The organism is Shewanella sp. CG12_big_fil_rev_8_21_14_0_65_47_15, assembly GCF_002783505.1.
Classification (GTDB): domain Bacteria; phylum Pseudomonadota; class Gammaproteobacteria; order Enterobacterales; family Shewanellaceae; genus Shewanella.
In genome coordinates this window covers 57,672-109,825 of the sequence record NZ_PFGL01000022.1, presented here as the reverse complement: position 1 = coordinate 109,825, position 52,154 = coordinate 57,672, and the positions used below count along the sequence as shown (strand labels likewise).

Here is a 52,154-nt window from a genome sequence, read left to right as displayed (position 1 = left end):
ACCTGATCCCATCCCGAACTCAGAAGTGAAACGCAATCGCGCCGATGGTAGTGTGGGGTCTCCCCATGTGAGAGTAGGTCATCGCCAAGCATCCAAATAAACACAAAAGCCCTAGCCTAAACCGCTAGGGCTTTTGTGTTTATACGCTTCGCGAAAACCTACCTCGATGTCGACCCGCCGCTAAGCGGACTCCCCGGCTACGAAGACAAGCTTCTTCGCGTTCAATCATGGCTAAATACTGCGTATTTATAGCGCCATGAATTCACCCCCATGTGAGAGTAGGTCATCGCCAAGCGCCTAATTATCTCATTGAGATGTAACGAAGCCAGCTGAATAAGCTGGCTTTTTTGCGTTTGCTATTTGTCACATTCAGCCTCGTTTGCACTCAATTCGTGTGTTCCCTCCTCTTTTTCTCTCCATCACACCTTCTTGCACTTTCCACCATATTAATAATAAGTACTGATAGGCGGTTATTTATACACTTGTCTTGTCAATGCTTCGATTTCGCTACAGCGATCTGAGTTTCAATCTGCATTCGCTTAATAAATGCTCTTTCTCAGCAGGTTCCATCTTTTTTTGCCATTTTTAGCTGTTTAATAGGGTTGATTTGGAGGTGTTTATTGTTAAGTAAATACTTAAATTCCAAGGGTGATTGAAATTGAGTTTTTTGCCCCAAGATAGTCTTAAGTGCTGCAGTTTTGTAGCGTCCATCAATGAGGTCTATGCCATGCTTTATGATTTAACGGTTGTACAATTTAGCAAGATGCTGAAAAATTTAAGCGTTATTCTTGAAAAAGGCGAATGCTTCGCAAACCTTAAGAAAGTCGATATGGCGGTGCTATTAAACTCACGCCTAGCGCCGGATCAATTTAACCTGATTCGCCAAGTTCAAATTGCCTGCGATACTGCCAAAATTGGCGTGGCACGTTTGACCGATAACTTAGATACAGTGCCAAAGCACGATGATAGCGAAACGACCTTAGTTGAGTTGCAAGCACGTATTAGCTCTGTATTAGATTATTTAGCGACGTTCAAAGCGGATGATTTTGCTAATGCGGCCACGATCCATGTCTCACAACCGCGTTGGGAAGGAAAATATCTTACGGGTTATGAGTTTGCAATTGAGCATGCAATTCCGAACCTTTATTTCCATGTAACAACAGCCTACGCGATTTTGCGCCACAACGGTGTTGAAATTGGTAAGAAAGATTACCTCGGCGCTATGCCATATAAGTCGTAAATCTAGGCTAGATGTAGTACTGTTGCGCAGCCTAATTGTTGCGCAACAGCGCTTTGCGGCTCAAGCTTACCAACCTTTCTGCATTACCACCTGTTCTTTCTCTACCTATGTTATGCCGCTTTGTCGCTGGAAAATTTAGGGCTCGTTAGGGTTCTGTTACGCCGATGAAGTCAATCAATACTCAGTTTTTCATTTCGACCCTACGTCTCGATCCTTGTCACCAGTTAGCATGTGATTTAATTTTGTTGGCTTAGGTGAATGATATGGACGGTAAGTTTATGAGTCGCCAAATTATCTATTACTCAAATAGTGAATGGCAAATTGACTCATTAAAGATGACCTGTTTGTCTTGAGCAGGGAGTTACTGGAAGAGCCTATTTAAGGTTCTCATTAAAGGAGTTAGCTATGTCTATCGAATCTCAAGCCGTCGAGAGTCCAACGGATGCAACGACAACTGATTTACCGATGAAGAGCAAGAAAGCCAAAAAAGCCGCCATTACTAGCGGTTTGCGTCTCAAAGACAAGTTGACCCAAGACACTCGCCGCCGAATTGAAATTCTGCACGAGCAACGCCAACTATCCAATCGTTTCGGCGTGGATATTGAAATTGACTAATACCATTGGTTTACCGCGAGTTTATATTGATATACATATTGGTAAGCAAAGGGCTTAATGACGTGAAAAATGGGGCCTGTACACCAGTCTAAATGATATGGCTGCGGGCTGAGTATACCGCTTAACTTGGGAACGGCAGAAATACGCTGGCTTCGAGTCCCCCTTGTTGCGCGTGGCTAAAGCTAAGTTCGCCCTGATAACTGTCGACGATATCTTTGCAGATAGATAATCCTAAGCCATGGCCTTGGATGCTTTCATCTAGCCGAATGCCACGCTCGATGATAACGGAAAGTGCGGCATCGGAGACGCCTTCACCATCATCGCTGACCAAGATCCCATAACCTGCGGTGGGAGCCGTTTGATGCACTATACGGATCTCAATGTTCTGGCGCCCATGTTTGCAGGCGTTATCCAGCAAGTTGCCTAAGAGTTCGAGTAAGTCATCCCGATCAAACGGCATCACTAAGCCGCTCGCGTAATGGCTATGAATAATGCGGTCTGGGTAGATGCGCTGCATCACTTGGATCAGCGGCGCGAGATCGTCATCGAGCACGGTATAGCGCCCCGGAGTAGACAGGCCGACTATCTTAGTGCGCTTAAGCTCTCTCTCAATGATGTGGTGCAGGTTTGCGAGCACCTTGCTGCCCTCACTCCGCTGTTCAGGCGGTAGGCTTTCTAGGTAGGACTGCAGCCCTTGTAGCGGACGTTTCATTTCGTGGGCTAAGTTACCCAGGGCATTGCGGGAGCGTTGTACTCTTTGGCCCAATTGATTGACTAAACGATCTATCTCTTCAATCAGCGGGATGATTTCGCTCGGCATTTGGTCTGGACTGATTTCTTGCCCTTGGGTGCGCATCTGCCGGATGGCTTCGGGCATCTGCTCTAAGGGTGTAAAGCCGCGTTTAAGTAATTGATACTGTGCCAGTAATAGGATGACAATCGTGAGTAATACGGCCGCGCTGGCAAAGGCTAAAAAGTGTATTTGGGTTTGTTCTAGCTCGCTAATGTCTTCTGTCACCCACAGGGTCACTAACTGATCTTCTTTGATAACGGCCTGACTGAACATCAGCCAATGTTCTTTGCCGACAAACTCAGTGGCTTGATGTTGCTCACCCGCGGTCAGTTTTGGCATGTTCACGTTATGGTCGAATAGGGAGCGTGAACGCAGGGTTTGCTCGCCGATTTGAATCGCAAAATAATGCCCAGAATTAACCCTGTGATACACATTGGGCAAGCGGTCGGAGGTGAGCACCCATGTGCCATCGGGATTGTGATTCAGAGCGGAGATCAGGCTGTCGGCATCGTGTTGTAGACGCGAGGCAACAAAGTCTTGGGTTAATATTTGGATACCTTGGTACAGAAAATACAGTAGCAGCACCATGGCAAAGGTGAGTGTGATCAGCAGATTGCGCGTCAGATAACCCTTGAGTGAATACACGCCTGTTACTCCTTGAGTCGATAACCTTGGCCGCGGCGGGTTTCGATATAATCCTTACCTAAGCGTTGGCGCAGGCGGTTGACGTACACTTCGATGACATTGCTGTCTTTGATTTGATCTTCTTCATAAATGCGTTCACTGAGCTCTGACTTAGAGACGATTTTGCTGGGGTTGACCATTAAGTAATGCAGCAGACGATATTCAATCTTAGTCAGCTCTATCACTTCACCGTCGACATTGGTGACGGCTTGTTTGTCGACATCGAGGGAAACGCCCGCATGTTGTAGCACATTGTCGGCGCGGCCAAAGTGGCGGCGGATCAACACTTCGAGCCTTGCGAGTAGTTCTTCAATGTGAAAAGGCTTGCCGAGGTAATCATCCGCACCCGCCTTGAGGCCATCGACCCGTTCGTGCCACGCATCACGGGCGGTGAGAATAAGCACTGGCATGGCTAAGCCTTTTTGTCGCCATTGGCCGAGGACTTGTAAACCGGGTTTGCCGGGCAAGCCGAGATCGAGTATCACGGCTTCGAAGTTTTCTTCTTCGCCTAAAAAGGCGCCGTCGATACCGTTATCGGCGTGCTCGACTGTATAACCCGCCTTGTTGAGGGCGGGAATCAGGCGCGCGACCAGATCGATATCATCTTCAATCAATAGCAAACGCATCAGTCGACCTTTTCCTTTAGCCACTCGCCAGTTTTGGCGTCAATCTTGATTTCATACACTATGCCATCCTCGCGGAGGATTTCGAGCTCGTAGATGATACGACCATGTTTCTGCTCGACTTCTAAGTCCAGCAGCCGCCCCTGCAGGCGTGATTCGTAGCGTTGCATTATGGTGTCGAAGGGCAAAACCTTGCCCTCCTTAACCCACTCGACCACCTTGCTGGAAAGATCATCGTCGTGGGCATCAGTGCTTGGGCTGCTAATCATCCCAACGGCCAAAGCCAGGAATATTAACGGTATCTTCATCGAATATGCCCTTCTCTGCGAGGTTGTGACAATGGCTGCATTGACTGAATGAGCCGACTTTGGGGTTATCTTGCACCATACGTCTTGGGATCTCATCGTGTTTGCGAATAAAAAATGCCTGTTCTGTGATCTTTTGCGGCCCCATTCCCGCGAGCAGCGGCGTGCTGTTTTTCATCACCTTACCATTTTGCGCTGCATGTTGAACCAGATATTCCTCAAGTCTAGCAGTGACTTGAGGATCTACGCTGGCGTTGTCACCAAAGTGGTTCTCAAGATTTGCCGTAATGGCGCGCCACTTGTCGGCGGGGAGTAAATTGGCTGGATAAGCCATGTGGCAGCTACCACATTCTGCCGTGTATTCCGCATTCTGTGGAACGGCGCGGCTGAGTTCGCGGCCATCGTCGGCATAGCCTGTGCCGGTTAAGGTTAGGCTGACACCGATAACGCCAATGGCTAATGCCGCAGCTGTGAGTGATGAACCGAGGATCCAGCTAATGGGGTGAGCTTGTTGAGTCATGACATTTTCCTTTGGTACCGTTACCTTTAATTGAAGGCAGTGAATTTAACTGGTCGAAAAATTGCGTTATTGCTGGCTTAACCAGAGTAAGGCATCACCCTTTTCCTGCGGTGTGCAGTCGCGTTTAAAGGTCCAGTTACAGTTACGGGTGAACCATTTCTCGATTTTGGTTGAGTCGGTTAACCGATCAACGGTAATCGACGGCGCCATAGGGTCAATGGGTTTACGGGTATTTTGGTGCATCCCCATATTGGTGACTTTGGCGGTATGGCAACTGGCGCAGCTGCGGCCGTCCATGTCCTGTAGCCAAAGCTTTTGTCCTGCGGCCGCGGTAAAGGGTCCTGCGCCTTGGGCTTGATAGCGTTGCAGTTGCATGCCGATGCGCTCGGCGCTGAGTGGCAGGCTTTGCACTTTACTGTTGGCGGCGCTAACGCTGAGGCTAGTCAGCAACAAGGCGGAAATCGCCACGCTAGCAAGGCGTCTTTTATTGCTGTGTTGAGCGAATCTGTTCATAGGGCATTCCTTTTGGGCTGGATGTCTTGTGGCTAAGCAAAATGGCTAACCCATTAATCTTCTTGCTTCACTGGGCGCTGTTTCTTGCCCGTGACCATGGCTCTGACTAAGTTCTCTTTGTGCAACAGGCTGCTGACGATGACGCCGCCGACATGAATGACCACAAGGAACAGGGTGAAGTTGGCAAAGAACTCATGGACTTCTTTTATGGCGCCTTCGGGCCAAGTGGCGAAAAAGCTCGTGGCTAATGGGCCGTGTCCGTCGGTGGCGTACAGTGCCATGCCCGAGAATCCCGTGATGGCTATGCTGGCAATTAAGGCCACTATCATCATTGCCCCCGCGGGGTTATGGCCTATGTAGTCTTTGGCTTTGCCCGTGACGAGTCCTTTGAGGTACACCAGCACTTCTTTAGGGCGAGTGATAAAGTTGCTAAAGCGCGCATTGTGGGTACCTATCACGCCCCAGAGCAGGCGAAACACCAGTAAAATTAAGATGCTATAACCTGCGTAACTGTGGATGGTCATCCATTCGTCTTCGCCTTCAGTGAGGTAGGCTAGGGTAAAAAAGCCGACGAGTGACCAATGGAATATGCGGATCAACAGGTCCCAGACTTTGATGGTTTGCAGTGTGTTTGATGACATGATGTGACGCTCCTAAGTGGGTTTAGGTATAGGCTACTTAACCCAAACTTAAACCTCGCTTAAATTTTGAGGCGCGAACATTCAGTGAGTTGGTGGGGGTGAGTGGCGCGCTTGCTCTGGCGGCGAGCCTTAAATGTCACAACGACAGCTCACTTGTTAACCTCATGGTATTGCGGTAGATTCTGCCTCCTCAATCGAGTGAAGGGATTCATTTATCTATGTCTACCGCCGTTATTCGCGTTTTATTCAGCCGTTATCCGAGTCGTAAATCCTTTTGTATTTATGCCGTTTTACTCTTTTTGACTGAAGTCTTAATCGCTTTATATGCGCCTGCGGGTTTTATTCGTGGTTTTGTGGGCGATGTATTGGTGGTGGTCTTACTGTTTTGCATGGCGCGCGTCGTTGTACCCCCTGTATTCAATCCGGTAGCCAATAGTAAAGACGAGGGCATTAAGCGCTTATTTCAAACTCCTTGGCTGGCGCTTGCGGTATTGCTGTTTGCCTTTGCCATCGAGTTTGGCCAGTATTGGGGCTTAGTCGACAAGTTAGGCTTGGGTGGAAATCGCTTGGCGCGGATAGTGATAGGTAGCCATTTCGACCCACTCGATCTCGTGGCTTATTTTGTCGGTTACTTGATCTTAGTGGGCTGTTATTGGAAAAGCCGCCAGTCCTAGTATTTGAATCCGCAAGAGCCGCGTGACGTGTGTTTTCGCGGATAGGCGAGATAGGTAGTCGAAATAGATAGGCGAGATAAGTGGGGTTAGGGATGCAGCCGATAGCGGGGTTTTCACTGCTAACAGCACGTACTGATGGACTTGAGCCTAATCCACTGAAAATGCCTTTGTATTTCAATGGCCAACATACTCATACCTTGATTGCTGGTCGAGTGATTGAAGGTCAATACCGCTGCGTTTTACCCAATAAAACCTCGGGGTATTTGGTCATCACTTCTTTCGATTGTCCCTTCGAAGAATCGACCGAGTTTAGTCTGCTTGATGAAGGGTTTAAGCTCATTGCGACTACCTCTTTGGCGCAAATGTATGATTCATTCCTACTGCACTCACACTGGCCCATAGCGGATAACCGCGTGCGGCTGCACTATTACGGTCAGTTTGTGCTGGATTTAGTCATTACCGCGGGCAGCTCTTGGTTAACAACTCGGCCGAAACTTAAGCTGATTGAAGTTGTTGATCCCCAAAGTGATCCGCAAACGGCCGCCGCTATGGCCGAATTGGATCAGCGTTTAGCAGCCATCGACAAATCCCTTTAATGTGGGATTAAAAACGGCGTCATCGGCTGATTTAACCATGCCATAAAGACTTGCAGGCGTTTAGATAAATGCCGCCTGTGTGGGTAGAGCAAGCTTACAGGCATTGGCGGCGCAGGGTAATTTGGCAGGATCTCGACCAACTCGCCAGTGTGTAAATACTTAGCCACCCCTATGCTGGGCACTTGAATTATCCCCAGCCCCGCCAAGCAGGCTGAGCTATAGGCATCGGCATTATTTACCGTAATCAGTTTAGGCAGTTGGATTGTAAGGCTCGCTTGATGAGTGTGGGGATCTTGATATTCAAAGCCTGAGTCAGTGCCACCTAATTGGCTTACGTAGTGGACGAGTTTGTGGTTGTGTTGGGTCAAATCTTCAAGGCTTTCGGGTTTACCGTATTTGGTAATATAAGCTGGGCTGGCACAGTTCAGCATCTTAAAATGCCCCAGCTTTTTCGCTATCAATCCTTCTTGCTGCACACTGCCGACGCGGATTACACAGTCGAACCCTTCGGCGATAACATCCACCTTGCGATCTGTGCTGCTCAGTTCAAGCTCGATGTGCGGGTATTGCTCAATAAATTCAGCCAGTTTTGGGAGTACTAAGTTACGGGCAATGCCCGTCGACATATCGACTCTGAGCCGTCCCGAAACTTGCTCGGCTTGCAGTTGGAACAGGCTTTCTAATTCTTGAAATTCCGCCAGTAAACTTTTACAGCGCTCATAACAACTCTGGCCATCTTGGGTTAAGCGTACCGTCCGCGTGGTGCGTTGCAACAAGCGCGCACCCAGAAAGGTTTCGAACTGCGCCACCACATTCGACACATGGGTTTTCGATAGACCTAAGCTGACGCTTGCTTGGGTAAAGCTTTGTAATTCAGCGACCCGCATAAAAATTTGCATGGCTTGCAGTCGATCTTGCACGACGATTGTCCTTTATTGGCTAACAGTCTTAGCATTTATAGTGTGTTTATCTCGTTAATTGCAAGTAATAAGCTGTGTGCAGTTAATTAGGCCTTAAGGCTTAGGTTTCACTTCCAGCGACGATTATAAGGACTGACCATGAACACGACTCCAATTGCACTTATCACTGGCGCTAGCCGCGGTTTAGGTAAAAACACTGCCCTGACATTAGCGGCGCAGGGGATAGATATTATCCTGACCTATCAAACGAATGCTGCAGCGGCCGCTGAAGTGGTTGCCGAGATTGAATGGTTGGGGCGCAAAGCGGTAGCACTGCCGCTGGATGTGAGCGATAGCGGCTCATTTGCCGAGTTTGCCACCCAAGTTAGCGCAGCATTAGCCCAGACTTGGCAGCGGGAGTCGTTTAACTATCTGATTAACAATGCAGGTATCGGGATTCATGTGCCTATGGCGGAAACCAGTGTCGAACAGTTCGATACCTTGATGAATATCCACGTTAAGGGGCCGTTCTTTTTGACCCAAACCTTATTGCCGCAGCTGATGGATGGGGGAAGTATTATCAATATTTCCACCGGCTTGACGCGCTTTGCGATTCCCGGATTTGGCGCCTATGCCACTATGAAGGGCGCGGTTGAAACTATGACTCAGTATTGGGCGAAGGAGTTAGGTCCACGGGGTATTCGGGCCAATGTGCTTGCCCCTGGCGCCATTGAAACAGATTTTGGCGGCGGTGCAGTACGGGATAATGAACAGATGAATCAGTTTTTAGCGCAGCAAACTGCGTTAGGGCGTGTGGGCTTACCTGACGATATCGGCGGCGCGATTAGTGCCTTGTTATCGCCTGCGGCCGCTTGGATTAATGCCCAGCGTATCGAAGCCTCAGGTGGTATGTTTCTGTAAGTATTTTTTGTGTAAGCATTTGATTTATTAATGTGTGAGGCAGAAACAAAGAAAGGGCGGATCGCCCTTTCTTGTCTATCACTGCTGCGCTGCAATGATGGTTATTACACCATCGTTATCACATTTAGCTGAATTGCTAACAATGACATATTTAGCAGATTCGAGACGTCCTGTATAGAAAGCCTCTTCGATATAGCCCTGCACAAAGCTCCTTAGAAGAAACCTAAAGGATTCACATCGTAACTTACCAAGAGATTCTTAGTATTTTGATAATGGTTGAGCATCATCTTATGGGTTTCGCGGCCGATGCCGGATTTTTTGTATCCACCAAAGGCGGCATGGGCAGGATAGGCGTGGTAACAGTTAATCCACACGCGGCCCGCTTGAATGCCACGTCCCATGCGTTGAGCCGTGTTCATATCCCGCGTCCACACGCCAGCGCCTAAGCCGTACTCAGTATCGTTGGCGATCGCTAAGGCTTCGGCTTCATCTTTAAAGGTGGTGACCGAAATGACAGGGCCGAAGATCTCCTCTTGGAAGACACGCATCTTATTGTGGCCTTTCATAATTGTCGGGCTGATGTAATAACCTTCGCTTTGGCCACCATCGAGTTGGCAAAGCGTGCCACCCAGTAGCACCTGCGCGCCCTCAGCCTTACCTATGGCTAAGTAACTTAAGATTTTATCGAACTGTTCTTTGGAGGCTTGAGCGCCCACTTGAGTGTCGGTATCTAATGGATCGCCTTGCTTAATAGTTTGTGCGCGGGCGAGCACTTTTTCGATAAAGCGATCGAAAATCGACTCTTGGACTAACACCCGTGATGGGCAAGTACAGACTTCGCCTTGGTTAAAGAAGGCCAGCAACATACCCTCGACGGCCTTGTTTAAATACTCGTCCTCATGGTCCATCACATCGGCAAAAAACACGTTAGGCGACTTACCGCCAAGCTCAACGGTTGATGGAATTAAGGATTCGGCGGCGCATTTTAAAATGTGATAACCAATTTCAGTGGAGCCCGTAAACGCAAGTTTAGCGATGCGTTTGCTGGTGGCCAGTGCTTGTCCTGCCTCGGCGCCAAAGCCGTTGACTACGTTAAGAATGCCCGCGGGTAATAGGTCTTCAATCAGCTCGAGTAATACCAGAATCGATACCGGCGTTTGCTCCGCAGGTTTGAGTACTACACAGTTTCCCGCCGCCAGCGCAGGAGCGATTTTCCATGCGGCCATCAAGAGCGGGAAGTTCCAAGGGATGATTTGCCCGACCACGCCCAGCGGCTCTGGGAAGTGATAGCTGACTGTGTTGCCATCGATATCGGCGGCGCTGCCTTCCTGTGCGCGGATACAACCGGCAAAGTAGCGGAAGTGATCGACGAATAAGGGTAAGTCGGCGTTTAAGGTTTCACGCACCGCTTTACCGTTTTCCCAGGTTTCGGCGACGGCTAAATATTCGAGATTTTGCTCGACCCGATCGGCAATGCGCAGTAACAGATTTGAGCGTTCGGTGACTGAGGTTTTACCCCAAGCTTCTTTAGCTGCGTGGGCTGCATCTAACGCTAATTCAATATCTTGGGCATCGGATCGCGGGATTTGACAAAAGTTTTGGCCATTTACGGGTGAGAGATTGTCGAAGTATTTACCATTGACCGGGGCGACCCATTTACCACCGATAAAGTTGGCATATTTTTCTTTGAAGTTAACGATTGCGCCTGCGGTTCCGGGTTGAGCATAAATCATAGAATCATTCCTTCTTGTTGATTAGCTTAGTGTTCTCTAACGTAACACTTGAGACTTGCATACCTAAGGTGCATCGCAAGGAGAGTGCCAAACTGGCAAGAGTTGTACACTTGTTGCGCTAACAGTATGATGAAAAGCTCATTTTGCAGATTTGAAACAGTATGGGCACTCAGGGAAAGAAGTGTGTCCTGTGGTCACTTTGTCATCGAACGGCACACTGCAACTGTGCCGAAACGGAACACAGCTCGGGGGAGCACGGCTATGACAGTTAAACCGCATTTACCATCGACACAGGCGTGGTTGGCCGATTCGTGGCAGCGCAGCATTGGCGCTGGCTTGTCAGAGTTTCAGTTACCCCAAGAGCTTAGGCTCGATGCTAGCGAACTAAAGCAGAAACATGAGCAATATCAAATGCTCATCGCATTAGTGCAATCCCATGCCTTGCCCTTGTTCAATCAGTTGATGGCGCATTCTAATAGCCGACTCCTGCTCTCCGATGCCGAGGGTTATGTGCTTAGGCACTGGGGCGTGAGCCGTTACTCTACAAAATTGGCGGACGTGGCTCTGGACATTGGGGTGAATTGGCTTGAGCAGCATAAAGGCACCAATGCGATAGGGACGGCACTCACCGCCAAACAAGCGGTATCTGTGGTGGGTGAGCAGCATTTTATTCGCCAGAATCGTTTTATGAGTTGCACCGCCTGCCCGATATTTTCTCCCCAAGGTGAGATGCTCGGGGTGATAGATATCACCAGTGAGCAGCAAAGGCACACCCAGCAGACGCTGATGTTAGTGTCGAGTTTGGCGCAGCAGGTCGAGACCGCGCTTTTGTGTCATCTGCCCGATAGCCATTATCGAATCGATTTAGCGGCGCAGCCAAATTTACTGAATTCGGGTTGGCAGGGCATAGTGATTGCCGACAGCGATGGTCGCATTGTGGGTTGTAATCCCATGGCGAAACAATTGCTTAACCATGCTAAGGTCGGCGATGCCATCGAGCAGTACTTAGGCGATAATTGGAGCCGTGCGGGTGGCTTTAATCAGCATTTAGACTTGCATCTACAGACTCAGCCCTTAAACATTCCCAGCGCTAAGAGTCGGGTGGCGATGAGCAATAAATCGCTTAATCAACTGGGCGTGCGGTTTCGCGATCCTCAACTTGAGCGCGCATGGCAACATGCCAATAGGGTGATCACCAAGCAAATTCCGCTGTTAGTGCTCGGTGAAACCGGCGTCGGTAAAGAGCAGTTTGTTAAAAAACTCCACGCCCAGAGCGCGCGTCGCAGCGAGCCCTTAGTGGCGGTGAACTGCGCGGCCTTACCTGCCGAGTTAGTCGAATCTGAACTCTTTGGTTATCAGGCGGGCGCTTTTACTGGGGCGAACCGCACTGGATTTATCGGCAAAATTCGCCAAGCCCACGGCGGTTTTTTGTTTTTAGATGAGATCGGTGAAATGCCGCTGGCGGCCCAGAGTCGTTTACTCAGGGTATTGCAGGAGCGCGAAGTGGTGCCCGTTGGCAGTAATCAAAGTTTTAAAGTCGATATTCAAATCATTGCCGCGACCCATATGGATTTAGAGCAACAAGTGGCGCAGGGGCTGTTTCGGCAGGATTTATTCTATCGATTAAATGGTCTGCAAGTACGTTTACCTGCGCTGCGTGAGCGGCAGGATATCGAGCGCATTATCCATAAATTGCATCGTAAACATCGCATTGCGCCGCAGGCGATCTGCCCTGAGCTGTTAGGGCAAATGATGCAACACGACTGGCCGGGCAATTTGCGTGAGCTGGATAATCTTATGCAAGTGGCTTGCTTGATGGCTGAAGGGGATGACACTTTAACTTGGCAGCATTTACCCGATTATCTGGCACAAAAATTAGCGTGCGCTCCGTTAACAGTGGATCCGTTAGATGCACAGCTGTTAAACACACAGCTGTTAAATGAAGAGCAGCCATTAGGTGAAGAGGTTAAAACCGGTCAAAACTCTGCATCACATCCGCTGGCTGGCAAAGTTGTGAGTGGCAAAGTTACGAGTGGCAAAGTTACGAGTGGCAAAGTTACAAGTGGCAAAGTTACAAGTGGCAACACTGCGACGCTGCCAACTGCCACTGCGGTGCAATCGGATTCTCTCCACGAGGCGATTTATAGCAATGTGCTGCAGGTATACCAAGCCTGTGATGGTAATGTGAGCCAATGCGCCAAGCGTTTGGGGATCAGCCGTAATGCCTTGTATCGTAAGCTGAAACAGTTTGGTATTAAGGGATGATAGTAGAACGATGGCAAATGTCGATAAGCCCTTCCACATTTAGCTAAAGGGCTTAACAACAGGGGTTATTTGGGTAAACTCATATATACCCTAAGGCCATGGGGAACGCGGTTCTCGGCTTTAATCTTACCTTTGTGGGCGCTAATCGCCGCCTCGGTGATTGCCAGTCCGAGTCCCCAGCCGCCGCTTTCTCTTTGCCGTGCCGAGTCGGGGCGGTAGAAAGGTTTAAAGATGGCATCGAGTTCGGCGGCATCTATGCCCGGACCATCGTCCGTTATCGTGATTTGTACTTGCTCAGCCGTTTCGCTTGCGTGCAGGTGAATGTCGCTTGCGGCGTAGCGAATTGCATTACGCAGCAGATTTTCAATCGCGCGGGAAAGTGATTTAGGAAATTGGGCAAATTCAATCGCTTCGTCGATCTCTATGGTGATTTTTTTACCCTGTTGAGCGGCTTCAAATTCTGCATCATCCAATACTTGGCTTAAGGATTCGGCTAGGCCTAACTTGACTTTAGTTTCGTTAGTATTGAGTTTAACCCGCGATAACTCGAGTAATTCGGCGATCAGTTTCTCTAACTGTTCGGCCTCGTAGGCGATGCGGTCTGTCTCTGTGGTTTGCTGCCCTTTTTTACGGGCTAGGGCTAAGGATAGCTGCAACCGGGTCAAGGGAGTGCGTAGCTCATGGGAAATATCGCCCATCAATCTCTGTTGGTTGTTCACCATGGCTTCAATGGAGTCCGCCATGCTATTAAAGGCGCTGGCAAGCTGGCCAATTTCATCATTACGCTGGGTTGTCGCCCTATCGACGCGGTTGCTTAGATCACCCTCGGCGAGGGCATTGGCACTCTTTTTAAGTGAATTTAATGCCTTGCCTAGATGCCATGCGAGCAGGCCACAGAGTAATCCCGAGAGTACAATCGCTAGACTTAGGGTTAACAGCTTGTTTTCAATGAAGAAGAAAAACCAGGGGCGCGGATGGATATCCGGTAGGCGGCCATAGATAAAATAGGTTTCACCTCCGAGGGTGAATTGATGGGGGCCGAAAACCAATTCATCTTTAAATTGATGGCTAATAGGTTGTTTTTCTTCATCGGCCATCAACATAAAGCTGCGAACACCACGGCTGACCCTATTGGTGTTGAGCACTTGTCCTTGGTTGTTCACTAAATACAGCCGTAATGGTTTACCCTCCATATCCCTATGCCTTTCCCAGCGGCGCAGAAAATCTGATTTAAGCAGAGTCGGATTTTCTTGGATGCGTAATGCGACCGTGGCGAGCATTTTTTCAAGGTGCGGTGGAATGGGGGCCCTATCGTGATTTTGTTGTAGCAAGGGCAATAGGCCAACCAAGGCAATGATCAGCGAGCTGCAGAGCCAAAATCCGAGCAATAGTTTGATAAATAAGCGATTAGGCACAGTCGACTCCGCCGTTAGGGTAACCAAATATAGCCTTTGCCACGGATAGTTTTCACCCTCGGCCTACCATCGCTACGCTCGGGGAGTTTTTTCCGTAAATTGGATAGATGCATATCTAAACTGCGATCGAAGGGCATGAGTTTTTTACCGAGCACAATTTCGTTTAATTCTTCCTTATTCATCAACTCGCCAGCGTGCAGCGCTAGGGTATGCAGCAGGGTAAATTCTGTGCCAGTGAGTATGATCAACTGCTCGTTACAGTAAGCCTCTTGACGGGAAGGATCCAAACGTAAATCGCCAAATTCCTGTGCCGGAGTCGCATGAATTTCTTGGGCCGTTAAATGGGCGCGGCGAATAATGGCACGAATACGGGCGATCAGTTCTCTGTCGTTAAAGGGTTTAGGCAGGTAGTCGTCGGCACCGATTTCAAGGCCAACCACGCGGTCGATTTCATCACCGCGGGCGGTCAGCATTAACACTGGGGTTTGCTTATGTTGACGCAGGGCGCGTAGCACTTCGAAGCCGTTCAACTTAGGTAACATCACATCGAGTAGGATCAAATCGTAATCCGTCGCCAAGGCCAACTCCAGACCCTGTTTACCATCGTAGGCCAGCGTTAACTTGAACCCTTCTAGTTCGAGTAATTGCCCGAGGAGTTCCGATAGACCCAGATCGTCATCGATTAATAATATCCGACTCATACTGTTCCTTAATCTCTGTAATATGGCCTTTTGCGCCCGATTATCTCAGGTGCTTTAGTGCTTTGGCAGAGTATACCCGTTTTGATGTCAATTGCTGTGTAGCAATGTAAGCCAAAGTAAAGAATAGGGATCTGCTACACCTAAGCTACCTCAAGATACGAGTTTCAGAGCGCCTAGGGTGTTTCAATTCAAGGTGCATCAATGACTGAATGTCGGCCACCTTTTGAATTGATACAACTTTACAGTGATTTACTCAGGCAACGCCCTCACTTACATATAGCCCTTTAGACTGTAAGGGTCGAAAGTGATTTGGCTTTTAAAAGGGTCGTCACTGTGTCTTATCTTCACAACATAAAGTTGAACTATTGAGGTTAACATGATGAAAACATTATCTCCTTTAAAAGCGGGCCTATTTGCCTTATTAGCAAGCTCAGCCGTATTCGCGACAACGGTCAATGCCGAACCGATTCAAGGCTGTGACCATTCAATGGGTGAGTTCCATAGAAATGGAGATCGAATGGCCCATGATGGTATGCACAGAATGTTTGAAGGGCTCGATTTAACCGATGCACAGAAGGCCGACATTAAACAATTGTTTGCCGAGCAGCGTGCCACTCGTAGTGAAGATCGACCAACGAAAGAGCAGCGTTTGGCCCATCGTGCGGAGATGCAAGCCTTAATTACCTCCGCTACCTTCGATGAAACGCAGGCTAAGGCAATGCTCAGTGCACAGCAAGAGAAGCGTCAAGAGCATGCCATTGAGCGTATGAAGGTGCAGAACCAAATTTACAATCTGCTGACGCCGGAGCAGCAGGCTAAATTTAAAGCGCGATTTGAAGCACAAGTCGTTAAAGAACCTCGCAGTTAAGCGACTTAGCTGATATACAATAGAGTCATAGCTTCCCGATATAGACCCCCAATGACTCAAACTTCCCAATACGATTTTTGGGTCAAACTGGCTAGCCGCGCTTCTGTGGCTACCGCTTTGACCCTTATTACTATCAAGCTATTGGCTTGGTTATACTCAGGTTCTGCCAGTATGTTGGCGTCTCTGACGGATTCCTTTGCCGACGCACTCGCTTCTATTATCAATTTTGTTGCCATTCGCTACGCGATAGTGCCCGCCGATCACGACCATAGATATGGCCACGGAAAAGCAGAACCCTTAGCATCCCTCGCCCAGTCCGCCTTTATTATGGGCTCCGCTTTTTTGCTGCTGTTTTATGGCGGAGAACGCCTTATTACTCCTGCGCCTGTGGAGCATGCCACCCTAGGCGTTGGGGTTTCTGTGGTTGCTATAGTGTTGACACTGGCGCTGGTGATGTTGCAAAAACGGGCGCTCGCCGCAACTAATAGCACTGTGGTGGAAGCCGATTCATTGCACTATAAGTCCGACTTATTCCTCAATGCAGCGGTGTTGTTGGCATTAGTCTTATCCCAGTATGGCTGGTGGTGGGCAGATGGATTATTTGCGGTGTTAATTGCTTTATATATTGGGCAGCAAGCCTTTAATCTGGGTTATCGTTCGATTCAAGCGCTGTTAGATCGAGAGTTAGATGAAGAAACCCGTCAGATGATCAAGCAAATTGCGAAGGAGGACCCACGGGTGCAAGGGTTGCATGATTTACGGACTCGGCAGGCGGGTAAAACTGTTTTTATTCAATTTCATTTAGAACTCGATGGTAATTTAAGTTTAAATGAGGCCCACAGTATCGCCGATACCACGGGCTTACGAGTCAGGGGCGCATTTGAAGATGCCGAGGTGATTATTCACCAAGATCCGGTGAAACTTGAGCCTAGCCTCAATCCGTAAATTTAAGATGAGGTGCAGCGATTTAATTAAGTCTACGGTTGTGGGCGGTTCTTCTATGAGCCGCTTATTTAAAACTGAACCAATCCTGTATAACATGTATTTAATTTTTGTTGCCGATAACTCTTCTTATCGATTTGCTGTAATATCCGCAGCATTTAGTTATTGGCTTAAATCATTAGGGAAGTATGATGAAAAAATTATCTTTAGTTACCATTTCTTTATTATCAATATTAGCGACAGCTCAAGTTTCTGCGGCAACCGACACAACAGGATTTTATGTGGGCGGTGCATTGAATAAAGTCACAATCGATGGTGATGATTTTACTGACTCTCAGTCAGGTACGGGTTTTGGCGCTTACGGCGGTTATAACTTCAACGACTGGTTTGGTTTAGAAGCTAACCTATTTGCCACTGGTGATCTAGGCGATAAGGACATCGATGTTAGCGCTGGCGCATTAAGCTTTACACCTAAATTTACCGCACAAATCAATGATATTTTCTCTGTTTACGGCAAAGTGGGTATCGCTTCTATGGCAATTGTGCTCGATGGCAATGGTTTTGATGAAGACTTGACCGGTTTCGGTTGGACCTACGGTGTCGGTATTAATGCTGCAGTGACTGAGCACCTCAATATTCGTGTCAGTTATGATGTCACCACGGGTGAGTTAGATGCTGATAATAACTATTTAGGATTAAAAGATATTGACACAGATATTAAGCAATTTGCTGTCGGTGTACATTATCAATTCTAATTTGTTGGTATTTAGCGCATTTAATTGTCGCTAGTCGCCATAGAATGAATTGATAGAAAAGGGATATGAAAATATCCCTTTTTGTTGTCTATGAATAAGTCAATACCGCTATTATTGGTGAGTAATGCTTAATCCATAGACAACTCTTTTAATTTCCGCGTTAGCGTATTGCGCCCCCAACCTAAACGTTTCGCCGCTTCTTGTTTATGGCCTTGGGTATGGCGCAGTGCAGTTTCTAGCAGAATACGCTCGAAAGCGGGCTGCACTTCGGTCAATAGATCGCTATTTCCCTCCGAGAGTTTTTGATCTATCCATTCGGTTAAGGCCGCTTGCCAATCTTGCCCCCCCCTTGCGGCGTGAGTCACACTCACAGGCTCCTTTAGCAGTTCAGGCGGTAAATCCTGGGGTAAAATTTCCTGTCCCGATGCCATGACTGTTAACCAACGACAGGTGTTTTCGAGCTGCCTTACGTTACCTGGCCAAGGGAGCTGCGAGAGCTTAGCCGCCGTTTCTTTGGTCATTATCTTAGTTTCTACGCCGATTTCCTTCGCCGCCGAGGCCAGAAAATGGGTGGCGAGCTGGGGTATGTCCTCACGGCGTTGTGATAGTGGCGGCAAGTGCACGCGAATAACGTTAAGACGATGGAACAAATCTTCCCTAAAACCACCTTTTTGTACCAGCTGCTCCAGATCTTGATGGGTTGCGGCAATGATGCGTACATCGACTTGCACCGCACTGTGGCCGCCGACGCGGTAGAACTGGCCATCGGCGAGGACCCGTAGCAGTCGTGTTTGGACATCCAGCGGCATATCGCCGATTTCATCTAAAAAGAGCGTGCCACCGTTAGCTTGCTCGAAGCGGCCTTGGCGCACATTGGCGGCGCCGGTGAAGGCACCTTTTTCGTGGCCGAATAGTTCAGACTCGATTAAATCCTTTGGAATTGCCGCCATGTTCAAGGCGATAAATGGCTTATCTTTGCGGGGACTGTGTTTGTGTAATGCCCCTGCAACCAGTTCTTTGCCCGTCCCCGATTGGCCATTAATGAGCACGCTGATGGATGAGCGTGAAAGCCTGCCTATGGCGCGAAATACCTCCTGCATCGCCGGCGCTTCACCTATGATTTCGGGGGTTTTGACTTGGGTTTCCTGCACGGGTGCTGGGCTCTGCTCCGTAGCATGGGTGAGGGCTCGTTCGACGAGGGAGATGGCCTCATCGATGTCGAAGGGTTTGGGCAGATACTCAAATGCACCCGCTTGATAGGCGCTGACGGCACTGTCTAAGTCCGAGTGCGCCGTCATAATGATCACGGGAATATGGGGGTAATGGATTTGCAGCCTTTCGAGTAGGCTGAGCCCATCCGTCCCAGGCATGCGGATATCCGACACTATTACCCTAGGCTGAGAGATCTCTAATGCCTGCCACAGTGACTCAGCCGCGGCAAAGCTGGCGGTGCTGAGTTTGGCACCTTGGAGTGCTCTTTCTAGCACCCAACGTATCGAGCTATCATCGTCGAGGATCCACACTTGTTCACTCATTCGCATCTTGCTTCCTCATACGGTATGGGTTGGTGCTGTCGCAATTATTTGGCGCTTAAAATCGGTAGAGAAATAATAAATTCGGTATGCCCTGCGCTGGAGAGACAATCGATTCTGCCCGAATGTAAGCGGGCAATATTATGGGCTATTGACAAACCTAGCCCTGAACCTTGCTCGCGGCTTGTGACCATAGGGTAAAACAGCGTATCCATTAACTCGGTCGGTATGCCTGGGCCATTGTCGATAATCGATAATGTCAGCACCAGCTTATGTCGCTGTGAGCCGATAGTTACTTGGTGTTGAGTGCGAGTACGGACCAAAATCTCGCCGCCCGTATGCTCAAGTGCCTGCACTGCATTCTGTAAAATGTTGAGCACGGCCTGCTGCATTTGATCTGGGTCCATCTCGATATCGGGAATGGACGGATCGTAGTCTCGCTTAAGCTGGATATTGGCGGGCAGCGTCATTTCAACCAGTTTGTACACCTTCTGCACGACTTGATGGATGTTATGCAGATTATGTTGCGTAGGTCGTTGAGGGCCTAATAGGCGGTCGACTAAGCCACGTAGGCGATCGGCCTGTTCTATGATAAGGCTGGTAAATTCCTTTTGTGCGGGATCTTCGAGTTCCCGGGATAATAGCTGCGCTGCGCCGCGCAGACCGCCGAGGGGATTTTTGATCTCGTGGGCTAAGTTACGCACTAAAAACTGCGCCGCTTGCTGTTGTGCATCTTGACTCAGTTGCTGGTGGATACGCCTCTGTTGGTCGACTTGACGCAGCTCGAGCAGGCTCAGTTGTGCCTCATCTTCGAGGGGGATCAGTGTGAGATCCACTGTGTGATGTTGGCCATCTAGAGTGACGAGTGTGGCAGTATTGACCGTTAATCCTTGGCTGGCTTGTACGGCATCACTCAGCAATTGAGCCTCTACACCGAGAATTTGATAATGTTCCGGCAATGCTTGCTCTATCAGTCTATGACTACCCACACCTAACAGTTGCTCTGCCGCAGCATTGGCATAGCAAGGTTTGAGATCCTTATCTATGACAAGTACCGCGGTGACTAAATGATTAAGCAGAGTCTCTTTGTCCATCGACCGTTCCTGAAAATAAAGTTGCACCACCATGGTGCACCAATCTGGTGCAAGCTGCAACTCGACTCCATCAAACGGTTTAATTTAGTCTGAATAACCTAATCCATTGTTATTAAATGTTTTAATTGGATTTTGGTTGTTTCTTTGGGGTTTGACTCATCGCCGCTTGATGAAGAAATATCTTTCTTGGTGAACTAGATGCAAAGACTTTGCCGTTTTGAGTCATAGCGTCAACAACAAGGGTATGTTCGCCCCTATCTATGTTGGTGATTTTAAATATGCCGCCGACTTGGGGTTTGCCAACCACTTGTCCATCGAGTTTTAACACCATCAGGTATCGGCCCTTAATCTCGGGGGTTACAGTGGCGATAACTTCAAAATCGCCATTATTATCCCTGACCGTCGCTTCCTCTTCAGGTGAGGTGATATTGACTTGGTAAGCCATGTTTTCAATCACTTGACTGTTATTGCTCGAATCGTTCTGGGGAGGGGGTAAGGTGATTTGATTCAAGGTTTTTTCTTTTAACTCAACCACTTCTGCATTAGCATGTGGCTCATCAGAGTAATGAACTTTCCCATCCTTATCGACCCATTTATACACAGTTGCCTGTGCCAGCATGCTAAGCAGCAATAGGCCTATGAGTGTGAATGTGCGCATGCAAGAGCCCTTGTATCAGTTAGGGGAAGTTAATCAAGATTAGTCTCTTTTCCATCAAAAATCATGAAGGAAATAGGTTTTACAGCCGTTCTTTCGCACGAACATACGCAACAATAACGGCAGTATGGACGAGTTTTCGGCAGTTATAGTGCATTTTTTAGCTATCGCACCATTATGGTGCGATAGCTGTTTTTACCGCATTTAGCACACTCGCGTGCTTGTCTTTATTCATTTCAAGCTAAGTTCAATCAAGATAGCATTTGACGTTATAGGGCTAAGGTCAAAATGTCACGACTCATTGCTGGGTCAATATTGCCGTGTTCGCCGAGCGCCACCATGCCGTGCAGTTCAAGCTGCTTCACGACAGTATCAACATGGCTGGCATCGAGATCATAGGCAGATAAATGTGTCGGTATGCCCATGGCTTCGAAGAAAGCCTTGGTTTTTGCAATGGCGGCATCGATGCGTTCGTCATCGGAACCTGTGGTGATGTGCCACACTCGGTCGGCGTATTGAAGTAACTTTTCACGCTTAGCCTCTTTTGTGCATTGCAGCAGGGCAGGCAGTACGATTGCCAATGTACGTGCATGGTCGATGTCGTAAAGTGCAGTCAGTTCATGGCCTATCATGTGGGTTGCCCAATCGTGGGGAACACCGACACCAATCGTGCCGTTGAGTGCCATAGTGGCGACCCACATTAAGTTAGCGCGAATGTCGTAGTCTTCCGGTTGAACGAGCACTTGTGGACCAAGCTCAATCAAGGTTTGTAACAGACCTTCGGCAAATCTGTCCTGTACGGCGGCGTTGACTGGGTATGTTAGGTACTGCTCTGTGATATGCACAAAAGCATCGACCACACCGTTGGCCACTTGACGTTCTGGCAGGGTGAAGGTTTTTGTCGGGTCGAGTATTGAGAATTGCGGATAAACCAAGTCATTACGGAATGGCAGCTTAGCCTGCAGTGATTTACGGGTCACTACGCTGGCGTTGTTCATCTCTGAACCCGTCGCTGGCAAGGTTAATACTGAGCCAAAGGGCATAGCTTGAGTCACTTTTGCGCCCCAGCTAGTGAGAATATCCCAAGGTTCACCGTCGAATACCGCAGCCGCGGCAACAAATTTAGTGCCATCGATAACCGAACCACCACCCACTGCGAGGAGGAAGTCGATCTTCTGTTCGCGCACTTGGGCAACGGCTTTCATTAAGGTTTCATAGGTTGGGTTTGGCTCGATGCCATCGAACTCGACGACGACACGATTACCCAATGACCGTTTAACTTCGTCTAACGTGCCTGTTTTTCTAGCACTGCTGCCGCCAAAGAGGATCATGACTTTAGCATCGCTAGGCACTAAAGCATCAATTTCGGCGATAGTGTCTTTACCAAAACGTATGCGGGTCGGGTTGTAATAGTTAAAATTTAGCATGGATGATTTTATCCCTTATTACCTTAAGTGAGCTACTTTAAATTAGCAGTGTTAAATGCGCTGCGTTAAATACGTTGTATTAATTAGCGCCTTTAAATTAGTAGACCAGTCGTCTAATGTCGGAGCGTGAAACGGTATTTTTAAAAATCCTTGGCTGATCAATATCAGCCAATATTAGTTTTGAGTCGGTTTAGATTAAGGGGCCGTTTTAGGTGTTAAAATGGCTTTAGTCGTCACGAGCGCACGTTCGAGTGCCGCGGGGCTGTGGCCTAACTTGTTCATCAAGCTGGCGCCTAACCACATGTGATACAACATTTCAGCACTCGATTGTGGATCTTGCTTAGCGATTGAGCCATCGTTTATGCCCACTTGAACACAGGTGGTTAACCTGTCTATGATGCCGGCGGAACCTTTCAATAAGGCAAGGCGCATGGCTTCGGATAAGTCGGCCACTTCGGCACTGAGTTTCACGACGAGGCACTTTTGATCTACGCAGCCATCGGCTTGCACATGCAACCATTGTTGCCAGTACTGCATTAAGCGTTGATAGCCCGTCAGTGTCGAGTTATTGAATAATGCGTCTAAATCTAACTGATATTTCTCAAAATAATCAGTTATCAGCGCTTCGCCAAATTGTTCTTTGGATTTGAAGTAATGATAAAACGAGCCTTTAGGCACTTCGGCGGCCTGCAGCAGTAGGGATAAGCCGACGCTGGAGAAGCCCTTTCGTAGGATCAGCTTATAGCCGATGTCGAGAATGTGCTGGCGAGTGGATTGAGTTTCAATTTTCATGTGGCGTAGCATAAGTTAAATTAGACCGGTCGTCTAGTATTGTTTTAATCGACGATTCTAACATGCTCGATTTCGTATGCTTTGAGTCGAGAGATTTAAACTGAGCTGATTTAGTTTGATAAAATGGCTAGGTTGATAAATGCCAGACGGATAAAGCATTCTGATAATGCGATCGTGGCAAGGAAAAATAATCTGGCGGGACAAAATACCCACAGTGCTGAGATAAAGCATCACAGTGGGCATTCTATTCACTATTGATATTGAAACTTTCACTCAATCAAGATGATTAGAGGTAACTGCAGCAATATTCGGCAATGGCTGTATTGCGGATTTTGAAGCTAACATTGGCGGCAAGCTCAAATTGTGTGCCTGCTTCGAAGGTTTCCCAGGTTGAAGCCTCAGGGAGCTGGACTTCAAATGTACCGCTGGTGACTTCCATGATTTCACCCTGAGAAGTCGAGAATTCATATTCTCCAGGCAGCACTACACCTAAAGTTTGCTTACTGCCGTCGGCAAAAAATACACTGCGGCTGGCAACTTTACCGTCAAAGTAGATATTAGCTTTTTTAGCGACTGATACTTGTTCAATTAAACCCATGAGCATTCCCCTATAAATTGGCTTTGGATGAATTTATATGCATATTTGGTAAATTTCCATACATTATTTTCGGTGGGAGGGCTGGATAAGGTTTGCACGCTCTATCTGCGCATTTACCTGTCGTTATTCTGTTTAATATTTAAGGGAGATTAACGGGGTGACACCAAAAAATACGCTTGTACATTATGTTGTTATATCAAGTTTCGCGGTTGCACTATTAAAATAAATCGCCGCGCTTTGTTTAGCGAGAGTTCTTATCCTATAGTAAATCAAAATGGAATTTGTTGTGCGACAAGGAGTCATCCCATGGGTTTTACTCGTAAGATTCAACTGATCAGCTTATTAATAGTGCTATTGCCTCTGGTAGTGGCGACGGCAAGCGTCACTTACCTCGCTCGAAATGAGTTATTTACCGAAGCCCAGTCGCGGCTTATCGCAGTGCGTGAGATAAAGCAGCGACAGATTAGCGGCATGTTTCAAGACTTCTCCGATAACCTACAGTCGGTGAGTGCCATTATTGCGAGTCAGCCAAATCTTGACTCTATATCTGGGTTAGATCAAACCCTAAAATCCCTTAATAAACTTCTTGGTTTCTATGATCTTTTTATTATTAAGGACGATGGCAGTGTATTTTATACCGTGGCAAAGGAGCCGGATTATGGGACTAATTTGCGGACTGGCCCCTATCGTACCTCTGGACTGGCACAGTTATTTGAGCGGGCATTAGCCTCATCAGAAGCTGTGTTGCTACAGGATTTTTCGGCATACGCTCCTTCAAATGGTCAACCTGCGGCATTTATCGGTCAAGCGATTCAGTACAATCAGCAGCGGATCGTGGTTGCTGCACAGGTCTCGATTGAGCGAATTAATCGAGTCATGCAAATTCGTGAAGGCATGGGGGACACAGGTGAAACTTATCTTATCGGCCCAGATAATCGCATGCGTTCCGACTCTTTTCTCGATCCGGTTAAACGGACCGTATCGGCTTCATTTGCGGGTTCTGTCGCCCACAATGGGGTCGATACTCTCGCAGTAAAAGCGGCGCTAGCAGGTGAGGAAGGCGTGATGCAGCTATATGATTACAATAATAATTTTGTGGTATCAGCCTATTCCCCAGTGATAGAGATGGGATTGAAGTGGGGACTGATGGCCGAGATTGATGTAAGCGAAATCGCTGCACCAGCTTATCGCATGATGTACATAGGCTTAATTATCTGTGTTTTATCCATAGTGCTTGCCATTGCTGCGGCTAAGTGGGTTACCCGCTTTGTGCTTACCCCCTTAGGCGGTGAGCCCGAGGATATGTGCCAGTTGACCAGTATGATCGCCTCCGGTGATTTGACCCATAGTTTGCCCCACAGGCATTCCGATAATCATCTGATGAGTTGGCTAGCGCGGATGCAAACTAAGCTCAAAGAAATCATTAGCCAGTTGGTGGGTGTTGGGCATGAACTCGAATTCGCCGCCGAACAAAACTCTGCCGCCATGACCCAAGCCGATTGCAGCATTCAAATGCAGGCGAAAGAAACGGATATGCTTGCAACCGCTGTCGAAGAAATGAGTTATGCCGCGGCAGAAATTAGCGCTAACACCATGAAATCCTCCGATGAAGTGTCCGCTTGCACTCATTCGAGTGGCATTCTGTCGCAAAATCTTGCGAGTACCCGCCAAAGTTTGAAAATTACCTTAGACAGCTTTGCGACTATTCATCAACAGGTGGGTAGTCTTGAGGCCGACAGTCAGAAAATCGGCTCAGTATTGGCGGTGATTAATGCCATTGCCGAACAGACAAACCTATTATCCCTCAATGCTGCGATTGAAGCCGCGAGAGCCGGCGAGCATGGCCGTGGCTTTGCTGTGGTGGCCGATGAGGTGCGTCAATTAGCGGTTAAGGTTCAGTTGGCGACTCAGGATATTGGTCATGTACTACAGGGGATTCAGCAGCAGTCGAGTGTATTGGCGCAGCATAGTGTGACTTGTACAACCGAGGCATCAAAAACCGCGGAAGATGCCGACGGCATGCAATCCGCAGTGGATGATATCGCTGTGCGTTTGGAAACCTTAAAGGCATTAATGATCCAAACGGCTACCGCTGCGGAGGAGCAAACAACAGTGTCGGCCACAATTGCCCAGGGGATTGCAGGGTTAAGCGTGGCGGCGGAGGAGAACAGTGCGGCGATCAGCCAAGTGGCGGCGAGTACACGCAGCTTATTGGGTTTAGCCAATCAACTTGGTTTAACAACGGCACAGTTTAAGGTGTAGGTTAGCTCTATATCCTCTTGCAGTGTTCTCACCATTTTGGTGCTGCAAATAATATGACTGAGCTGGATGTTACACATCCGCCAGAAATGGATTTCTGGCGGATATTTTTATGGTATGACTTAATAACAGCACACTAATACATGGGATCAGCGTTTACGCCAAATGGTCATTTCCGAGATGGAATGTTGGAATTTACGTTTAGTCTCGCGGATCACGAAGGGAATCTCCTTCACCGCAACCAGCTCAAATTGGCCGATTAAGGTTTCGGTTAAGCCGTCTAAGGTGGTGAAGTTCTCGCCTTTGACTTTAACGCCACCTAGCCATTTATCCTTCGGCGTATAATCTTCAAGCCAAGTGTATGGCGAAGCAATCACAAGGTATCCACCTTGGTTAATCCGCTGGCCAATACTGGCGAGGAAATGTTTAGGATCTTGTAATCTATCGATAAGATTCGAGGCATACACTAAATCGTAACCTGTGTAGATGGGCTTTAGATTGCAGGCATCTCCCTGCATAAAGTTGACTTTTTTAGCCTCATTTTGGTAACCCAGTTTAGCCAGACTCGCACTCTTAAACTCCTGCAAGTCACCCTCAGTGCGAATGGTGTAGCGCTTCTCACCCTGTTCGGTCAGCGCGTAGGCCTGTTGAATAAAACGCGCCGAAAAGTCGATACCATCCACATGATCGAACACTTTTGCTAGTTCAAAACTGGCGCGTCCGACGGAGCAGCCAATATCGAGTGCTTTAACTGTATGGGTGAGTTGAATTTCACTCAGGGCTTGCTGCACGCCATTAACGCAGAAGTTAGCGACACCGAAATATTTGGCACCATAGTGAAATTCAAGGTATTGGGAAATCAGTTCATCGGTTTCGTACACGTTGACCTCGGCCATTTGGGCAGGATTTTGTAGGGACTCCACATAGCGAAAGCCCGCATGTTGATAGAAGTGGCGCCGGAATGCGTAGCGTGAGGAGGCAATTGCTTCATTCCCCGTGGAAATCCAAGAACCGCCCTTGATGAGGTTATGTTTACCGTCGAAGGTCGGGGTCGAGAAATCGTCGTACAGAGGGTGCACGGCAAAACCGTTAAAGCCATCCATTGCCGTTTCTGTCCATTGCCAGACGTTGCCAATAATGTCGAAAAACCCATTATGTTCGAACCGATTGGCTGGGCAGGAAGAGGCGTAGTAGGCTAGGGCGATATTGCCAGGGGCCTCCTGCCAATCTGGCGCATCGACGGGAATATTTTGCCGAAGAATGTACCATTCTGCTTCGGTGAGTAAACGAATATTACTTTGATTTTGCTTGGATTTCCAATTGCAGAAAGCCTTAGCTTCGAGCTGGTTCACCTCCACAGGCCAATTCAAGGGGAGAGGGATTTCTGTCGTCAAATTGCGTTGCCACCATTTTCCCTCCCGCTGGCGCCAAAAACGTGGCATTTTGGCCTGTGTATAGGCGAGCCAGGCTTGACCTTCTTCATTCCAAAAATGCGCCGTTTGATATCCACCCGCCGTAACGAAGGCGAGATATTCTTGATTGGTGACTAAAAACTTTGATGCTTTAAAATCGGCTACCTTAAAGGATTTATTACCGTATTCGTTATCCCAACCATAGGTTTGATCCGCTTCCTGTTTTCCTAGGGTTATTTTTTGCCCTGCCACGGCAATGAGTTGATTGGGCTCGGCGACATCCGAGTCATGGCATTCGGGCCAGAGTGGGTTAGGAGCGACATGCTCGAGTGGCAGTTGGCGTATGATGACGGATGAGGTTTCTAAGTGGATACGTTCATGCTCAATCCCCATCAGAATGATCCAGGCAGGGCTCTCTTGGGTTATTGGCAATGGCAGTGGCATAGTGTCTATGACCCTGTTAACCACTTCTTTCACCTGTTGACGATATTGGCGAACATCCGACACGCTGGGCCATTGGTAATGGGTGTCATTTAAATCATCCCAGGACATCTCATCGACACCTATGGCAAACATCGACTCAAAATGATCATTAACCCGTACATCGAGGTATTTACCGAGCATGAGTTTATTGATGTAAAATGTCGCCGTATGGCCAAAATAAAAGATCAATGGATGGCGTAGCGGCTCGGCTTTTAGATAGTAGGCGCAATCCTGTTGGATAAGATCAAACAGTGATTCGTACTGTGTCCAGGTCTGATTAAAATATTGCTTTAGTGCTTGACGTTTTTGCGCCTCATTATCACCCGTGAGTTTGAGGGATTGAGGGTTTTGCATGTTCGGCTTTTCCATAGGGCAAGCAAACTCCATATTTGTAGGCCTGCAATGCAAGCGTGGTAAAGGCTTATCAGTAATGCGACTGTATACGCTCAGGTTCGCTCTAGGATCACTGTGCTAACAGAATGTGTCATTTTACCTATTCGTTTTCCCAAACTAACAGAAAGATAAAGAGAGTCCAATACGAGTGTCCTAGATCGCATCCTGATGATATGACCTTGTTGTTCAGTCTTTTATTGCTGTGTCAAAGGGGATAATTTGGGGCTGAGTACGGTAAAAATTATTTTATCTTTGAACAGTATTTTCTCTCTCTAGGTTAAGGCAGAATGATCCCGTCCGTAACATTATTATGCAGGATATAACGGGATGACAATGAACGCATTATGGATACCCGCCTGGTATGAACTTGACCCGTCGCTCGTAGTGGGCGTGACAGAGGAGTTTATATTTCATAAACCCGCGGCCAACGAGGCATTAAAATTTTACAGCGGAGCTAAGGGGGCCCAAGCCGTAAAGGCGACAGGAACCATTTCGGCCATTCATCATAACGTCTTGGGGGACATAGAGAGTGTTGATGCTCAAGGGCTTGATTATACGTTAGTTTTAAAGGATGGACGTCGTCTGTTAGTCAATGCCGAGGAGGATCCTGGGCTGATTTACGAGTGGGTTGATGAGAGCTGGCAACCCTCTGATATGGTGGTCGTCGATTGGCAGCTCGAAGTGAAATTGACCTCCCTATCACCATTGACGCCGATAGGTTAATTGGGTTGTCATTTTAAGGGGCAGTTAGGTTCCTCCACTGTGGCCTGCTGCTCCACCCGCTCCTTCAATAACAGATATTCTTTTTTATTGGCTCGACCTCAGTGTTATAAAACTCCAACGTATTCATTCTTCTTGGTAGAGCCGATATCGCCTTACCCTATATCCTCATCCTGATATGCTTAGCCCCGGATTGTCCCTAAGGGGATTTTGGTCTAGATTGGGAGCACTTCTTGTCTCTAAACTGGCGCTTTTCTTTCCACCCTTTCTGGAGCCGTGTAATGGCGAATATTTTGCTGGTTGCCAATCTCAACTGTGATCGAATTTTATTACTTGATAAACCATTAAAAACAGGTGGTCGCTTTCATTATCAAGACGGTGGACAAAGGCTGGGCGGAGGTGGGGCGAATACCGGGCTCGGCCTAGTATGGGCGGGTCATAGGGTCGCACTGGTTAGCCAGGTCGGCCGGGATGAAATGGGGGATTGGGTCATTGCAGAGGCGAGTACGCAAGGGCTCGATTGTCGTTTGGTGCAGCGCCGCCATGGCAATACCTGTGAAATGCTGCTTGTGATGACCCCCGACGGTGAGCGCACTATTATTCGCCCCCAAAGACCGATATTTGAATTATCTGTGCCACCCAAGTGGCAGCAGTGGGATGCACTGTATTTTAATACCTCGGCCGAGGGGGTCGCCAGTTGGGCAAAAACAGCACTAGACCACTGCCTCGTTGTGGCGCAATTAGCTAAGGACGATAGGCCAAGGCCCTGCCATGTGCTATTGGCATCTGCGAGTGATATGCAGGGGCGATGTGAAGCCGCATTCTGGGACTATGGTGTGAGTATTGCTGGGGATTCACTCCGTTACTTTGTGGTTACCGACGGCATTAACGGGGCCAAGGTATATACCCAAGATCAGGTGCAGCATGTCCCCGCGGTTCCCACTAAAGTCGTCGATACCACAGGTGCCGGAGATGCCTATGCGGCAGGATTAATACATAGCTTGTGCCTGGGGCAGACGATTACCCAAGCCATGGCCGAAGGTGCTATCTGGGCGGCGTTTGCGGTGGCGACTGACAGTTCCATTCCTGGGGATGCACTGAAACAGTATTTAGAGACAAAAGAACGGGCTTAAGAGTTGTTATTTAGGGCTTGAGTCATCTTTTTGTCATTTAGGCTTGGTAGATTATTCACAGTGACGAATAGCACTTGTCCCTTAACGTTTTCTGATGCTTTTCTCCCACCTTGTTGTTTCGCATGTTTTGCCCCGTTTCCCCAACGGGGTATTTTTTTACCCAAAAAATGTTATTCCCCCCTAGAACGTTCATATTGCTGAAATGTTGTGCGGCAGTTACATAATTGCGTTAACATTTGTTTAGCTCAAATACTTAAAAAACAATAAGCCGTTCAAAGTATGTCGTCGTTGGAGTTGAGAATGGGCAATCACGTTTGGAATGATAAAAAGAAATTTATTTGGTTGCTGTCGGTATTGTTATTGGCTGCATTTTTGGTCACTAGCGGTATCAGTTACAAAGTTGCCCATGATTCACTCAGTCAGCAAATTGAGAGTAATACCTTACCCCTCACCAGCGATAATATTTACTCAGAAATTCAACAGGATCTGCTGCGTCCCATTTTTATTTCTTCCTTGATGGCCCAGGACACCTTTGTTCGAGATTGGACATTAAACCGCGAACAAGAGCCAGAGAAGCTCATTCGGTATTTGAAGGAAATCCAAGAAAAGTACGGCACTGTGACGAGTTTTTTTGTCTCCGAGCAGAGTCGTAATTATTACCATCCAAAGGGTATTTTAACGCAAATTCAAGATGTTGAACCAAATGACGCTTGGTACTTTAGGGTGCGCTCTTTGCCTGAGGCTGAGCATTATGAGATCAATATTGATGCAGATACGGCGGATCGTACTAAGACAACCGTATTTGTAAACTACAAAGTATTTGATTTTGAAGGTAAGTTTATTGGTGTTACTGGTGTTGGATTAGCGGTAGAGAAGGTCAAGTCACTGATTGAGCTGTATCAAAAACGTTATAATCGGCGGGTTTTTTTTACCGATAGACAGGGCAATGTGACTCTACATGGCGATGAATATGATGGTGCCGCTTCATTGCAAACCAGTGCTGGCCTCGACACCTTAGCGACGCGTATTTTGACTAGCCCGAGTGCGGCTTTTAGTTATCATAAAAATGATAAAACCATCTATTTGAATAGCCGCTTAGTCCCTGAGTTTAAATGGTATTTAATTGTTGAGCAGGAAGAAGCCCCGCAGGAACAAGAACTCCTTAATACCTTCTGGGGCAATTTGGCGCTGAGCCTAGTGGTAACTATTGGCATTCTATTTATCTCCAATATGACCTTGGGCCGCTACCAACGTAAGTTGGAGATCATGGCATCGACGGATAAACTCACTGGTGCCGCTAACCGCCAAGTGTTTGAAGAGTATTGTCATCGCGCATTGGAGAAAGCCAAGTCGGATCAAGCCACCCTATCTATCTTGTTGCTCGACATAGATCACTTTAAAAAAGTGAATGATAACTACGGACATAGTATTGGCGACCTCGTATTGAAAACCGTATGCAATCTATTGCGCGGCCAACTTAAGGAGCAAGATGTGTTGTGCCGTTGGGGAGGGGAGGAGTTTTTAATCCTAGTGCCAGAAATGGACTTAAGTCGAGCGGCGGAACTTGCCGAACGGATTTGTCGGACGATTTCTCAACGGGAGCTTAAGGTTAACGGGATTCACATCTCTATTACGGCCAGTATCGGCGTAGCGGAATTTCAGGAGCAGGAACCCGTAGAAGATTTAATTAAACGAGCCGATTTAGCCTTATATCAAGCAAAAGAGGCGGGGCGTAATCAAGTTGTGTTAAATCACTAAATTATTGAACTTAAATGTTTTACTATGAGGTTTCGCATGCGGGGACATCTGCTTTTTTCACAATAAGCTTCCCAGAGAATGCCAAGGTTTTGCTCGCCCGATCGAGGGATTTACAATTTTAAGTGGCTATTTAGTCTGGCCTTAGTTGCTGGTGTGTGCTGAAGTGTCATCGGGTGTATTAATGTCTCGTCAGCCATTGAGAGGGGAGTTACCGATGTTGTTGGTAAACAAGTTATCTGGATTGTATTCAGGGTCAAATATCCAAGAAATTGAAGGGATTTCAACAGGGATTAACGGTAAGCAGGCAACAGAACAACTGATAGTACATCTCGACCATGTCGAAGGAGATACCCAGGCCGATCCTAAACACCATGGCGGACTCGACCGGGTGCTGCATCATTTCCCCCGTGAACACTATGGTCAGTATCGCCGTTGGGATTTAATTACTCGGTTCGAAGATGCCCCCTGTATGGGGGAAAACATCAGCACAGTAGGGCTCAATGAAACCCAAGTGAATATTGGTGATGTCCTGCAGATTGGTCAGGTAACAGTGCAGGTCACTCAGCCCCGTTCACCCTGTTTTAAGTTAAACCTGCAATTTGGTCACAGGGATTTCGCCTTGGCTATGCAGCAAAGCCAATTATGCGGCTGGTTCTACCGTGTACTCACCCCTGGAGTCATTCAGTTACAGGATAAAATTGAATTGCTTGAGCGTCGAACCGATATCTGTGTAGCCGAGGCTATGTCACTCTATTTCTCCTCCCACTTTGATGCTAGTGCCTATGATCGACTCGCCTCCTGCGAAGGTTTAGCACAGAGCTGGGTTAATAGTCTGCAGCGCCGTTTAACAACCCAAAGGGTCGAAGATTGGCAGATGCGTTTATATGGGCCAAGTGGTAAATAAGTATTTATATTCAAATGATAAAACAGGGATGACGTTATGATTGAACCTGTGACAAAAAGTGATAAAGATTTTGGCTTACTGGTATACGCCTCAAGCTTTGTTGGATACCTAGTGCCGCTGGGCTCGATTCTTGGTCCTTTGATTATCTGGCTGATGAAGCGTGAAGAGTCCGCATTTGTCGATCGATGTGGCCGTAGTTGTTTGAACTTTAAGCTGAGTTTGCTGATCTATGTGATTATCAGTATCGTGCTAGCGTTTATTGGCATTGGGTTTATCTTATTAATTGCGCTCGCTATTTTGGATCTTGTGTGCACAGTGCTTGGGATCATTAAAGCCAGTGAGGGTAAGGTATATAAATATCCATTAACGATTAAATTTATTGCTATGGATTAAGCATTCGCGAAAATAAAGAAAAACGCCTTAGATATTTCCATCTAAGGCGTTTTTTATGGGCTGGAATCAAGTGTTACACCTTAAACTTAGCCACTAAGGTATCTAAGCGGTGGGCTAACTGATTCAGGGCAAGACTCGCCTGCGCTGCGGCTTGGGCCGTGTTGGCGGTGCGTTGGGTGATATCGTTAATTTCAGTCACATTACGGTTGATATCCTCCACTACTGTCGATTGTTCTTCCGTTGCGGCGGCCACTTGAATGTTCATATCGCTGATTAAACCTATGCGATCACTAATACCGACTAAGGATTGACTGGCTTCATCGACGGCAGCGACCCCCTCATGGGAGCGAGTACGGCTCTGTGCCATTGCCGCTACGGCGCGACTCGCCTCAGACTGCAGTTTGTCTATCATTCCTTGCACTTCGTTGGTCGATGCCGCAGTACGTGATGCTAAGTTGCGCACTTCATCGGCCACAACGGCAAAACCGCGTCCCGCTTCACCGGCGCGGGCGGCTTCAATAGCAGCATTTAGCGCCAACAGATTCGTTTGTTCGGAAATGGCGCGGATCACATCTAAAATCCCCCCAATGGACTTAGTGTGAGTCGCAAGGGATTCAATTACTTCACCGACCTGTTCCACATCCTTAGACAATTGATTAATGGTATCGCGGGCGCGGGTGACGACTACTTGTCCGCTGCTGGATTCGGTATCGGCATCTTTAGCGGCAACCGCAGCTTGGGCGGCATTGCTGGCGATTTCATTGACCGTTGCCCCCATCTCATTGATGGCGGTGACCACCATCATAGTGCGATCTTTCTGCTCGTGGCTGTCTTCTAAGGTTTGCTGCGCTTGATTTGATACATCCTTCGCCGAAAACCCGAGTTGTTCACTGGTTTGCGCTACCTCAATCACCGATTCTTGGATCTTGCTGATAAAGCTGTTAAATCCTTGAGCTAACTGCGCAATTTCATCTTCGCCATTGACGGGTAAGCGTTGACGCAGATCACCTTCACCTTCACCAATATCACGGAACATGGTAGCGACCTGGGCAATAGGGCGGCTGACCGAGCCTGCGACCACAATCGCCAGCATAATAAAGCCAGCGGCAATAATCAGGGTCCAAATAAGGATCTGGTAGGCGGCATCTTTTAGTAACGCAAATACCTCAGCCTCTGGGACTTGGGCGACCAAGTACCAATCCATTGAAGGAATATAGCTACTGGCCACAAAGGTATTTTCGCCATTGATCTCTAGATCGATTAAATTGAAATCGCCACGATTCAGCAATGAACTTGAGTTGGCGCCTGAGTACAAACTGCTGAGGCTGCTGTTACCTATCTGCTGTGGATCGGGGTGGAGTTTCACTTCGCCCTTAGCATCGACCAAGTAAACAAACCCCGTATCTTCAATTTTAAAAGAACCGAGTAAACGCACCATATCATCGAGGGATTTGGCGAGGCCGACTAAGCCACGACCATTGGGTTGCTGGTAGTTGATAAAGAGTTTTACCTCACCATTAGCTTCGGTAAACACGTTCAACATGCGTTCTTGGCCACTATCTCGATAGCCAAAAAACCAGCCATCCTGTGCGGGGGTGAGCACGCGCAAAAAACCGTCCTGAGTGTAATAGGCGGCGGTTTGCCTATCGGCATAGGAGGCTTGGGCCAATTTATATTGACGGGTGATGTCCTTTAATTGGGCTATCACTTGGGGCTCTTGCTCCTGCGGGCGATCGTTTTCGAGCCATTGCAGCAGCATACGGCTGTTAGCGAGTTGCTCCGCCGCGTTCATTAAGCTGGAGATATCCAACTCAATTTTATTACGTATTTGCATCATTAAGCTGGGCATTTCCGACCCGAGCATACGTTGTTGTACGACACTTTTTGCGCTGTTTTGGCTCAATACGCCGACGAGTATGGTCGACAGTAGCACTGCAAATGTCACGGTCAGCAGGATCTTCTGTTTGATGGTGAGGTTATTCAATATCATAAATATCAATATGCCTGTGTTGGACGTTTGGAAATATCGGTCGACGCACTCTTGTACAATAGTGGTTATCGGACAGGAATGTTAAAAGTTAACCTTAGTCTAGGTCGGTTGCCGAATAAAACAGCGTATCAAGACATTTATTTGGCCTAACCCGTTGGTCTTGCGGTAGATCTAATTATGTAGAGTATAGATGGAAATGAGTTGCTGATTGAACGCATGTGATTTTTATGGCGCAATTGTGACCAAAACGTATCTTTTAAGCAAGCAAAAGTAAGGCGCTCATTTGAGCGCCTTATTCGTTTAGATTACATATTCGGATAGTTTGGTCCGCCGCCGCCCTCAGGTGTTACCCAAGTGATGTTTTGACTGGGGTCCTTAATGTCGCAGGTTTTGCAGTGAATACAGTTTTGCGCATTGATCACAAACTTAGGTTGACCCGCTTCTTCGACGATCTCATATACCCCAGCTGGGCAGTAGCGCTGTGCAGGTTCATTATACTGAGTCAGATTAATACCCAGTGGAATGCTGCTGTCTTTGAGGCGCAAATGGCAGGGTTGATCCTCCTCGTGGAAAGTGCTCGACAGGTAGACGGAAGACAGTTTGTCGAAGCTTAACTTGCCATCGGGTTTTGGGTAATCAATTTTGCTGTAAGCACTCACTGGCGCCATTTGTGCGTAATCAGGGTGTTCATCACGCAATGTGATAGGGAATTTACCCCCAAACCAGTTTTGATCTATATAGTTGAAGGCGCCACCGAGCAAAGTGCCAAACTTGTGCATTGCTGGGCCAAAGTTGCGGGATTTATACAGCTCTTCATGTAACCAGCTTTCTTCGAAGTGGGTTTGGTAACAGTCGAGATCTTTACCGCCCTCAACACCCGCCATCATGGCTTTGGCTAAGGTTTCCGCCGCAACGATACCGCTCTTCATCGCGGTGTGGGTGCCTTTGATTTTGGCAAAGTTTAAGGTACCCGCATTGCAACCTATGATAAGACCTCCGGGGAAACTCATCTTAGGTAATGAGTTTAAACCGCCCTTAGTAATAGCGCGGGCGCCATAGCTTAAACGCTCACCACCGGTCAGATATTTCGCGATCACAGGGTGGGTTTTATAGCGCTGGAACTCATCGAAGGGGCTTAAGTGTGGATTTTTATAATTCAAATCAATAATCAGTCCGACCGCAATCTGGTTGTCTTCCATATGGTAGAGGAAACCACCGCCGGAGGCGCCATCGGTTAATGGCCATCCACCTGTGTGCACGACTTTGCCTTGCTCGTGCTGCTCGGCGGGGACTTTCCAAATTTCTTTAAAGCCAAGACCGTAATGTTGGGGTGTTTTACCGTTATCTAGATGGTATTTTTCGATAAGTTGTTTGCCTAAATGGCCGCGGCAACCCTCGGAGAATACGGTATATTTAGCGTGCAGTTCCATGCCTGGCATGTAACTGTCTTTAGGCTCACCATCGGCGCCGACGCCCATATCGCCAATTAAAATGCCTTTAACGCTATTATCGTCGTTAAATAGCAGTTCGCTCGCGGCAAAGCCGGGGAAAATTTCGACACCCAGTTCTTCGGCACGATTAGCAAGCCAACGGGACAAATTGCCAACGCTGATAATGTAATTGCCTTCGTTGTGCATGGTTTTTGGCACGAGGGCATTCGGCATGGCTCGGCCTTCTGTGGCGGAGCTGAGCAGGTAGATTTCATCCTGGGTGACAGCGGTTTTCACTGGGGCATCTTTTTCACGCCAGTCGCTGAACAGTTCATCTAGCACCTTAGGTTCGAAGACTGCGCCCGATAGAATATGCGCGCCCACTTCGGAGCCTTTTTCTACCACACAGACAGTGATTTCTTTACCTGAATCCTGTGATATTTGCATTAATCGACACGCAGTAGCCAAGCCTGCAGGCCCTGCACCGACGATAACAACATCGAATTCCATTGATTCGCGTTCCATCAGTTCACCTCTTCCTTCGCGTTTCCCCGATTTTTATCGGGTGTTGTAGTTTGTAAACGGGCGTTTTATTGCTAATACCCACCTTACCTGAAAATAGGCCAAGGGCACAGTGGATAAACCTACTGTTTAGTCTAAATGAATACAAAACTTTGGGTGAGCACTGTCACAGATTATTCACGCCAAGGGGAACTCGGCTAATAAATACCTGTTTAGGGGTATAGCTAGGGACAACTTTCGGCCTATAATCACGGCTGACGGTTCTCCGAGCTTGCCGGCCTAAGTCAATTGATATGGCGGTGTAGCCGTGGTAATAATGCCACCGGGGTGAGTAAAGAAATGCTCTCACCTCCCACACTTGGAAAGGTGATCATGTCTCAATTACAAGACAGTTTTGGTCGAAAATTTCACTATTTACGGATGTCGGTTACAGACGTCTGCAACTTTAAATGTAGCTATTGCCTCCCCGATGGTTACCACCCCGATGGTTACCACCCCAATGGTAAGCCACAATTCTTATCTCTCAATGAGATAGAAAACTTAGTTTCCGCATTTAGCCAAGTGGGCACCCAAAAAATCCGCATTACCGGTGGCGAGCCTACGCTGCGCAAAGACTTTACCGACATTATTCGCGTCGTCGCTGATAATCCGCGCATTCATACCATTGCGACGACCACCAACGGCTATAGACTCGAAAAACATGCCAAAGAGTGGTTTGATGCCGGGTTACGACGTATCAATGTCTCGGTGGATAGCTTAGATCCTAAGATGTTTTATCAAATCACAGGTGAGAACAAGTTTGACGAAGTGATGCGGGGTATTGATGCCGCATTGTCGGCGGGTTTTGAGCGGGTAAAAATCAATGCCGTACTGCTTAAAGGTTTAAACGATAAAGATTTGCCGCGATTTTTACACTGGATTAAACACACGCCAATCGACCTGCGGTTTATCGAATTGATGGAGACAGGTTTAGGCCGCGAGTATTTTCAGGCCCATCATCTAGCGGGTGCCGATATCAAGGCGCAGTTATTGGCGGACGGTTGGCAATTCGATGCCCCAAGCGCCTCCGATGGTCCAGCCCAAAATTTCAGCCACAGTGATTATAAGGGCCGCATTGGTTTGATTATGCCCTATGCCAATAATTTCTGTGCTACTTGTAACCGTTTGCGTGTATCGGCAAAGGGCAAATTGCATTTATGCCTCTTTACCGAGTTCGGTGTCGATTTGCGTGATCTACTGCAACATCCTGATCAACAAGCGGAATTAATTGAGCGCTTACACGGTCAGTTAGCCCAGAAGAAAGAAACCCATTATCTGCACCAAGGCATTACTGGGGTGACCCAACATCTTGCCTCTATTGGTGGCTAGGCGGATTTGCTCGCCTTAGCAATAATGTTGGCTTGAGCACTGCTAGCTGCCCCCTTTCCCCGCGCCTTGATTAGGCTTCATTTTAAAGGAACGCTTTAATGAGCAATGTATTTACCCATATCAATGCCGATGGCAATGCCCATATGGTCGATGTGACCGAAAAGGCCGTCACCGAGCGTGAAGCCCGCGCCGAAGCTTTTATCGAGATGGCGAGCACGACACTTGAGATGATCATGAGTGGCAGCCACCACAAGGGTGATGTGTTTGCCACCGCGCGGATCGCGGGAATTCAAGCGGCGAAAAAGACCTCAGATCTGATCCCTTTATGCCATCCACTGATGTTGACTAAGGTCGAGGTCGATTTAGAGGCGCAGCCCGAACATAACCGCGTGCGGATCACTAGCTTATGTAAATTATCCGGCAAAACTGGGGTTGAAATGGAGGCCCTCACTGCGGCCTCTGTGGCGGCACTCACTATTTACGATATGTGCAAAGCCGTGCAAAAAGATATGGTGATTTCCCAGGTTCGCCTGTTGGAAAAGCGCGGCGGTAAGTCTGGGCATTTTAAGGTTTAGCGGATCAAAAACGAGGGAAGATTATGATTAACGTGTTGTTTTTTGCCCAAGTTCGAGAGTTGTTGGGCACGGCCAAGTTAAGCATTGAGGCTAATGAGCAGATGCAAACCGCCGAGACATTACGCGCTGCGCTAGCGGCAACCGATGAAAAGTGGGCCAAGGTATTAACCTCAGATAAGTTGCTGGTCGCGGTCAACCAAACCATTAGCCAATGGGATGCGCCCGTTAAAGACGGTGATGAAGTGGCCTTTTTCCCACCCGTTACAGGGGGTTGATATGCGTCTGTTACCCGCAGTTCGAGTGCAAGAGGTCGATTTTAGTGTTTCTGACGAATATCGCCAGTTAGCCCAAGACAATAGCGATGGTGCAGTCGTGACCTTTATTGGCAAGGTACGTGATTTTAACGATGGTGCCACAGTCACCGACCTCACCCTAGAGCATTATCCCGGCATGACCGAAGCCGTGCTGGAGCAAATCGTCACCGAGGCGCGTAGCCGCTGGCCGCTTAACAAAGTCACTGTCATCCACCGTGTCGGCACTATGGCTCTGGGTGAGCAAATTGTGTTTATCGGCGTGACGAGCGCCCATCGCAAAGCCGCCTTTGCCGCCTGTGAGTTTTTAATCGACTTTTTAAAAACCAAGGCGCCATTCTGGAAACTAGAAGCGGGTGAGCAAGGTAAAAATTGGGTTGAAGCAAAGGATGCCGATGAACAGGCGGCTAAGTTGTGGCAACACAAAGGCTAAATAACTGTTCTTAATTATGCTACATCGCAGGGTATCGCACGCAGACACGCCATTAACTCTTCCTTGAGGGTTCCACCGCGCCATTCATGGCGCAGAGGGCTGGCTTACCGATACCGTGCTTGTCACTATGAAGTGACTGACGATTCAAAACGGCCATTTAGCCGTGCGATAACGATACTCGTAGTGGCAACTAGCCAGTTCACAAACCGCGCGAATATTGCACTAAGGTGACCCAATGTCGAGTTTGACCCGTTTTTTCCATACCTTTGGTTTTGCAGTACTGTTTTGCTTAGCTGTCCTGCCATTGTCCAGTCGTGCGGCGGAGAAGTCTGCTATTCCTGCCATTGCCGCCGCCTCGGATTTGCGTTTTGCCTTGGATGACATTAGCCAAAAATTTACCCATGATACTGGGCTAAAAGTAAAAATTTCCTATGGGTCATCGGGCAACTTTGCCACTCAAATCCAAAATGGTGCCCCCTATGAATTGTTTTTATCCGCGGATGAAAAATATATTCAGCAGCTACATAAAGCGGGTGTCGCCCGTGATGCCGGCGTGCTTTACGCCCAAGGGCAACTCGCCATTGTTGCACCTAAGGCGGGCAGTCTGTCGCTTGACCCTGAGTTAAAGGGATTAGCACAAGCACTTAAGGCTGGGGAAATCAGCCGTTTTGCCATCGCCAATCCTGACCATGCTCCCTATGGTGAGAGGGCGAAGGAAGCGTTGCAGTCAGTGCAGTTGTGGGAGGCGATTCAACCTAAATTGATCCTCGGGGAAAACGTGTCCCAAGCGGGTCAGTTTGCGATCAGCGGTTCAACCCAGGGCGGGATTATTGCGCTGTCTTTAGCTATGTCTCCTCAGTTTGCGAGCCATAGCCGATACGCGATAGTGCCAGCCACAATGCATAGCCCATTGTTTCAGCGTATGGTATTAATGGTGAGTGCGGGTGACACCGCCGAGCGTTTCTATGACTATTTACAAACAGATAATGCTCGCCATATTTTGGCCGATTATGGTTTCTCACTGCCAGAGCAACCATGATGGATTGGCAGGCACTCTGGTTATCGGTCAAGCTGAGTGGGATTACGGTTTTAGTGCTGATCCCCTTAGCCATTCTCGCCGGGCGAGCCTTGGCCTATCGTCAGTTTGTCGGTAAGTCTTGGGTTGAGGCGCTGATTATGGTGCCCTTAGTGTTACCACCGACCGTGATTGGCTATTACCTGCTGGTGGGGCTGGGTAGCCAGAGTTGGCTTGGTCAATGGATTGAGCAAGTCATCGGTCAGCAACTTGTATTTCACTTTTCCGGGCTGGTTATCGCCTCCGTTTTAGTCAATATCCCCTTTGCGGTGCAGCCTATTCAGCGGGCCTTTGAAACTGTCCCCCACGATGTCCGTGACGCTGCCGCATGTTGTGGCATGGGTCGAATTAAAATTCTGCTTAAAATTGAATTACCTATGGTATGGCCGGGCGTGTTAACCGCACTAGTCTTGTGTTTCTCCCATGTGCTAGGCGAGTTTGGCGTCGTGCTGATGATGGGTGGCAATATCGCTGGCGAGACTAAGACGATTTCAATTGCAATTTATGACAGTGTGCAGTCATTTGATTTTAATGCCGCCGGTACTATGTCATTAGTATTATTGCTGTTTGCCGTTACAGCCTTGGCATTGACGACCAGTTTGTCCCGACGTTTAGGAGGTCAGCGTGGCACAAATCATCGCTGATCTGCATTGCCAGATCCAAAACGATAATCACATAAAACTCAATGCCGATTTTTGCTGCAAGGCGGGTGAGGTGCTTGCCGTCGTGGGGCCTTCTGGTGGCGGTAAAACCACGCTGCTGAGGATGATCGCCGGGCTAAACCATCCGGATGCGGGCCAAATCCATTTTGGCGAACAGCCTTGGTTTGATGACAAAGCGCGTATCGCCTTGAGCCCGCAGCAACGCCATATAGGTTATATGCCGCAGCATTTTGGGTTATTTCCTAATCTGACTGCCCTAGAAAATGTGGTCGCTGGGCTCGATCATATTCCTAAGTCTGAACGGATTACGCGGGCTAAGGATTGGTTAGAGCGAGTGAATTTGCATGGATTACCCGATAGATTGCCGGCGCATTTATCCGGTGGCCAGCGCCAACGGGTTGCACTGGCGAGGGCGTTGGCCCGAGAGCCTTCCGTTTTATTGCTGGATGAGCCATTTTCTGCGGTAGATAGGGAAACCCGTGAGCGTTTATACCTCGAATTGGCTCGCCTTAAAGAGCAGTTACTCTGCCCCGTGATTATGGTCACCCACGATTTAAATGAGGCCCTATTGCTGGCGGATACTATGATGTTGATCAGTCAAGGACAGATGCTACAGCAGGGGGCCCCCTTTGAGGTGTTATCGCGGCCACGTAACGAGGCAGTGGCGCGGCAGATGGGGCTGAGGAATATTTTCGATGGTGAAGTGGTGTTTCAAGACAGCACAAAAGACCTCACTTGGCTTAAGTGTGGTGAGCAATTGATCGCCTGTGACTTTGGTAAAGATCGCCCCGTCGGATCACGGGTTCGTTGGGTGATCCCCAATCAGGGCATACGATTTAATTCGATTTCTAATGGTCGTTTATGCCGCAGTTTTAATAAGTTAGATATTACCATTGACGCCTTGCTCGTAATGGGAGAGTCGGTACGGCTCCTCTGTTATGTCACAGGCACCCAGCTACAGTTACATACCGAAATATCACTTCACCTCGCCCAAAAGCTTGCCCTAAAAAAGGGAATGCAGACCACTGTGGCACTGAAATCCGAGCAAATTCATATCTTAGAGCCGCTTTGATCCTTAGATGATCAAAGCTTAATCTTGTTTCCATCGGTGTTTTAGTCGACATTGGGTAGACTTACCCATCCCATCGACATCTAACTGATTGTCTCATAAGATACAAACATAGCTGATTTATATGGAGGAGCCATGAGACTATGGTTGCTAGGACTCATTTTGGTATCTGGGGTGGCATCCGCCGCCCAGAGCCTGTATTCGATGTTAGCCGGTGGGGATTATCGGCCACCGCTGAGTGTTATGCAGCAGGTTGAAAAGGATTTTCAAGGGGTGATTACCGAGTTTGAAATGGAAATGCAAGAGGGCGAGTTAGTCTACAAACTTGAGTTAATTAATCCGTTAGCTAACGCTATTACTCGGTTCGAATACCGTGCCCGCGATGGTAAGTTATTAAAGCAAAAGGCGGCTAAAGTGACAGCGGATGAGCTAAGTGAAGTCGAGGCAACTCGGCTCATTACGGCTAAGCATCAAACATTTTCAGGCCTTATTGCGATGGCGACTAAGGATCACAATGGTTTTTTGACCGATGCAAAATTAGATCACGACTTAGGTATCAGTTACTTAGAGCTTAAGTTGTTAGATGATACCGGTAAGTATAAATTGGCATTCGACGTGGAAAATTTACGGCAGCTACCTTTACTCAAGTGGGATTGAAGCTTGTAGAGCCAAGGACTAAGTGAAGATTGAGGAGCGCAACGTATAAATGAAAATACTTTTAGTTGAAGATGATGCGACAACGATTGACTACATAGTCAAAGGGTTTCTCGAGCAGGGACATAATATTGAAACCGCCAGTGACGGTCATCAAGGGCTGTTGCAGGCCACAAGCAGTCAATACGATTTACTGATCCTCGACCGTATGTTGCCACAACTCGACGGGTTAAAACTGCTTGCCGCCTTGAGGGCGACGGGGGATCAGACTCCAGTGCTGATTTTATCGGCATTGGCCCATGTGGATGAGCGGGTGAAGGGCTTGCGTGCCGGAGGCGATGACTATATGACTAAGCCATTTGCCTTCTCCGAGCTATTGGTGCGCGCCGAGAAATTAATGCAACGTGGCCAATCGGCCCCAGTCACGACGGATTTAGTCGTTGGCGGCTTAAAGATGGAGTTGCTGACACGCAACGTCACCTTAGACGGGCAGGATCTTATGTTGCAGCCAAAGGAGTTTCAGCTACTTAAGTATCTGATGGAACACGCGAATCAAGTGATTAGCCGCACCTTATTGTTCGAAGCAGTGTGGGATTATCACTTCGATCCTCGCACTAATGTGATCGATGTGCATATCGCCAAATTGCGCCGAAAATTTGAAGAGCTAGGCCACGGTGAATTGATTGAAACCGTGAGGGGGGCGGGTTATCGCTTACGACAAAGGCATTAAGCCTTACCAGAGTAGCGCCTGGCGCATCACGATAGTGTTTTCCACCTTAGTGACTGTGATCATAGGCGCTTTGCTATTTGTTCTCTATCGCCAATTGATTATCGAACAACAATATCAAGTGACTCAATATCTTGAGTCAGAAACCCAGCGCTACCAACACTTAGCCCGCACGGTTGATCGCCGCAGTTTTGCCGCCCAGATCCGCGCCGCCGATCCCCAAACCGCCCTGATTGCTTGGCGCAATAGTTATGATATGGTCGGCGCCCTGAGTTTTATGCCCGAAGACATGCCTATGTTGCCACAGACCCGGGATTTCCCCATTTTAACGGGTGGGCCAGATAAGTTACATATTCTGACGGGGGGCCTAGTGATGACACGCTACGGCCCAGTGCTTATTGCTACTCGTACCGACAACTTAGCGACATTGATCGATAAGTTTATCAGCGCCGCCGCAACCGCAGTGATGTTGACTATTATCTTGACGTTAGCGCTGGGCTATTTGTTTTCTAAGGCGATTTTGCGCAGATTAGTGCAGTACAACCGCTTGAGTGAGCAAATTGAACGTGGCCACTACGATACCCGTTTACCCTTAAGTTGGCGTCAGGATGAATTCGATATGTTGGCACTGCAGTTTAATAAGGTGCTGGATATCCTCGAGAATAATCTAATGGCGGTGCGCGGCGCGACCGACAACATTGCCCACGATTTACGTACTCCGCTATCCCATATCCGCATTGGCCTCGAAGAGCTAGCCTCGAAGTCGACTGACGAGGTCAGTGAAGATTGCGCGATCTTGACTGAGGAGCTAGACCACTGTTTGGCGACCTTCGATGCCATGTTATCCTTGACTCGAATTGAGGAGGGGCAGCAAACCTTAGATCTGCAGAAATTGAGTTTGGCGCAACTCTGCACCGATCTATTGGAAATGGCCGATGCTGTCGCTGAGTCTAATGGACAAACCCTGAGCCTGTCCCTGCTCAGTGATCATATTATTCATGGTGATAAATACTTACTATTCCAAGCCTTATATAATCTTGTGGATAATGCGATGAAATATTCTGGGCAGGGTGCGCGGATCGATATCATCCAGTCTGGCCCACAAGTCCAGATCTGCGATAATGGCCCAGGTATTCCCGATGAGAGCAAGGAAAGAGTGTTCGAGCGCTTAGTGCGGCTCGATCCTAGTCGCCATCTTCAAGGTACGGGATTGGGATTATCTATGGTCAAAGCGATTCTCTCGCGGCACAATGCCAAAATTAATCTTACGGATAATCATCCCGGCTTAGTGGTCACTATTAAGTTTTAAGTCGATGATCCGCATTACAGTGTCGAGAACTCCATGTATCGAATCATAGCCGATGAGGCTGATTTTCTGGTTATTTCTAAATCAGCCCAAGTGCATTTCCACAGTCAGGATGGCACCGCTGGGGTCGTGGCGCAGGTTGAGCAAGATCTGGGGATTAAGCTTTTTGCCGTGCATCGACTCGATACGCCGACCTCGGGCCTGTTGATTTTGGCTAAGAACACCGCCGCAGCGCGGCAATTTACTGAGTTATTTACCGCCCATAAAGTGCAGAAATTCTACCTCGCCTTAGCTAAAGGTAAGCCTAAGAAGAAACAGGGCTGGGTGATTGGCGATATGGCAAAGTCCCGGCGTAGTATGTTTAAACTGCTGCGCACAAAAGAGAATCCGGCGATTACCCAGTTTTTTTCCCAAGGTGTGGGTGACGGATTACGTCTCTATTTGCTTAAACCCCATTCGGGTAAAACCCATCAGTTGAGGGTAGCCTTGGCAAGTTTAGCTGTGCCCATTTTGGGTGACGACCTCTATGGTGGTGAAAGGGCCGATCGTTGTTATCTGCACGCCTACAGTTTGCATTTTAGCTACTGTGACGCTATCGGTGGACGGCGGGATTATGCCTACCTCGATATGCCTCTGCAGGGAGCACTATTTAGCAGCGAGCCTGTGACTGCTGCGCTCGAGGTGTGGCGAGAGCCCAATGCCTTAGCTTGGCCCGATAGATAATACTCTATTCAATGATGTTGGCTTGGCAGATACGGTCACGCCCCGCCAATTTAGCGTGGTACATGGCCTGATCGGCTTGAATAAGTAGCTGATCTGGCTGGCATCCGTGGTAGATGGTGGCATAGCCTAAACTAGCGTAAAGATTGATCTCTCTTCCTTGCCAGTGGAGTGGATTTTCCCTGAGGATTTTATGTAGTTTATCGGCAACTATCCTAGCCGAGGGGGCATCGGTTGCGGGTAATAACACTAAAAACTCCTCTCCACCATGGCGGCAGAGGGCATCGTTTTCCCTCAATACAGTTCCAAATAATCTGGCCGCTGTGAGCAGGGCGAGATCCCCAGCATCGTGGCCGTATTGATCATTAATATCTTTAAAATGGTCTAGGTCTAATAGGACCATGCTGTAAGGTTCGTTGTTCCTAAGCCAGCGCTGATGGGTGTTTTTCAACATCTTTTGCATTGCCCGCCGATTCCAGAGACCCGTCAGCTGATCGCGCTCGGCCAGAATTCGGATCTTGCTGACTAAGCGTGTCAGTGCGTTGCCTATCATCACAATATTGATCACAAGGGCGAGGAATACGTAAAACCAGAGTACAGGAATGGCTGCTTGGGTGTGCATAGCGATAAATATCGGGGCTTTTTCTGGCGATAGGAGTGCGATAAAAAAGCGGATGATAAAAACCACTGCCATGGCAATTAAAGGCAACACCATTGCAGTTGCGACTCTATTTCCCGTATCACGCTTAGTGGCTAGGTAATTATCCTTAGTCAACAGGATAAAAGAGAGGGCCGCATTGGCAGAGAATAAGCTGGCGAGGATTCGTTCAGAGCTAACGTCAGGGGGAACGAGTAACATCAATACTGCTGTGATTGCGAGGGCAGCGATATCAAATTTTGTACTGTGTTGGAGCCGAAAGAGATACTGTGTACCCCAGCGCAACATGAGAAACCCCAATAAAATCAAAATATCGGACCAAAACCAGAAAAAATAATTCGCAGCTTCTGTGCGTTGGGTGTTGAGTATTATGCCCAGCAAGACAAAGAGGTTCCCGAGCGAAAAACGCATGCTGGCTTTGGGGGCTATTTTTAACGGTTGCGCGATAAGCCCCCATGCAATGGCTGCTGTGCCAGTGAGCAGACAGATAAACTTAATCAGTAAAAGGGCTTGGGGATCAAATGTCATTTAGGTAATTCGATTTTTCTTTAACTATAGATGGCTTTTGGGTTCTCGGTTGAGATTAACATGATGGATCATATAGCGGTAAAACTCACTCTGACATGCCTATCTCCCTAAAGTATTTGCAAATGTAGGGTCTTCCTGCGAAGTTATATCCTGTTGATTTACTAATAGTCCCCGTTTAAGGATGCTCGGTTATGGATACAAATAAATTACTCTTAGTGATTATTGCGATTTTACTCCCCCCAGTTGCGGTATTTTTGAAGGCGGGTGCGGGTAAAGATTTATTAATAAACATAGTGTTATGTTTACTCTTCTGGTTCCCTGGTTTATTACACGCACTTTGGGTGGTGACCAAAGCATAATTTTTATTTATTTTCCAAAAGAGTGAAAAAAAGCGCAATTAATGCGCTTTTTTTGTGTTCAATGACCCCTTTACTTAAAATGGTATGCTGTAACCTATAGTTGCAGTGCGTCCCATCCCTTTGAAATAGCGATCATTTGTGCCCATGGTTTGTGAGTAGTAGTTGAAATAATCCTTATTAAACAGGTTTTGTACGCCTAGGCTTAGGGTGCCAGTGTAGAGTGGCATAGCGAAGGACGCATCGACCGTCGTGTAACCCTCAAACTCGGCGTATTTGTCCCCCGCGGCATCTTCAAAATCACGGTCCATAAAGTAGTTAGCTTGAACCCGGGTCGACATTTCATTATCGAAGTTATGAGTCCAGAACAGGTTGATACGATTTGGCGAAATGTTGGCACCATCGAGATCGGTATCTGTTTTGCTGTCATCGTTAGAATCGTATTCCCCCCGCTGGATGGCGATATTCATGCCCAGATCATCGTTGCTGCTTAGGTAAGCGGTCACATTAGCCTCGATACCGTCGATAACGCTCTTTTCCCGTTTCACATCGTAAAATCCATCGCTGTTTAAGGCTAAGCGTGAACCATAGTCTGTGGCTGAGCGGTAGTAGGCAATCTTAGCACTCAAGTACTTACCTTGATAATCGGCACCAAATTCAACGTTATCCGTCACAATAGGGGCGAGGGAGAGGGAGTCTTCTATGCTGGGGTTCTCGCCGGGGAAGCTATTGCCGTCACGCAGGATACGGCCAATGTCCGGCATGCCAAAACCTTGGTTATAGCTCGTGTAAAGGCGGATATCTGGGGTGATTTTGTAGGATACGCCGATATTGAATAGGGTCTCGTCGAAACTCGCTTCACCTCCTTCAATCTGCTTATTGCCTGCACCGTAAAGGGTTTTATAGTCATCAACATTGAGGGTTGCGTGTTCGTAACGGACACCGGTTGATAGGGTTAAATCGGTAATTAAATCATAATCTAATTGTAAGTATGGCGCGACGTTGTCATAGGTACTTTCGGGCACCCATGAAAGACCAGTTTGCACTAGATCTTGCTCGGTGGTATCGCGGAACAGGTCGAGGCCATAGGCGGCATCTATGCCAGTGTCGGCAATATTTTTGGCAATCAATGAGGTTTTTAAGCCCCATTTGACCGAAGAGTTACGGGATTGCTCGTAGTACCAGCTCTCACCCTTAGGGCCTTCACATTGAACCAGTTGGTCGTCATTGGCAAACGCAGGATCGAAGAAGGTTTTGTTACAGCCACCGCCATATATGGCTTGGAAATCCTGATTAAACAGCTGTACGTTCAGTTGTTGGCCGGCAATATTTTCGTGGCTGTAAGTCAAACTAGAGGTCGTGACTTGGTTATTAGCGGCTTCCCAGGGTTGTTTTTCTTCCACCGCGCCCGTCGGTATGCCATTGGTGATATCGCCTTTTACGGGCATCCAATCGCCATTGTTTTCCATATTGTAATGGTTGACCATCAGCTCTAGCCGTGACTCAGCAAAATTGTGACCAAGTTTGATAAAGAAGTCAGCGCTTTGGCTATCCATTGACTCGCCTTGAGTCGTATCGACGCCAATAACATCGTGGTTAGCATCATAGTAAACCCCATTATTGCGATAGCTGACGGAGCCTAGCATGTCGATAAATTCAGACTCACCGGAAAACGCATAACTGGCACCAAAGCTCACACCATTAGACTCGAGGGAATCCGGCACTGTGACATCGAAACTTGCTTGGTGCTCGTTATCACCGGATGGCTTTTTAGTGATGTAGTTGATGATCCCGCCCTGGGCGCCTAAACCGTGCATCGCATTGGCGCCATGAATAATTTCAATCCGTTCTATCATGGCAGGATCGATAGTCTGACCCGAACGGCCGCCGCTGCGCAGCGGATTCGATTGGGGTACACCATCGATCATAATGAGTGGTGGACGGCCGCGTAGGGTTTCACCCGTGTTGCTCATCTTCTGACGGCTTGGCGAAAAACTGGGCGCTAAGTTACCGATAATGGTGGATAAATCCTTAGTGGTGCGAAACTGCTCTTCTAACTGCACGCGGTCGATAATAGTGACAGTATTCGGGATCGAGCTTGGAGACTTATCCATACGGCTCGCGGTGACAGTGATTTTTTCGATTTCTTTATTTTTATTGTTACTGTCAGGGGCATCCTGTGCTGCGGCAGATTGGGTCAGTGCCGCGAGCACGGCGAGGGCAACAAACGAGGTTTTGAACGTCATATAACTTCCTGCATAGATCGAGTAAGTGTGTTACACCGAATTCCTTGGCATCAGCACATTCCGTTAAATAGCATTGCAAATGATAACGATTTTTATTAATCGTGAATTCTATGGGAGTAGATATCGATTGTCTAGCCGTGTCGTAGGTGAAATGACTTGATAAGGCGACAATATTTAAAAGTTGTGATTTATCTTGCAGTGAGAGGTGTATTTAAATTGAGGATTAACCCCAAAACCTAGATAAGCTATTATGTCGGCCAAATCACAGTCAGTTGCCGCCAATAAGCTGACCCAGAGCGGGATATGAATATACGTTTGAGGTGGCTGGCGGCTATTTGGTGCTCTAATGAACCGTAAAAAGAAGATTAACCAAACCCTAAAAAGCAAGGCGAAAAAAGCTAATGCTAAACTGCGGACCAATAATAAACCCAAATATATAGCTAAGGCTGATAGAGCAGTAGCAGCTGCTCAAATCGAAATTGTGCCACTGGAAACTGCGCCTCTGCCTGAGGTATCCGAATTAACTCATTGATTAAGGCAGTAGGTAACGCTAACTAACTCCATGTAACTCTTAATAATATAAACTTATTGTTCTTTAAGATACTCAATAGGATTTTGATAAACGGCTTTTTTATAGCCCTGGGTCGAAGTATCTATCAGCCAAGGTTTAGGCAATAAACTTAAAATCGAATAGTGCAAATGTGCCGGTTTGCCCTGGGCATTCCCCGTATCACCTACGGCGCCAAGGGGATCTCCTTTCATTGCAATTAACCTTGTATCAGCGGCAATTGCCGCCAAATGGGCAAAATAGTGGATCTGCCATTTAGGGCCAAGGCCAACCACGACCTTACCTCCCTGGAAGAAGTTGCCTCGATAAATAATCAGCATAGGTGTGGGCGCTATCACAGGGGTATTTTTGGGGGCAAAAATATCTATGCCTTTATGCACGCCCGATGTGCCCCAGGGCTCATACCAAAAGGTTTGGCTATTCCAGTCTTTACTGCTGGCGCCTTTTACCGGGATCACAGGTGACTCAGGGATCAAGTAACCGCCAAGTAGCAGTAACGCTAGTGCTAATCCAACAGATGTTAATTTCATTTTTATCCTGCATTAAGCGTTAGTGCTGCTTTCTACTTTAATGAAAATCGCTAAATTCTTGCCACTTTACTGGGTACTGTAAACGCTCAGCTGCTGAGAGTGACAACCAATAGGGCCGCCAGAAATAGTTGCACCAAAAATCGATATTGCCTTGCAGGCTACCTAAAGTGTCGGGATCGACATCGGCAAAGCTTTCCCATGGAGTGGGTGGCGCGGATTTGAAGTTCACTAACGCCGCGAGTAAGGTGTTGTTATTGGTCACTAAATTTATACAAACACCTGCAAAATCAATATATTGATTTAAAAATATACGGGTCTCATTGGTTGAGTGCTCGATAACACCACTAAAATGTTCCGTGACCGCGGGCAAGGCCATAAAGCCAGCCCCGCGCAATAGCGTGTCCAGCGCCTCTTTGCCTTGGTAGGTGAGTAAACAATGCATTCGATAGCCAAAAATATGATCCTTGGCCAGAGACACTATGGGCGGGTAAACTTGCCTGTCCGGCAAACTGAGACTAGGCATCAGCGCCCGAGGGAAAATGGCGCGTAAGTCGGTTTGTGGCTCTGGGCGACCTAAACGGAGAATATCGCGTTGGAGACGTTGTTTAAGCCAAGCTAACACTGATATTTTCTCTCTTACTTTGGACTAGGTATTTTATGCCCTGAAGAATAGCAGCGTCTAGGCATAGCGCAGAAATAGAGGCAGGTTACTACTTTCGTTGTGTTCTTAAACACAGGTCTGAATTAGAGGATGCTTTACCCTGCGATATCGCATAGTTAGGGGCGATTATTCAAGTATGCAGAGATGGCCCGTCGCCGGGCCATCTCTATTCGTAAGTGATTATTTATCCGTGGCCATGCGCGGCACAAGGATCTCAAATTCGGGCCTATTCTTAGGTAAATAGCTTTTCCACCAGCCGTGGTTCAGCGCCGGGCTGTGGGCCAATTCATTTAACTGGATACCTTGACCAAACTCGGGCGTCAGCAGTGGCACCCCATAGGCCTTTGTCGCCGCGGCAAGTCGCTCTAGCGGTTCGTACCAAGGGTGGAGTGCAAGATCGAAACTGCTGTTATGTATTGGGATAAGGTGGCGTCCCTGCAGATCTAAATGCGCCCGCAGTGACTGCTCTGGCTGCATGTGGATATCCGCCCACATTTCATCATAGGCGC

At 47.9% G+C, this 52,154-nt stretch carries 52 protein-coding genes, 1 rRNA gene and 1 riboswitch (1 of these 54 only partly in view); of the genes, 29 read left to right on the top strand and 24 right to left on the bottom strand.

Features of this window, described 5'->3' with window-relative positions; all coding sequences use genetic code 11:
• From rrf to COW15_RS07065, 3 genes are all read left to right on the top strand, one after another.
• A 5S ribosomal RNA gene (gene rrf / locus COW15_RS07075) occupies positions 1 to 90 on the top strand; the annotation flags it as partial.
• 637 nt (positions 91 to 727) lie between these two features.
• Positions 728 to 1,240, top strand: coding sequence for a DUF1993 domain-containing protein (locus COW15_RS07070; RefSeq protein ID WP_293631270.1), 513 nt, complete (start codon positions 728 to 730; stop codon positions 1,238 to 1,240).
• Positions 1,241 to 1,645: 405 nt separating this feature from the next.
• On the top strand, positions 1,646 to 1,855 hold the full coding sequence (locus COW15_RS07065) for a hypothetical protein (RefSeq protein ID WP_105251048.1): 210 nt from the start codon (positions 1,646 to 1,648) through the stop codon (positions 1,853 to 1,855).
• 121 nt (positions 1,856 to 1,976) lie between these two features.
• Here the strand turns inward: COW15_RS07065 and COW15_RS07060 are convergent, their stop codons facing one another.
• From COW15_RS07060 to COW15_RS07035, 6 genes are all read right to left on the bottom strand, one after another.
• Positions 1,977 to 3,293: a sensor histidine kinase gene (locus tag COW15_RS07060; RefSeq protein ID WP_293631253.1), complete on the bottom strand. Its 1,317-nt coding sequence runs from the start codon at positions 3,291 to 3,293 to the stop codon at positions 1,977 to 1,979.
• Positions 3,294 to 3,298: 5 nt separating this feature from the next.
• Positions 3,299 to 3,958: a response regulator transcription factor gene (locus COW15_RS07055; protein WP_293631252.1), complete on the bottom strand. Its 660-nt coding sequence runs from the start codon at positions 3,956 to 3,958 to the stop codon at positions 3,299 to 3,301.
• Complete coding sequence (locus COW15_RS07050; protein WP_248991715.1) at positions 3,958 to 4,224, bottom strand: PepSY domain-containing protein; 267 nt, start codon at positions 4,222 to 4,224, stop codon at positions 3,958 to 3,960. Before COW15_RS07050 ends, COW15_RS07055 begins: the two co-directional genes overlap by 1 nt.
• Positions 4,217 to 4,780 (bottom strand): diacylglycerol kinase, encoded by a 564-nt coding sequence (locus COW15_RS07045; RefSeq protein ID WP_293631251.1) that lies wholly within the window; start codon positions 4,778 to 4,780, stop codon positions 4,217 to 4,219. Before COW15_RS07045 ends, COW15_RS07050 begins: the two co-directional genes overlap by 8 nt.
• 66 nt (positions 4,781 to 4,846) lie before the next feature.
• Positions 4,847 to 5,293, bottom strand: coding sequence for a DUF1924 domain-containing protein (locus tag COW15_RS07040; RefSeq protein ID WP_293631250.1), 447 nt, complete (start codon positions 5,291 to 5,293; stop codon positions 4,847 to 4,849).
• A 53-nt stretch (positions 5,294 to 5,346) separates the two neighbouring features.
• Complete coding sequence (locus tag COW15_RS07035) at positions 5,347 to 5,934, bottom strand: cytochrome b/b6 domain-containing protein (RefSeq protein WP_293631249.1); 588 nt, start codon at positions 5,932 to 5,934, stop codon at positions 5,347 to 5,349.
• 218 nt (positions 5,935 to 6,152) lie between these two features.
• Between COW15_RS07035 and COW15_RS07030 the strand changes: the two genes are divergently transcribed.
• Both COW15_RS07030 and COW15_RS07025 read left to right on the top strand, forming a co-directional pair.
• Entirely contained in the window at positions 6,153 to 6,608 is a 456-nt protein-coding gene (locus COW15_RS07030; protein ID WP_293631248.1) for a DUF2809 domain-containing protein, read from the top strand.
• Between the two features lie 92 nt (positions 6,609 to 6,700).
• Positions 6,701 to 7,204 carry a hypothetical protein gene (locus COW15_RS07025; protein ID WP_293631247.1) on the top strand — a complete coding sequence of 168 codons (504 nt, stop codon included), beginning with the start codon at positions 6,701 to 6,703 and terminating at the stop codon, positions 7,202 to 7,204.
• Here the strand turns inward: COW15_RS07025 and COW15_RS07020 are convergent.
• Entirely contained in the window at positions 7,201 to 8,124 is a 924-nt protein-coding gene (locus COW15_RS07020) for a LysR family transcriptional regulator (protein ID WP_293631246.1), read from the bottom strand. The genes COW15_RS07025 and COW15_RS07020 overlap by 4 nt on opposite strands.
• Positions 8,125 to 8,262: 138 nt before the next feature.
• Here COW15_RS07020 and COW15_RS07015 point away from each other — a divergent pair, with 138 nt between their 5' ends.
• On the top strand, positions 8,263 to 9,024 hold the full coding sequence (locus COW15_RS07015) for an SDR family oxidoreductase (RefSeq protein ID WP_293631245.1): 762 nt from the start codon (positions 8,263 to 8,265) through the stop codon (positions 9,022 to 9,024).
• A gap of 212 nt (positions 9,025 to 9,236) precedes the next feature.
• Here COW15_RS07015 and COW15_RS07010 read toward each other — a convergent pair whose 3' ends face one another.
• Positions 9,237 to 10,757: an aldehyde dehydrogenase family protein gene (locus COW15_RS07010; RefSeq protein ID WP_293631244.1), complete on the bottom strand. Its 1,521-nt coding sequence runs from the start codon at positions 10,755 to 10,757 to the stop codon at positions 9,237 to 9,239.
• A 261-nt stretch (positions 10,758 to 11,018) separates the two neighbouring features.
• Here COW15_RS07010 and COW15_RS07005 point away from each other — a divergent pair, with 261 nt between their 5' ends.
• Positions 11,019 to 13,022, top strand: a complete 2,004-nt coding sequence (locus COW15_RS07005; RefSeq protein WP_293631242.1) for a sigma-54-dependent Fis family transcriptional regulator — start codon at positions 11,019 to 11,021, stop codon at positions 13,020 to 13,022.
• A gap of 65 nt (positions 13,023 to 13,087) precedes the next feature.
• Here the strand turns inward: COW15_RS07005 and COW15_RS07000 are convergent, their stop codons facing one another.
• Both COW15_RS07000 and COW15_RS06995 read right to left on the bottom strand, forming a co-directional pair.
• Positions 13,088 to 14,437 (bottom strand): ATP-binding protein, encoded by a 1,350-nt coding sequence (locus tag COW15_RS07000; protein ID WP_293631241.1) that lies wholly within the window; start codon positions 14,435 to 14,437, stop codon positions 13,088 to 13,090.
• A gap of 14 nt (positions 14,438 to 14,451) precedes the next feature.
• Positions 14,452 to 15,138 carry a response regulator gene (locus COW15_RS06995; protein ID WP_293631240.1) on the bottom strand — a complete coding sequence of 229 codons (687 nt, stop codon included), beginning with the start codon at positions 15,136 to 15,138 and terminating at the stop codon, positions 14,452 to 14,454.
• 379 nt (positions 15,139 to 15,517) lie between these two features.
• Here COW15_RS06995 and COW15_RS06990 point away from each other — a divergent pair, with 379 nt between their 5' ends.
• The 3 genes from COW15_RS06990 (at position 15,518) to COW15_RS06980 (ending at position 17,703) form a co-directional block, all read left to right on the top strand.
• A complete protein-coding gene (locus tag COW15_RS06990) occupies positions 15,518 to 16,006 on the top strand; it encodes a Spy/CpxP family protein refolding chaperone (protein ID WP_293631238.1) in 489 nt (162 codons plus the stop codon).
• A gap of 51 nt (positions 16,007 to 16,057) precedes the next feature.
• The gene (locus COW15_RS06985; protein ID WP_293631236.1) at positions 16,058 to 16,951 is read left to right on the top strand and encodes a cation diffusion facilitator family transporter; all 894 of its coding nucleotides are present in this window, start codon (positions 16,058 to 16,060) and stop codon (positions 16,949 to 16,951) included.
• A gap of 188 nt (positions 16,952 to 17,139) precedes the next feature.
• The gene (locus COW15_RS06980) at positions 17,140 to 17,703 is read left to right on the top strand and encodes a porin family protein (RefSeq protein WP_293631234.1); all 564 of its coding nucleotides are present in this window, start codon (positions 17,140 to 17,142) and stop codon (positions 17,701 to 17,703) included.
• Between the two features lie 128 nt (positions 17,704 to 17,831).
• On the opposite strand, the gene glnG is transcribed toward COW15_RS06980, so the two are convergent.
• From glnG to COW15_RS06950, 6 genes are all read right to left on the bottom strand, one after another.
• Entirely contained in the window at positions 17,832 to 19,244 is a 1,413-nt protein-coding gene (gene glnG / locus COW15_RS06975) for a nitrogen regulation protein NR(I) (RefSeq protein WP_293631232.1), read from the bottom strand.
• A 38-nt stretch (positions 19,245 to 19,282) separates the two neighbouring features.
• On the bottom strand, positions 19,283 to 20,329 hold the full coding sequence (gene glnL, locus COW15_RS06970; protein ID WP_293631230.1) for a nitrogen regulation protein NR(II): 1,047 nt from the start codon (positions 20,327 to 20,329) through the stop codon (positions 19,283 to 19,285).
• Between the two features lie 121 nt (positions 20,330 to 20,450).
• Positions 20,451 to 20,987: a DUF4124 domain-containing protein gene (locus COW15_RS06965; RefSeq protein WP_293631229.1), complete on the bottom strand. Its 537-nt coding sequence runs from the start codon at positions 20,985 to 20,987 to the stop codon at positions 20,451 to 20,453.
• A gap of 266 nt (positions 20,988 to 21,253) precedes the next feature.
• A complete protein-coding gene (locus COW15_RS06960; protein ID WP_293631227.1) occupies positions 21,254 to 22,411 on the bottom strand; it encodes an iron-containing alcohol dehydrogenase in 1,158 nt (385 codons plus the stop codon).
• A gap of 195 nt (positions 22,412 to 22,606) precedes the next feature.
• Complete coding sequence (locus COW15_RS06955; protein ID WP_293631225.1) at positions 22,607 to 23,203, bottom strand: TetR/AcrR family transcriptional regulator; 597 nt, start codon at positions 23,201 to 23,203, stop codon at positions 22,607 to 22,609.
• Positions 23,204 to 23,489: 286 nt separating this feature from the next.
• Positions 23,490 to 23,801 carry a pyrimidine/purine nucleoside phosphorylase gene (locus tag COW15_RS06950; protein ID WP_293631223.1) on the bottom strand — a complete coding sequence of 104 codons (312 nt, stop codon included), beginning with the start codon at positions 23,799 to 23,801 and terminating at the stop codon, positions 23,490 to 23,492.
• A 306-nt stretch (positions 23,802 to 24,107) separates the two neighbouring features.
• Between COW15_RS06950 and COW15_RS06945 the strand changes: the two genes are divergently transcribed.
• On the top strand, positions 24,108 to 26,063 hold the full coding sequence (locus tag COW15_RS06945) for a methyl-accepting chemotaxis protein (RefSeq protein ID WP_293631222.1): 1,956 nt from the start codon (positions 24,108 to 24,110) through the stop codon (positions 26,061 to 26,063).
• Positions 26,064 to 26,209: 146 nt separating this feature from the next.
• Here the strand turns inward: COW15_RS06945 and ovoA are convergent, their stop codons facing one another.
• On the bottom strand, positions 26,210 to 28,324 hold the full coding sequence (gene ovoA / locus COW15_RS06940; RefSeq protein ID WP_293631221.1) for a 5-histidylcysteine sulfoxide synthase: 2,115 nt from the start codon (positions 28,322 to 28,324) through the stop codon (positions 26,210 to 26,212).
• A 351-nt stretch (positions 28,325 to 28,675) separates the two neighbouring features.
• Between ovoA and COW15_RS06935 the strand changes: the two genes are divergently transcribed.
• From COW15_RS06935 to COW15_RS06915, 5 genes are all read left to right on the top strand, one after another.
• On the top strand, positions 28,676 to 29,071 hold the full coding sequence (locus COW15_RS06935) for a hypothetical protein (protein WP_293631219.1): 396 nt from the start codon (positions 28,676 to 28,678) through the stop codon (positions 29,069 to 29,071).
• Positions 29,072 to 29,349: 278 nt separating this feature from the next.
• A complete protein-coding gene (locus COW15_RS06930) occupies positions 29,350 to 30,201 on the top strand; it encodes a PfkB family carbohydrate kinase (RefSeq protein WP_293631218.1) in 852 nt (283 codons plus the stop codon).
• A 300-nt stretch (positions 30,202 to 30,501) separates the two neighbouring features.
• Complete coding sequence (locus tag COW15_RS06925) at positions 30,502 to 31,959, top strand: diguanylate cyclase (protein ID WP_293631216.1); 1,458 nt, start codon at positions 30,502 to 30,504, stop codon at positions 31,957 to 31,959.
• Positions 31,960 to 32,173: 214 nt separating this feature from the next.
• A complete protein-coding gene (locus COW15_RS06920; protein ID WP_293631214.1) occupies positions 32,174 to 32,863 on the top strand; it encodes an MOSC domain-containing protein in 690 nt (229 codons plus the stop codon).
• A 36-nt stretch (positions 32,864 to 32,899) separates the two neighbouring features.
• Positions 32,900 to 33,256, top strand: a complete 357-nt coding sequence (locus COW15_RS06915; RefSeq protein WP_293631212.1) for a DUF4870 domain-containing protein — start codon at positions 32,900 to 32,902, stop codon at positions 33,254 to 33,256.
• A gap of 73 nt (positions 33,257 to 33,329) precedes the next feature.
• Here COW15_RS06915 and COW15_RS06910 read toward each other — a convergent pair whose 3' ends face one another.
• Together COW15_RS06910 and COW15_RS06905 are read right to left on the bottom strand one after the other, a co-directional pair.
• Positions 33,330 to 35,246: a methyl-accepting chemotaxis protein gene (locus COW15_RS06910; RefSeq protein WP_293631211.1), complete on the bottom strand. Its 1,917-nt coding sequence runs from the start codon at positions 35,244 to 35,246 to the stop codon at positions 33,330 to 33,332.
• 305 nt (positions 35,247 to 35,551) lie between these two features.
• On the bottom strand, positions 35,552 to 37,201 hold the full coding sequence (locus COW15_RS06905) for an electron transfer flavoprotein-ubiquinone oxidoreductase (protein WP_293631210.1): 1,650 nt from the start codon (positions 37,199 to 37,201) through the stop codon (positions 35,552 to 35,554).
• Between the two features lie 248 nt (positions 37,202 to 37,449).
• Positions 37,450 to 37,583: riboswitch (molybdenum cofactor riboswitch) on the top strand.
• On the opposite strand from COW15_RS06905, the gene moaA reads away from it, so the two are divergent.
• The 11 genes from moaA to COW15_RS06850 all read left to right on the top strand — a co-directional run bounded on the left by moaA (position 37,571) and on the right by COW15_RS06850 (position 46,101).
• Positions 37,571 to 38,566, top strand: a complete 996-nt coding sequence (gene moaA, locus COW15_RS06900; RefSeq protein WP_293631209.1) for a GTP 3',8-cyclase MoaA — start codon at positions 37,571 to 37,573, stop codon at positions 38,564 to 38,566. It overlaps the preceding riboswitch by 13 nt.
• Before the next feature lie 98 nt (positions 38,567 to 38,664).
• Positions 38,665 to 39,141: a cyclic pyranopterin monophosphate synthase MoaC gene (moaC, locus tag COW15_RS06895; protein ID WP_006079755.1), complete on the top strand. Its 477-nt coding sequence runs from the start codon at positions 38,665 to 38,667 to the stop codon at positions 39,139 to 39,141.
• Positions 39,142 to 39,164: 23 nt separating this feature from the next.
• On the top strand, positions 39,165 to 39,416 hold the full coding sequence (moaD, locus tag COW15_RS06890; protein WP_198781372.1) for a molybdopterin synthase sulfur carrier subunit: 252 nt from the start codon (positions 39,165 to 39,167) through the stop codon (positions 39,414 to 39,416).
• A 1-nt stretch (position 39,417) separates the two neighbouring features.
• The gene (gene moaE, locus COW15_RS06885) at positions 39,418 to 39,885 is read left to right on the top strand and encodes a molybdopterin synthase catalytic subunit MoaE (protein WP_293631191.1); all 468 of its coding nucleotides are present in this window, start codon (positions 39,418 to 39,420) and stop codon (positions 39,883 to 39,885) included.
• A gap of 235 nt (positions 39,886 to 40,120) precedes the next feature.
• Entirely contained in the window at positions 40,121 to 40,924 is an 804-nt protein-coding gene (gene modA / locus COW15_RS06880; RefSeq protein WP_293631190.1) for a molybdate ABC transporter substrate-binding protein, read from the top strand.
• Positions 40,924 to 41,604 (top strand): molybdate ABC transporter permease subunit, encoded by a 681-nt coding sequence (modB, locus tag COW15_RS06875; RefSeq protein WP_293631259.1) that lies wholly within the window; start codon positions 40,924 to 40,926, stop codon positions 41,602 to 41,604. Before modA ends, modB begins: the two co-directional genes overlap by 1 nt.
• On the top strand, positions 41,585 to 42,694 hold the full coding sequence (locus COW15_RS06870) for an ABC transporter ATP-binding protein (protein WP_293631189.1): 1,110 nt from the start codon (positions 41,585 to 41,587) through the stop codon (positions 42,692 to 42,694). The genes modB and COW15_RS06870 overlap by 20 nt, the downstream gene beginning before the upstream one ends.
• Positions 42,695 to 42,826: 132 nt before the next feature.
• Positions 42,827 to 43,348, top strand: a complete 522-nt coding sequence (locus COW15_RS06865; RefSeq protein WP_293631187.1) for a hypothetical protein — start codon at positions 42,827 to 42,829, stop codon at positions 43,346 to 43,348.
• Between the two features lie 49 nt (positions 43,349 to 43,397).
• Positions 43,398 to 44,075, top strand: a complete 678-nt coding sequence (locus COW15_RS06860) for a response regulator transcription factor (protein ID WP_293631185.1) — start codon at positions 43,398 to 43,400, stop codon at positions 44,073 to 44,075.
• Between the two features lie 49 nt (positions 44,076 to 44,124).
• Positions 44,125 to 45,381 (top strand): HAMP domain-containing histidine kinase, encoded by a 1,257-nt coding sequence (locus COW15_RS06855; protein ID WP_293631258.1) that lies wholly within the window; start codon positions 44,125 to 44,127, stop codon positions 45,379 to 45,381.
• A 33-nt stretch (positions 45,382 to 45,414) separates the two neighbouring features.
• On the top strand, positions 45,415 to 46,101 hold the full coding sequence (locus COW15_RS06850) for a TIGR01621 family pseudouridine synthase (RefSeq protein ID WP_293631183.1): 687 nt from the start codon (positions 45,415 to 45,417) through the stop codon (positions 46,099 to 46,101).
• A 4-nt stretch (positions 46,102 to 46,105) separates the two neighbouring features.
• Here COW15_RS06850 and COW15_RS06845 read toward each other — a convergent pair whose 3' ends face one another.
• Positions 46,106 to 47,284 (bottom strand): GGDEF domain-containing protein, encoded by a 1,179-nt coding sequence (locus COW15_RS06845; protein WP_293631181.1) that lies wholly within the window; start codon positions 47,282 to 47,284, stop codon positions 46,106 to 46,108.
• A 191-nt stretch (positions 47,285 to 47,475) separates the two neighbouring features.
• On the opposite strand from COW15_RS06845, the gene COW15_RS06840 reads away from it, so the two are divergent.
• Complete coding sequence (locus COW15_RS06840; RefSeq protein WP_006079767.1) at positions 47,476 to 47,643, top strand: YqaE/Pmp3 family membrane protein; 168 nt, start codon at positions 47,476 to 47,478, stop codon at positions 47,641 to 47,643.
• A gap of 74 nt (positions 47,644 to 47,717) precedes the next feature.
• On the opposite strand, the gene COW15_RS06835 is transcribed toward COW15_RS06840, so the two are convergent.
• The gene (locus COW15_RS06835; RefSeq protein WP_293631155.1) at positions 47,718 to 49,886 is read right to left on the bottom strand and encodes a TonB-dependent receptor; all 2,169 of its coding nucleotides are present in this window, start codon (positions 49,884 to 49,886) and stop codon (positions 47,718 to 47,720) included.
• 346 nt (positions 49,887 to 50,232) lie between these two features.
• On the opposite strand from COW15_RS06835, the gene COW15_RS06830 reads away from it, so the two are divergent.
• On the top strand, positions 50,233 to 50,418 hold the full coding sequence (locus tag COW15_RS06830; protein ID WP_293631153.1) for a DUF2986 domain-containing protein: 186 nt from the start codon (positions 50,233 to 50,235) through the stop codon (positions 50,416 to 50,418).
• 53 nt (positions 50,419 to 50,471) lie between these two features.
• On the opposite strand, the gene COW15_RS06825 is transcribed toward COW15_RS06830, so the two are convergent.
• The 3 genes from COW15_RS06825 to COW15_RS06815 all read right to left on the bottom strand — a co-directional run.
• The gene (locus COW15_RS06825) at positions 50,472 to 50,984 is read right to left on the bottom strand and encodes a M23 family metallopeptidase (RefSeq protein WP_293631151.1); all 513 of its coding nucleotides are present in this window, start codon (positions 50,982 to 50,984) and stop codon (positions 50,472 to 50,474) included.
• A 37-nt stretch (positions 50,985 to 51,021) separates the two neighbouring features.
• Positions 51,022 to 51,612, bottom strand: coding sequence for a hypothetical protein (locus COW15_RS06820; protein ID WP_293631257.1), 591 nt, complete (start codon positions 51,610 to 51,612; stop codon positions 51,022 to 51,024).
• 213 nt (positions 51,613 to 51,825) lie between these two features.
• Positions 51,826 to 52,154 carry the final stretch of an MBL fold metallo-hydrolase gene (locus COW15_RS06815; protein WP_293631150.1) on the bottom strand. 742 nt of this gene lie beyond the right edge of the window, so only the last 329 of its 1,071 coding nucleotides appear in the window; its start codon lies off the right edge, out of view; it ends in the stop codon at positions 51,826 to 51,828.

Excerpts from the sequence above, each read along its gene's own strand:
- COW15_RS07070 (WP_293631270.1), top strand. The coding sequence starts at position 728 with ATGCTTTATGATTTAACGGTTGTACAATTTAGCAAGATGCTGAAAAAT.
- COW15_RS07065 (WP_105251048.1), top strand. The coding sequence starts at position 1,646 with ATGTCTATCGAATCTCAAGCCGTCGAGAGTCCAACGGATGCAACGACA.
- COW15_RS07055 (WP_293631252.1), bottom strand. The coding sequence starts at position 3,958 with ATGCGTTTGCTATTGATTGAAGATGATATCGATCTGGTCGCGCGCCTG.
- COW15_RS07050 (WP_248991715.1), bottom strand. The coding sequence starts at position 4,224 with ATGATTAGCAGCCCAAGCACTGATGCCCACGACGATGATCTTTCCAGC.
- COW15_RS07045 (WP_293631251.1), bottom strand. The coding sequence starts at position 4,780 with ATGACTCAACAAGCTCACCCCATTAGCTGGATCCTCGGTTCATCACTC.
- COW15_RS07040 (WP_293631250.1), bottom strand. The coding sequence starts at position 5,293 with ATGAACAGATTCGCTCAACACAGCAATAAAAGACGCCTTGCTAGCGTG.
- COW15_RS07035 (WP_293631249.1), bottom strand. The coding sequence starts at position 5,934 with ATGTCATCAAACACACTGCAAACCATCAAAGTCTGGGACCTGTTGATC.
- COW15_RS07030 (WP_293631248.1), top strand. The coding sequence starts at position 6,153 with ATGTCTACCGCCGTTATTCGCGTTTTATTCAGCCGTTATCCGAGTCGT.
- COW15_RS07025 (WP_293631247.1), top strand. The coding sequence starts at position 6,701 with ATGCAGCCGATAGCGGGGTTTTCACTGCTAACAGCACGTACTGATGGA.
- COW15_RS07015 (WP_293631245.1), top strand. The coding sequence starts at position 8,263 with ATGAACACGACTCCAATTGCACTTATCACTGGCGCTAGCCGCGGTTTA.
- COW15_RS07010 (WP_293631244.1), bottom strand. The coding sequence starts at position 10,757 with ATGATTTATGCTCAACCCGGAACCGCAGGCGCAATCGTTAACTTCAAA.
- COW15_RS07005 (WP_293631242.1), top strand. The coding sequence starts at position 11,019 with ATGACAGTTAAACCGCATTTACCATCGACACAGGCGTGGTTGGCCGAT.
- COW15_RS06995 (WP_293631240.1), bottom strand. The coding sequence starts at position 15,138 with ATGAGTCGGATATTATTAATCGATGACGATCTGGGTCTATCGGAACTC.
- COW15_RS06990 (WP_293631238.1), top strand. The coding sequence starts at position 15,518 with ATGAAAACATTATCTCCTTTAAAAGCGGGCCTATTTGCCTTATTAGCA.
- COW15_RS06985 (WP_293631236.1), top strand. The coding sequence starts at position 16,058 with ATGACTCAAACTTCCCAATACGATTTTTGGGTCAAACTGGCTAGCCGC.
- COW15_RS06980 (WP_293631234.1), top strand. The coding sequence starts at position 17,140 with ATGAAAAAATTATCTTTAGTTACCATTTCTTTATTATCAATATTAGCG.
- glnG (WP_293631232.1), bottom strand. The coding sequence starts at position 19,244 with ATGCGAATGAGTGAACAAGTGTGGATCCTCGACGATGATAGCTCGATA.
- glnL (WP_293631230.1), bottom strand. The coding sequence starts at position 20,329 with ATGGACAAAGAGACTCTGCTTAATCATTTAGTCACCGCGGTACTTGTC.
- COW15_RS06965 (WP_293631229.1), bottom strand. The coding sequence starts at position 20,987 with ATGCGCACATTCACACTCATAGGCCTATTGCTGCTTAGCATGCTGGCA.
- COW15_RS06960 (WP_293631227.1), bottom strand. The coding sequence starts at position 22,411 with ATGCTAAATTTTAACTATTACAACCCGACCCGCATACGTTTTGGTAAA.
- COW15_RS06955 (WP_293631225.1), bottom strand. The coding sequence starts at position 23,203 with ATGAAAATTGAAACTCAATCCACTCGCCAGCACATTCTCGACATCGGC.
- COW15_RS06950 (WP_293631223.1), bottom strand. The coding sequence starts at position 23,801 with ATGGGTTTAATTGAACAAGTATCAGTCGCTAAAAAAGCTAATATCTAC.
- COW15_RS06945 (WP_293631222.1), top strand. The coding sequence starts at position 24,108 with ATGGGTTTTACTCGTAAGATTCAACTGATCAGCTTATTAATAGTGCTA.
- ovoA (WP_293631221.1), bottom strand. The coding sequence starts at position 28,324 with ATGGAAAAGCCGAACATGCAAAACCCTCAATCCCTCAAACTCACGGGT.
- COW15_RS06935 (WP_293631219.1), top strand. The coding sequence starts at position 28,676 with ATGACAATGAACGCATTATGGATACCCGCCTGGTATGAACTTGACCCG.
- COW15_RS06930 (WP_293631218.1), top strand. The coding sequence starts at position 29,350 with ATGGCGAATATTTTGCTGGTTGCCAATCTCAACTGTGATCGAATTTTA.
- COW15_RS06925 (WP_293631216.1), top strand. The coding sequence starts at position 30,502 with ATGGGCAATCACGTTTGGAATGATAAAAAGAAATTTATTTGGTTGCTG.
- COW15_RS06920 (WP_293631214.1), top strand. The coding sequence starts at position 32,174 with ATGTTGTTGGTAAACAAGTTATCTGGATTGTATTCAGGGTCAAATATC.
- COW15_RS06915 (WP_293631212.1), top strand. The coding sequence starts at position 32,900 with ATGATTGAACCTGTGACAAAAAGTGATAAAGATTTTGGCTTACTGGTA.
- COW15_RS06910 (WP_293631211.1), bottom strand. The coding sequence starts at position 35,246 with ATGATATTGAATAACCTCACCATCAAACAGAAGATCCTGCTGACCGTG.
- COW15_RS06905 (WP_293631210.1), bottom strand. The coding sequence starts at position 37,201 with ATGGAACGCGAATCAATGGAATTCGATGTTGTTATCGTCGGTGCAGGG.
- moaA (WP_293631209.1), top strand. The coding sequence starts at position 37,571 with ATGTCTCAATTACAAGACAGTTTTGGTCGAAAATTTCACTATTTACGG.
- moaC (WP_006079755.1), top strand. The coding sequence starts at position 38,665 with ATGAGCAATGTATTTACCCATATCAATGCCGATGGCAATGCCCATATG.
- moaD (WP_198781372.1), top strand. The coding sequence starts at position 39,165 with ATGATTAACGTGTTGTTTTTTGCCCAAGTTCGAGAGTTGTTGGGCACG.
- moaE (WP_293631191.1), top strand. The coding sequence starts at position 39,418 with ATGCGTCTGTTACCCGCAGTTCGAGTGCAAGAGGTCGATTTTAGTGTT.
- modA (WP_293631190.1), top strand. The coding sequence starts at position 40,121 with ATGTCGAGTTTGACCCGTTTTTTCCATACCTTTGGTTTTGCAGTACTG.
- modB (WP_293631259.1), top strand. The coding sequence starts at position 40,924 with ATGGATTGGCAGGCACTCTGGTTATCGGTCAAGCTGAGTGGGATTACG.
- COW15_RS06865 (WP_293631187.1), top strand. The coding sequence starts at position 42,827 with ATGAGACTATGGTTGCTAGGACTCATTTTGGTATCTGGGGTGGCATCC.
- COW15_RS06860 (WP_293631185.1), top strand. The coding sequence starts at position 43,398 with ATGAAAATACTTTTAGTTGAAGATGATGCGACAACGATTGACTACATA.
- COW15_RS06850 (WP_293631183.1), top strand. The coding sequence starts at position 45,415 with ATGTATCGAATCATAGCCGATGAGGCTGATTTTCTGGTTATTTCTAAA.
- COW15_RS06845 (WP_293631181.1), bottom strand. The coding sequence starts at position 47,284 with ATGACATTTGATCCCCAAGCCCTTTTACTGATTAAGTTTATCTGTCTG.
- COW15_RS06840 (WP_006079767.1), top strand. The coding sequence starts at position 47,476 with ATGGATACAAATAAATTACTCTTAGTGATTATTGCGATTTTACTCCCC.
- COW15_RS06835 (WP_293631155.1), bottom strand. The coding sequence starts at position 49,886 with ATGACGTTCAAAACCTCGTTTGTTGCCCTCGCCGTGCTCGCGGCACTG.
- COW15_RS06830 (WP_293631153.1), top strand. The coding sequence starts at position 50,233 with ATGAACCGTAAAAAGAAGATTAACCAAACCCTAAAAAGCAAGGCGAAA.
- COW15_RS06825 (WP_293631151.1), bottom strand. The coding sequence starts at position 50,984 with ATGAAATTAACATCTGTTGGATTAGCACTAGCGTTACTGCTACTTGGC.